Genomic DNA, 56,139 nt, shown 5'->3' on the forward strand with positions numbered 1-56,139 from the left:
CGTGCCATCACGGCAATGCCGGCCAGCGGCCGGCACTACCGGTGAGGCAACCGCTGTGATCAGCGCTGCTCGGCGGCGACCAGCTCGGCCAGCTGCACGGCATTCAGGGCGGCGCCCTTGCGCACGTTGTCCGATACGATCCACAGGTTCAGACCGCGCGGGTGCGACAGGTCCTCACGGATGCGGCCGACGTACACCGCGTCGGTGCCCGAGGCGTGGGTGACCGGGGTCGGGTAGCCACCGGCCTCGTGACGGTCCACCACTTCGATGCCCGGCGACTGCTCCAGCAGCGCACGTGCTTCGGCCACGGTGACCTTGTCGCGGGTTTCGATCGCCACCGACTCGGAGTGGCCGTAGAACACCGGCACGCGCACTGCGGTCGGGTTCACCAGGATGCTGTCGTCGCCGAGGATCTTGCGGGTCTCCCAGATCAGCTTCATTTCTTCCTTGGTGAAGCCGTTGTCCTGGAAGTCGTCGATGTGCGGGATCAGGTTGAAGGCGATCTGCACCGGGAAGCGCTGCGGATCGATCTCCTGGAAGCTCAGCAGCTGGCCGGTCTGCTTGCCCAGCTCCTCGGTGGCCGAACGACCACCGCCGGACACCGACTGGTAGGTGGAGACGTTGATGCGCTCGATGCCGTACTTGCGGTGCAGCGGCGCCAGCGCCACCAGCATCTGCATGGTCGAGCAGTTCGGATTGGCGATGATGCCGCGCGGACGGTTGGCGACCTGTTCCGGGTTGACTTCGGACACCACCAGCGGCACGTCATCGTCGTAACGGAAGGCCGAGGAGTTGTCGATCACCACCGCACCTGCGGCGGCGAACTTCGGTGCGTATTCCTTGGACACGCTGCCACCGGCCGAGAACAGCGCGATCTCGACGCCGGCCGGATCGAAGGTGGCCAGGTCCTGGACCGTGACCTTCTGGCCGTTGAACTCGATCTCGCCACCGGCCGAACGCTCGGAGGCCAGGACGCTCAGGGTACCGACCGGGAAATCACGCTCGGCCAGGATCGACAACATGGTCTCGCCGACGGCGCCGGTGGCACCGACGACGGCGACGTGGAAACTGCGCTGTGCATTGCTCATGGGGGAACTCTCACGAAAACGGGAATGGGGAAAAACACGCACGACAGCTGGGTTCGGGGAACCTCCTCAAGCGGGGCGCGCGGAGGTTCCCTATCGTTTCCCGGTTTTTTTGCCCAGCGTCACGCGCGCGGCCATCGCCGCGTCAGCGTTGATCGCGCTCGGCATCCGCGACGGGCCGCCGTCCAGGCCGAGCCCGGCAAGCAGATTATCCACGGCCAGCTGTACCATCGCCGTGCGCGTGGCCAGCGAGGCGCTGCCGATATGCGGAGTGAGCACGACGTTGCGCAGCGCCAGCAGTTCCGGGCGTACCGTTGGCTCGCCTTCGTACACATCCAGACCCGCCGCAGCCAGGCGACCGTTGGCCAGCGCATCGGCCAGCGCGATCTCATCGACCAGGCCACCGCGGGCGATATTCACCAGCGTCGCCGACGGCTTCATCTTCGCCAGTACGGCGGCATCGATCAGATGATGCGAGGCCGGCGTGTACGGCAGCACCAGCAGCAGGTGGTCGGACTGTGCCAGCAGCGTATCCAGGTCCACATAGGTCGCGCCCACTTCCGCCTCGGTCGCCGCCGGCAGCTGCGAACGGTTGTGGTACAGCACCTTCATGCCGAAACCGTGCGCGCCGCGACGGGCGATGCCCTGGCCGATGCGGCCCATGCCAAGGATGCCCAGCGTGCTGCCGTGGATATCGGCACCGAGCATGGTCTGGAACGACCACTGCTGCCACTGCCCTTCGCGCAGCCAGCGCTCGGACTCGGTGATGCGGCGCGCGGTGGCCATCAGCAGGGCGAAACCGAGATCGGCGGTGGTTTCGGTCAGGACGTCCGGTGTGTTGCTGGCCAGGATGCCGGCCGCGCTGAGCGCGTCGACGTCCAGGTTGTTGTAGCCCACCCCGACATTGGCGATCACCCGCAGCTGCGCGGCGCCGGCCACCTGGGCCGCGCCGATGCGCTCGTTGAGCGTGATGATCGCGCCGTCGGCGCTGGCCAGTTGTCCGGCGATCTGGTCCGGCGCCCAGGCGGTGACGGTGTCGGTGCTGCGCAGCTGCACGCGATCGCGCAGCGGCGCGATGGCCGCGTCGATCAGCGGCTGGCTCACCCACACGGTCGGCCGCGTGTCAGCCATCGATCTGCCCGGGAATGCGCGGGGTGATCGTGCCGACATCGCCGCACTGCGCGCGGTGGCGCAGCGCCTGGTCCATCAGCACCATCGCTACCATCGCCTCGGCGATCGGGGTGGCGCGGATGCCGACGCAGGGGTCGTGGCGGCCGGTGGTGACCACCTCGACCACGTTGCCGGACGTATCCAGCGACGGGCCCGGCAGGCGCAGGCTGGAGGTCGGCTTCAACGCGATCGAGGCGACCACCGGCTGGCCGGTGGAAATGCCACCGAGGATGCCACCCGCATGATTGCTGGCGAAGCCCTGCGGGGTCAGCAGGTCGCGGTGTTCGGTGCCCTTCTGCGCGGCGCTGGCGAAACCGTCGCCGATCTCCACGCCCTTCACCGCGTTGATGCTCATCAGCGCGGCAGCCAGTTCACCGTCGAGTTTGCCGTAGATCGGCTCACCCCAGCCCGGCGGCACATTGTCGGCGACCACGTCCACGCGCGCGCCGACCGAATCTCCGGACTTGCGCAGCGCGTCCATGTACGCCTCCAGTTCGGGCACCTGTGCAGCATGCGGCCAGAAGAACGGGTTGTCTTCCACTGCCGACCAGTCGAAACCGGCCGGGGTGATGTCGCCCAGCTGCGACAGGTAGCCACGCACGGTGACGCCGAAGCGCTCGGCCAGCCACTTCTTGGCGACCACGCCAGCGGCCACGCGCATGGTGGTCTCGCGTGCCGAGGAACGGCCGCCACCGCGCGGGTCGCGGATGCCGTACTTGTGCCAGTAGCTGTAGTCGGCATGGCCCGGCCGGAACTGCTGGCCGATGTTGGCGTAATCCTTGCTGCGCTGGTCGGTGTTGCGGATCAGCAGCGCGATCGGGGTGCCGGTGGTCAGACCCTCGTACACGCCGGACAGGATCTCGACCTCGTCGGCCTCGCGCCGCGCCGAAGTATGCCGGCTCTTGCCGGTGGCGCGGCGCTGCAGGTCGTGGGCGAATTCGGCCGCGTCCAGCGCCAGCCCCGGCGGGCAGCCATCGATCACGCAGCCGATGGCCGGCCCGTGCGACTCGCCGAACGTGGTGACGGTGAACAGCTTGCCGAACGAATTGGAGCTCACGGGCGCTGCGCCGCCAGTTCGGTGATGCGTGCGCTGTGGGCGATCAGCTCGCGGCATTCAACCGCGAAGATACCCATCTGGCCGACCTTGAATTCGATCCAGGCGAAATCGACTTCCGGCAGCAGCTTGACCAGATGCTGCTCGGATTCGCCCACTTCACAGATCAGCAGGCCGTCCTCGCTCAGGTGCAGCGGGGCATCGCGCAGGATCTTCAGCACCAGGTCCAGGCCGTCGTCGCCGGCACGCAGGCCCATCTCCGGCTCGTAGGAGTATTCCTGCGGCAGGGCATCGGTCTCGTCGTTGGTGACGTATGGCGGATTGGTGACGATCAGGTCGTAGTGGCGGCCGGACAGGCCGTTGAACAGGTCCGACTTGATCAGGGTGACGTTGTGCGCCTGCAGGCGCTCCTTGTTTTCTTCGGCCAGCGACAGTGCATCGTCGCTCAGGTCGACGCCGTCCACCTGCCAGTTCGGGTAGTAGTGGCCCATGGCGATGGCGATGCAGCCCGAACCGGTGCACAGATCCAGTGCACGGTACACGTCGCGGCCGGCCAGCCACGGCTCGAAGCCGCATTCGATCAGTTCGGCGATCGGCGAGCGCGGTACCAGGGCGCGCTTGTCGCTCTTGAAGCTCAATCCTGCAAACCAGGCCTCACCGGTCAGGTAGGCGGCCGGGATGCGTTCATCGATGCGGCGCTGGAACAGCTCCAGCACGCGCAGCTTTTCGGCCTGCAGCAGGCGCGCCTGGCCGTAGGCCGGGCCGAGGTCGTGCGGCAGGTGCAGGCTGTGCAGCACCAGCTGGGTGGCCTCGTCCAGCGCGTTGTCGTAGCTGTGCCCGAAGGTCAGCCCGGCTTCGTTGAAACGGCTGGTGCCGTAGCGGATCAGATCGATGATCGTGTGGAGTTCGGCGGCCGTTTCAGCGGTCATGGCGGTACTGCGGGCAAAGTGGCCCCCGATTATAGGGGCTGGCGCCCGTGGCGGCATCCGTTGCGGCGGAAACGATTCGGGCCACAGCCGGTATGATGGGGCCCACTTCGCGCGGGAGCCCCCATGTTCAATCGCAACGCCGGCATCATCCTGCTGATCGCCCTGGCGGCGGGTCTCGGCCTGCTGGCCGCCCAGCAGGTGTTCGCGCCGAAGCCGCCGGCCAATGCCCCGGCCACCGAAGCGATCACGCTGTACCCGCAGCCGCGCGAACTGCCTGACTTCAACCTGGCCCAGTCCGACGGCACCCGCCTGATCCCGGGCGAACTGAAGGGCCACTGGACCCTGGTGTTCCTGGGCTTCACCTTCTGCCCGGACGTCTGCCCGACCACGCTGGCCGCGCTGGCCGGCGCGCAGAACCAGTGGGAAGCCCTGCCCGACAGCCTGCGCCCACGCGTGCTGTTCATCTCGGTCGACCCCGACCGCGACAGCGCCACCCGCCTGGGCGAGTACGTGCACGGCTTCCACAAGGACACCCTGGCCGCCACCGCTGACGTTCCCTCGCTGGAGCGCTTCGCCACCTCGTTGGGCTTCGTGTTCCAGAAGGTGCCGGGCAAGCATTTCGACGAGAACCCCGAGGATTACACCGTCGAGCATTCGGCCAGCCTGGCCGTGCTCGACCCGCAGGGCCGCCTCGCCGGCCTGGTACGCCCCCCGTTCAACGCGCCGGCGATCGCCCGCGACCTGCAGAAGCTGACCGAGAAAACCGCCCCATGAGCCTCACCACCGCCCTGACGTATGCCCTGCCCCACCGCCTGCTGTCCTCGATGGCGCGTTCGCTGGCGTACTCGGACGATCCGCGCGTGTCGCGCTGGCTGATCGACACGGTCACCCGCAAGTTCAACGTCAACCTGGACGAAGCGGCCAACCCGGACCCGCGCAGCTATTCGACCTTCAACCAGTTCTTCACCCGTGCGCTGAAGCCGGGCGCACGCGTGGCCGATGCCGATCCGCGCAGCCTGGTGATGCCGGCCGACGGCCGCATCAGCCAGCTCGGCAGGATCGAGGCCGGCCGCATTTTCCAGGCCAAGGGCCAGTCATTCACCGCTGCCGAACTGCTGGGCAGTGACGAGGACGCCAAGCCATACAACGATGGCCTCTACGCCACGGTGTACCTGTCGCCGCGCGATTACCACCGCGTGCACATGCCGTGGACCGGCACCCTGCGTGAGACCGTGCACGTGCCGGGGCGCCTGTTCAGCGTTGGTCCGGCGGCAGTGAACGGCGTACCGCGCCTGTTCGCCCGCAACGAGCGCCTGGTCTGCCACTTCGACACCAGCTTCGGCCCGATGGTCAGCGTGATGGTCGGTGCACTGCTGGTGTCCGGCGTGGAAACCGTGTGGAGCGGCGAGGAGATTCCGCACTACGGCGACCGCATCACCCGCAAGGACTACCGCGGCCAGGGCATCAGGCTGGAGCGTTTCGCCGAGATGGCACGCTTCAACTACGGCTCGACCGTGATCGTGCTGCTGCCGCCGGGCGTGGCCGAATTCGCCCCGCAGCTGGGCGCCGAAAGCCCGGTACAGCTGGGCCAGGCCCTGGCGAAGCTGCGCTGATAAAAAGGGGACGGAGGGGATTAAGTCGTTTATGCATAAACGACTTAATCCCCTCCGTCCCCTTTTTCCACAACGGGATGCCGGCCAGCGGCCGGCACTACCGGTACGCGCGTTACTGCAGGGCCGGGGCCGGGCCGACGTCCATGCCGTCGTAGTCTTCCACGCCCTTCTCCGCGGCCAGCGCTGCGAATTCCTGGTTGCGACGGTCCAGCGAGGCTTCGTCGTGGATCTCCACGCGCTCCACATGCAGCACGTGGAACGGCGCGTCACCCTCTTCCGGATCTTGTTCGAACAGTTCCACGAAGGTGTAGCCCTGCGCCTGCAGGTGCTCTGCCAGTGCCTGCAACGGCTCAGCAGTGGAGTGCACGAAGAAGTACCCCCACAGCAACGGGCCGTTGATGTCCCAGTCGGTGTTTTCGCGGAGGTTGGCGAACAGGTTGCGGGTGTCTTCGAGATCCATGCGGGTTCCAGGGGTCGGGGGAATTACTTGTCGCAGCCCTGCAGCTTCAGCGTCTGGCCGTGGCGCAGGCTGTAGGCCGGGGCGTTCAGGCCGTTGGCGCGGGCCAGGGTCGGCACGTCGCACTGGAACTTCGCCGCGATGGCGCCCAGGGTCTCGCCCTTGCCCACCTTGTGGCTGCGCACCGGCTTCGGGCGCGCGGCCGGCGCCGGGCGAGGCGTCGCCACCGCCGCCACCGGCGTGGTCGGCACACTGGTGGAGGCCGCAGCGTCGGCCACCGGCACCACGCCGCCCACGGCGACGCTGCCGGTGTAGCTGGCCGCGGTCGGGCGCTTGATCGCCGCGTTCAGATCGGCGGTGATCAGCGTGCGGGCCAGGTCGGCACGCGGGCCACTGACGCAGTTGCGCTGGTACAGCCCGGCGATGCGGGTGGTGGCGTTGATCAGGGTGCCGGCCGGAATCCAGCCATCGGCTTCATAGCGCGGGTTGAGGTTGCGCAGCGCGCGCATGTAGCCATCACGGGTGCCGTGGCTGCCCAGGCAGATGGTCAGTTCATAGATGGTGGTGGACTTGGCCAGGCGCAGCGTGGCCGGCTGCGCGCTGATCTTCGGGAACTCCACGCCATACTGCTGCGGGTGCAGGAAGATCCAGGCCGCGGCAATCACCATCGGCACATAGTCCTTGGTCTCGCCCGGGAACTGGTTGTAGACACTGTCGGTCCAGAAGCTCTGGCCGGCGCTCTGCTTGAACACGCGTGCGGCACGGCCTTCGCCACCGTTGTAGGCGGCCACCGACATTTCCACGTTGTTGTTCAGTTCGCGCAGGCGTTCGTTGAGGTAGCTGGCGCTGGCCTCGGCGGCGCTGCGCGCATCGAAGCGCGTGTCGAAGCCGGTGCCATCCGGGCCGAGGCCGAAGCGACGGCCAGTGGCCGGCATGAACTGCATCAGGCCGGCGGCGCCGGCACGCGAGGAGGCGTGCACGCGGCCGTTGGATTCCTTGGCCATGATGCCGAACAGCAGCGCCTCGGGCAGGCCACGCTTCTCCCACTCCGGCCACATCACCGCGCGCAGGTTCTGGTAGTTCTCGTAGCTGGTCAGCAGCGCAGGACGCATGTCGGTCAGCCAGCGACGGATGCCGGCCTGCACCGCCGGGTTGTACTCGACCATGCTGTCGAAGGCGTGCCGCTTGTCGTTCAGCAGCGCGGCAGCGCGCGCGGCCTCGGGCACGTCCGCGGTCAGCGGGCCGATGTGATCCGGGTCGGCTTCCAGGCGGTCACCCCCCTCGTCGGCCACGTCATCGCTGGCAGCCGCATCGGCGTCGTGCTTGAGCAGGCGCTTGTAGCTGGCCAGCAGGGTGCCCATCTGGCAGCCCTTCTGCTTCACGCAGTCGTTGAGGACATCTTCCATGTCCTCCAGCGCGGCGTCGGCCTCGTTGCTGCCCTTGGGGTCGGCATTGGCGACCAGCAGCAGGGCGTCGCTGTAGCGCTTTTCGGCGACGGTCATGCGCTGCTGCAGCGCATCCACCTTCACCTTGTCCCGGGCCGAAACCCGCTGCGCATGGGCGTCGGGCGCCAGGGAAACCAGGCCGGCCAGGGCCAGCAGCGGCCAACCGCGGGAAATCAGGACAGGAACGGGCATTGATGGCACTGTGTGCGAAACAGGCAGGCAGAGTAGCGGCGCCGCCAAGGTCCGGGCAAGCCGACCTTCGGACCGTCACTGCCGGCGGTTAACATTGGGCTATTCATCACAAGGGCTGGACCATGGATCCGATTCTGCTCGGCAAAGGCATTACCGACGATATTGCCGTCACCCTGCTGCCGAAACTCGGCAACCGCCACGGCCTGGTGGCCGGCGCCACCGGTACCGGCAAGACCGTGACCCTGATGACGCTGGCCGAGGGCTTCTCGCGACTGGGCGTGCCGGTGTTCCTGGCCGATGTGAAGGGCGATGTCTCCGGCCTGGCCGTGCCCGGCAGCGGCGCCGAGAACCTGCTCCAGCGTGCCGCCGAGATCGGCGTGGCCGACTATGCGCCGGCCGCCAGCCCCACCCTCTTCTGGGACCTGTACGGCAAGCTGGGCCACCCGGTGCGCACCACCGTCAGCGAAATGGGCCCGACCCTGCTGGCGCGCATCCTCGAGTTGAACGACACCCAGTCCGGCGTGCTCGACATCGTGTTCAAGCTGGCCGACGACCGCGGCCTGCTGCTGCTGGACATGGACGACCTGCGCGCCCTGCTCGGCCTCGTCGCCGAGGAGCGCAAGGACATCTCCACCGAGTACGGCCTGGTCAGCGCGCAGTCGATCGCCGCGATCCAGCGTTCGGTGCTGCGCCTGGCGCAGGACGGTGGCGAGCACTTCTTCGGCGAACCTGCGCTGGAGCTGGCCGACATCATGCGGGTCAACCACGACGGCCGCGGCATGATCGGCATCCTCGCCGCCGACCAGCTGGTACTCAAGCCCAAGCTGTACTCCACCTTCCTGCTGTGGCTGCTGTCGGAGCTGTTCGAGCAGCTGCCGGAAGTGGGCGACCTGGACAAGCCGAAGCTGGTCTTCATCTTCGACGAGGCGCACCTGCTGTTCGACGATGCGCCGCCATCGCTGGTGCAGCGCATCGAGCAGGTGGTGCGCCTGATCCGCTCCAAGGGCGTGGGCGTGTATTTCTGCTCGCAGTTCCCCGACGACGTGCCAGGCAACATCCTCGGCCAGCTCGGCAACCGCGTGCAGCACGCACTGCGCGCGTTCACCCCGCGCGACCAGAAGGCGGTGAAGACCGCGGCCGAAACCTTCGTGCCGAACCCGAAGCTGGACGTGGCCAAGGTACTGAGCCAGCTCGGCACTGGTGAGGCCCTGGTCTCCACGCTGCAGGACAAGGGCATCCCGATGCCGGTGCAGCAGACCATGATCGCGCCGCCACGCTGCCGGATGGGGCCGATCACCGAAGCCGAGCGCGCCCAGGTGCGTGCCGGCAGCCCGGTCGGCAGTCGCTACGACACCGCGATCAACCGCGAATCGGCCGCCGAACTGCTGGCCCAGCGTGCACAGAAGACTGTCGAACAGGCGCAGGCGCCGGCCGCGCGCAGCCGCGAACAGGACGAAGCGCAGGAAGGCGGTTTCGGCCAGGCGATCAAGGATGCGATCTTCGGCACCAAGCGCCGCCAGGGCATGATCGAGACGATGGCCAAGCAGACCACGCGCACCGTCGGCACCAAGCTGGGCAACCAGATCGTGCGCGGCATCCTGGGTGGCATCTTCGGCGGAAAGCGTTGATCTGCCACGGCCGGGGTCAGAGCCCTTTCCGCTGGAAAGGGATCTGACCCCAGGGTCGGATCCCCCGCCAGGGAGGGCTCCGACCCCACTCCCCGTTCGTCATCCGGAAAAGAAGTCGTATTGCATGTCGCGTTGGCGCCCCCCCGCAGAAAAAAGCACGGCACTGATCACCGCCTCCGGGCATGCCCGGCTGAAGGCCGAACTGGATGAGCTGTGGCGCGTGCGCCGCCCGGAGGTGGTGAAGGCACTGGCCGCGGCCGCCGCGGAAGGTGACCGCTCCGAGAACGCTGAATACACCTATCGCAAGAAGCAGCTGGGCGAGATCGACCGTCGCGTGCGCTACCTGACCAAGCGGCTGGAATCACTGCGCGTGGTCGACACCACGCCGACCGACCCGCTGGCGGTGTTCTTCGGCGCATGGGTGGAACTGGAGAATGTGGACAGTGGCGAGACCAGCCGCTATCGCATTGTCGGGCCGGATGAGACCGATGCCGGGCTGGGCTGGATCAGCATCGATTCGCCGTTGGCGCGGGCGCTGCTGAAGAAGCGACTGGATGATGAATTCTCGGTGGAGCTGCCCGGCGGGCAATTCACCTTTGCGGTGATCGGGGTGGAGTACGCGCCGTTGTAGAGTCGAGTCATGCCCGACCTCGCTGCCGTTGTAGAGCCGAGCCCATGCTCGGCTGATGGGCAAACGCAGCCGAGCATGGGCTCGGCTCTACAACGGCGGCGGGTATGTGCGCCCTGCGCGCAACGGGCGGAAATACTCGGCATTGCGATAGAAGGCGGAATCCTGCACGCCGTGCCAGCCAGGAACACCGGCCAACGGCAGGGGCCGCAGCTGCAGCGGATCGGTCACTGCCCTGCCTTCGGCAATGGCCGCAGTCACCGCGTCAACGCAGGCAGCATCGGCATCACCCTGCACCACCACGCACTTGCCCACCAGCAATCGCCCCGGCAGCAGTGCCTGTTCCATCAACGCGTGCCCGAATACGGTGGCAATGGCGATGTCACCGCTCTGCCAGCGCGTTGGCTCGAACATCGCAGGCCAGTCATGGCCATCCCACGCGCGCAGCAACGTGACATCACCCACACGCACGATCACGCCGGTTTCGTCGAACTGGGTCAAGGCGGCCTGCGCGCGGTTGCGCTGGCCGGGTGGCATGGCTTCGATATGCCGGCACTGCTGCACGTTGAGTGCCCGCTTGAGCTTTGGGTGGGAGGCCCACACCAGCGCGTTGAACAGGTCGTGCCAGTTGTCGGCACGGGTGGCGATGCGCCCCTGCGCGATGCGGGCCTCGTAGTGCAGGCCATCGGCCAGCAACGCGGCATCCTGTTCGACCAGCTGCCAACCCGGCAGGGACAGGCGTGCGTCAAGCGCCGCGATGGACGGCCAGTGGGGGCCATCCAGCAGATCACGGAAATCCTGCAGCCCGGCAAACAGCGGCTGCGCGAACACCTGCGGATCGATCGCCGCACGTGGCGGCGGTACGAAGCGCCGGACGCCGCCCCCGTCACTGGCGGCGGTCGTCGCTGCGGTCACAGCATCTTGAGGTCGAATGCCGGGCGGGTAGCGGCGGGCAGCGCGTCACCGTACAGGTCGTGCTCGTCGCTCTCGGTGATTTCCACGTCGACGAATTCGCCCACGCGCAGCGGCACCTGGTCGGCGTTCTGGATGTGCACCAGTCCGTCGATCTCCGGCGCATCGGCCCTGGAACGGGCCACGGCGATATCGCCTTCGATGGCGTCGACCAGGCACTGCTGCACGGTGCCGATCTTGGCCTCCAGGCGTGCGGCGGAGATCTGCGCCTGCTTCTCCATGAAGCGGGCCAGACGCTCCTGCTTCACTTCCTCCGGGACAGCATCGGGCAGATCGTTGGCGGTGGCCCCCTCGACCGGCGAATAGGCGAACGCGCCCACGCGATCCAGCTGCGCTTCGTCGAGGAACGACAGCAGTTCTTCGAACTCGGACTCGGTCTCGCCCGGGAAGCCGACGATGAAGGTCGAACGCACGGTGATGTCCGGCGCGATACGGCGCCAGTTCTGCACGCGCTCCAGGGTCTTCTCGACCGCACCGGGGCGCTTCATCAGGCGCAGGATGCGCGGACTCGCATGCTGGAACGGGATGTCCAGGTACGGCAGAATGCGGTTCTCGGCCATCAGCGGCACCACTTCGTCCACGTGCGGATACGGGTAGACGTAGTGCATGCGCACCCACGCATCCAGCTCGGACAGGCCTTCGCACAGCGCCTTCAGGCGGGTCTGGTAGGCCTTGTCGCGCCACATCTTTTCGGCGTACTTCACGTCCACGCCGTAGGCAGAGGTGTCCTGCGAAACCACCAGCAGCTCACGCACGCCACCACGCACCAGGCGCTCGGCTTCGCGCAGCACCTCATCCACCGGGCGCGAGACCAGCTTGCCGCGCATCGACGGAATGATGCAGAAGCTGCACTTGTGGTTGCAGCCTTCGGAAATCTTCAGGTAGGCGTAATGGCGCGGGGTCAGCTTGATGCCGTAGTCGGGCACCAGATCCACGAACGGATCGTGCTTGGGCGGCAGTGCTTCATGCACCGCTTCCATCACGCTCTGGTAATCCTGCGGGCCGGACACCGCCAGCACGTTGGGGTACGCCTCGCGGATCTGCTCAGGGCGCTTGCCCAGGCAGCCGGTGACGATGACCTTGCCGTTCTGGTTCATCGCCTCGCCAATGGCATCCAGCGACTCGGTCACCGCCGAATCGATGAAGCCACAGGTGTTGACCACCACCACGTCGGCCGAATCGTAGGACGGGACGATGTCGTAGCCTTCCGAGCGGAGCTGGGTGAGGATGCGCTCGGAATCGACGAGGGCCTTCGGGCAGCCAAGGCTGACGAAGCCGACTTTGGGGTTCAGCTGGGACATGGAATCGCGGGACTCTGGGGGCCTGGGCCCCTGCCGGCATGGCAGGGGTACCTGGGGGCCGGGGCCTGAAAGGGCGCCAGTATACCGGGCTTCGGGCCAGCGCCCTGAATCGCCGCTGCCGCCTGCGGCGCCTGGCCCGTGAAGGGTCAGTACCCGGTCATATCCAGCACCACTGCAACCGCCCGGTCTCAGCCAGCGGCTGCTTCAATGGGCAGCGCTTCTTCCACCTCGATCGCCTCGAACCGGTAAAGTGCCCCGAACTTCAAGGCATACGCATCCAGCGGCGATACCGGGATCACCATCTGCGGAAGAAGGTTCTCGCCCTCCGGCCGGAAATGCAGATTGACCACCCCCGACTGCTCCACTGCGCGGGTCAGCAGGACAAGACGTGCGTTGAACTTCATGTTGGATCTCCAAAAAAAGGGCCGCATCCACCGGCGGCCCGAACGGTTTTCATGCAGGGCACCCACCGCGACGGGCAGGTGCACGGGTCACCACACGCCCATGCGCACGCGCAGGCGTCCGGCTTCGTCATAGACCCGCCAGTTGCCATCGCTGTACTCGGTACGACGCCCGCCACCGGGGGCACTGACACTGAACGCGTCGGCCACCACATCGAAACGCGAGACCTGGCCGCTGGACGCCAGTTGAACGCCCCCTACCCGGCCATCTGCACGGACGTTGACCGACCACTGCGCAGAAGACTCGGTGCCTCCGGCCGACCAGGTGGGCGGGGCGGTTGCTGCCGCGTCCACCTGGCTGAGCATCGGGCGGAACATCCAGAAATAGGGCGTGTTTCCACCGGTGCCGATCACGATCACGCGAAAGCGAGCGAAGGTCGCCGTGGCGGGCGCCTTGGTGATCAGGAACGTGCGCGTCAAGCGGTCGAGCGTGATCGGGGTTCCGGTATCGCTCCTCACGCCCGGGCTGTGCACCAGCCCCAGGTGATTGCCGGCCGCATCGAAGAACGTCATCTCCAGCTTGGCTTCCACGCGATGGGTATTGATCCAGGCCGACGCGCAATAGGTCTTGCCGCCTTCGATGGCGATGTCGTACTCGGTTCCCCACCATGCCATTTCGCCTGCTGCGACGACGCCAGGCGTCACCGCGCCCAGCCCGAAGATCCCCTGCGGATGCCAGCTGTCATCGCCGGTGGGGTTGCCCAGTTCGGTCCACCGCCCGTTCGGATTACTGCCCCAGCCCCACCCCGAGCGCTGCCAGAAGGGGAACGTGGTGTTCATCAGCAGGTTGCCACCGGCGCCCAGATTCTTGACCTGCGCCTGCATGCTGGTGACCACGGCTGCATCCGCCTTGCCACCCAGTGAGGCCTGCACGCCATCGATCCGCCCGGACAGCGCAGTCAGTTGCGTACCCTGCTGGCTGACCTGGCTGTTCAGCTGCGAGAAGCCGCTGGCCGATACATCGCCCACCTGGGTCTTGAGCTGGGTCAGGTCACGCGCGGTGGTGTCCAGCTTGGTGCCCTGCTGGCTTACCGAGGTGCTCAGCCCCGTGATGGCCGAGGCATTGGCATCGTTGGCCACCTGGTCGGTGATGTCATAGACCTGGACGCTGTCCACCCGCACCTGACCGTTGTCGGGATGAACATAGAGGTTCAAGCGCCAGGCATCGATGCCGCTGTTGAAGGCATCGAAGTCGAACGATCGGGTCTCGAACGCCTCCACCGCGAACACGGCACGCAGATCCTGGTAGGACTGCTGGCCTGCCGCATTCTTGCGATATATCCGCACCAGCAGATTGTTGGCGCCGCCAGAACCGCAGGCGCGGACGATCACCCGCAGGCGGCGCGCGCCGTTGATCGGCACCCATTTGCCACCGTTGGCCTGCAGGGTCGGATTCACGTTCGTGTAGCGGTTGAGCAGCACACCTGGGCGTCCGTCGCCGTTGACCGTACTCCACACCGCCCCATTGGCCGCCGCCGATGCCGTCCACCCCCCCAGCCCTTCGGCGAAGTCGGGATTGGGCAGCAGGCCGCTTCCGGTGTTGAGCACGCCCTTCAGCCCGCTGGACAGGTCGGTGAGCTGCTGCGCCTGCGCGTCGACCTTCGTGCCCTGCTGATCGACTTTGGTGGTCAGCGCGGTCACCGCGGTGGCCGTGGCAGCGGCGCTCTGCTGCGCGGCGTAGGCGTCGGTGACATCGATCATGCGGATGTCGTCCACCTGCACGCGCACGCCCACTTCGCGCGCACCACTTCCTCCCGGAATGCTGACCAGCATCCGCCACTTCGCCGCAGACGCGGCGGTGTCCAGGTAACCGCTGACCTTGGTCCAGCCATCCCTGCGCAGCGAGGCCAGTGCGTAAGCCTGCAAGGGCCACGAATTCTCCGCGTTGGCTTCGTTGGTGGTCTGCCAGCCCACCCGGATGGAACCACCGGTCGGCTGGATACTGTCCGGATGCAGGCGGGCGTAGTACTCCACATAGATGCGGCGATTGCCGGTGATGGGGGTCCACTGCCCGAGGTACAGGTCCGCATTGGTGTTCGGACTGGTGTTGGCCGCAACGTTCACATCCAGACCGCGCTCACCGGTCCGGCGAGCATCGGCGCGGGCGGTGTAGATCGTGCCCGCCGCACTGCCCAGCAGCTGGCCATCCTGGAACGTTTCGAACGCACCCAGCGGGAACAGGCTGTCGCTGCCATTGAGGACCGACTGCACGTCCGACTGCAGCTTGAGCACACTGGACGCACTGCTGGTGACACGATCGCCCAGCTGCACCACGTCGCTGCGCAGGTTGGCGATGGCCGTCGCGTTGCCGGCGATGTCCTGCGCATCGGTGATGTCGTAGAACTCGATCCGGTCGAACAACACCTTGCCGCCGGCGTTGGTCAGATGCACCTGCGGCATGATCTCGTTGCGATCCTGCGCGGCAGACCATTCGGCCGTGTAGGTTTTCCAGGACGCATCGGACAGGTTCAGCGTCACGTCGGCATGGCTTTCACTCACCCCGCTGGTCCGCACGCGCAGCCGGCAGACCAGGGTCGCCGTCGCATCGTCGAAGGCGCGGGCGACCATCACCAGGCGGTACCGCCGCGACCTGCCGGCAACAACGGGCAGCCACCGCGCGTCATTGGCCGTGATGGCCGGGTTCTGCCCGGCCTGCGGCCCATGCGTCATCAGCAACGCATCACCACTCTGGCCCGATGCCTTCACCCACTCCACGGTGTTGGCCGACACGGTACGGGTCAGCGTCCACCAGGCGGCACTGCCAGCAAAGTTACTGTTGCGCAGCACGTTGTCGCTACTGGTCACCGAGGTGTCGACCCGCGCGGCCAGGCTGGTCAGGCTGTCGGCGGCGGACACCAGGTCGGTACCGAGCTTGCTGACGTCGGTGCGCAGCCCGGTCAATGCGTCCGCATTGCTCCGCGCCGTACGATCGAGCATCGACGAATCCTGCGATCCGGTCGGCACGCCATTGAGCACGGTGACGGTCATTTCCACCCACATGCCAGTACGGCCGGTCTCCGGCAAGGGCGACAGGATCTGCCTGCCACCGCCGGCACCACTCCTGCGCCGCCCGATCATCACCAGCATCCGCGACCCCGACAGGGCCGCCAGGTTTTCCTGTGACAGGCCCGCGTCCAGCAGGCGGGTGCGCAGGCCACTGGTGTCGCTGTTGCTGGCACTACTGATCGCCCCCACTGCATCGGACGTATAGGCAATGAAGTACTGGTTGTCCTTCAGCGTCTGGTCGTACCAGGTGTTGAAGCGGGCCGACTCGCTCTGCAGATTGCCATGGGTATCGAACACCGCCGTATCGGTGATGCTGTTGTCCGCATTGATGATGCCCACCCGCAGCCCCCGGTTGGCGCCCATGCCCGGCACGATGCTGCCATTGGCACGGTACACACCCGATGCTCGGGGGCCACCGGTGGGCCAGGCGAGGATATGTGCGTTGGCGATGATGTTGTAGGCCACCATGTTGCCGATGCCCGAGGCCAGCCGGGTGACGTCCTCGGCGGCACTGCTCAGCTTGCCATCGATCTGTTCCACCCTGGTCGACAGGCCGCTGACCGCCGCAGCGTTCGCGTCGACATCGGTCACATCCTCCACCCACAGATCGTCCAGCCACAACGTGCCGGCCGTGCCATTGCGATTGATCGTGACCTTGATGCCCTGCACCGTGCCGGTAGGCGGCAACGTCACGAAGGTCTCGGTCTTGACCCAGTCCGCCGATTTCGGGAACGACTGCGTGGCGCCGCCCATCAGGTTGCCGTTGTGGTCGGCGACGCGCAGCTTGGTATTGTCGGCGGTGCCGTCGAAGTCCTCGCTGGTCCGCGTCCAGCACGACACTCGATAGCGACGGCCGGCGGTCAGGGTGATGACACGCCCCTCATTGACCGCGGCGCTGACCACCGTATTGCTTCCGCCCGCATAGGGCTCCGCCTTCCAGCACAGGCTGTTGCCGCGGCCCTCGCGCACCACCGATGCTGCGGTGGTGTTGAAGAACGTCCAGCCGGTGCCAGCGCCCAGGTTGAAGTCGCCATTGAGCGCGAGGTTGCTGCCCGCGCCCATCACCGCTTCCATGCGACTCTTCAGCTGCACCAGGTCCTGGCTGCTGCTGGTAACCCGGCCATCGAGCTGCCCGACTTCGGTCTTCAACGCATTGAAGGCGCTGGATCCGATCTTGTCACCCATCGTGGCATCGAGGCTGTCCACGCGCCGCCCCAGCGCGGTGTCAGCGGTCACCATCGCCTGCTGCAGGCTGCTGACACTGGCACCGGTGGCCAGCGCGCCGGTGCCTGCCGGCATCCGTGCCTGTAGTGCCTGGATCGACTGCGCGTTGACCTGGTCGCCACTCAGCCGTGCGGTCTTCTCGGCCGCGATCAGGCCCTGGCTGACCCCTGCCAGGTCACCGCCCTCGTAGCTGCCGCGCAACTGCACGGCCAGCGACTCGCGCCGGCCCGCTTCGCTGCTGTCTGCTGCGACGCGTGCAGTGGCTTCGTCCTGCAACATGGCCACCGACGCACCCGGCGTCGGGCGACCGATCGCCACCCAGTCCAGCAGGAAGTAGTCGGCATCGGTCTGCGCTTTGGACAGATCCAGGCGGATCTGGTCGACGATGGTCCCGTTCCATGGAATGTTGTCCACGTCCAGCGTCGCGATGCCGTTGCTGTCATAGCTTGGCTCCGCGAACTGCACCATGCGTGCGTTGTCCCACGACTGGCCGGGACCATTCCACAGCAGGCGCCCGTCCCAGGCAGGACTGCCCACCTTGCGGATGCGCAGCTTGACGAAGCGGTGCGCCGCGCCCTGGACATCCTGGCCGCGCGGGCTCGTCACGAAGGCGTCGCTGGCATGGTTGGCCGGGCGCAGCCAGCCCTCCACCAGCGTTGGACTGCCGCCATTCGCGCCCCAACCTTCCACGCTGCTGTCGAAGTACCAGATGCGCTTGCTGTCGAACTGCACGCCACTGCCTGCCGACAGCTGGCTCACCATGCGGGTCAGGTTCTCCACATCCGACCGGCGCTCGCTGGTTTCGCGGGTCACCGCCGTGGTCAGCTCGGTGCGGGTATTCAGATCGCCGGCAGCACGGTCCAGCACTTCGCGCGCCAGGCCATCGGTGTTCGCCTTGAGCGCCTGCGCCTGCTGGTCCAGCCGTTCGGCCTGGCCGGCAAGTCGTTGGGCGCTGGCGGTGATCTGGTCCTGCAGGCGCAGCGATTCGCTACGCAGCGCCTCGGCTGCACGGGTGGCGGCGGCCAGGTCGCTGTCGATGCGGGCGTTGATTTCCTTGCCCAGGTCCTGCTTGACCGATTCGACCACACCGCCGATTCCCTCCAGCGTCTGCCCGGTATTGCGCCCCAGCGAGCGTCGCAGGTAGCGGGCACCGACGGACAGCACGCCAGCGGTGTTGCGACTGCGGCACGCAAACGTCCAGCTGCCCGCCTCTGGCAATACGGCTTCGATTGCGGAGGTGAAGAAGCCACCGGCATCGCCCAGCGGGGTCATGTGCTCCCACAGCGGGTTGTCGATACTGCCGGCGGTATAGCGGATTTCCACGCCGGCGAAATCAGCCGACTGCACGGTGTCGCCGGAGAAGCCCCACACATACCGGCGCACGCCACCGCTGAGCTCTTCGATGTCGAACAGATCGACCAGGACCGGCGGCGCATCGGCACCCAGCGTGGTGTACTGGGTGGACACGGCAACGCCGGCACGGCCATCGGGGCTGTACGGACGAACGACCACCGGATAGGTACCCGCTCCGGGAATCGCCCAGCTCGCTGATCGCGTGGTGGTGCGTGCCACTTCCTCCAGCGCGGCATTGCCGTCTGGATCGGACAGGACCCGCGTTTCGCCGGTGGGTCCACTGATATCGAAGCTGGCCTGCAGTTCGGTATGCACGCTGCCACCCCGGCTGACCTGGCGCTCGACCACCTTCAGATTGCTGGCCACCGGCCGGATCTGCAGCGAGGATTCATTCGACGGCGGCACATACTGCCCGGTCCGCACGTAGTGCCAGAACTCGGGCCCCTCCTGCACCACCTCCACAGCGGCGCCCTTCAGGTCACCTTCCGGGCGGATGCCGGTCACGCGCACGCGGGTACCCGGCGTCTGCTTGAAGTCGTAGATCCAGATCGTGTCGTGTGCAGGATTGCCGTCGTTGTGGCCCGGCAGCGGTGCATCTGCCGGCCACGGATCGGCCAGCACCAGCCTGTCACTTGGCTCAGCGCCCGGAACCACGCGCAGTACGCGGTAGACACGCTCGCCTGGAATACGCAGGCCGATGAACGCACTGCCCAGCGAAGGTGCCGGGACCGTCTCGTCCAGTTGCAGCGTGGCAACGCCTGCAGCGTCGACGGCGGCATCGATCAGGCGGCCACCGAAGCCCCACTGGGTCAGGTCGTGCTGCAACGCCAGTACCGACAACCGCGAGTAGGCCAGGTGCTCGATGTCGGTGCTGTAGCTGATCGACTTGTATTGATAGACGCTCTGCGCCAGATGCCAACGCGCCAGCATCGCGGCATGGGCTTCGGAGCTGACGCCCTCACCGGTGATCTTGGCCGGATTGAGCATCACCTCCACGCCCGGCGCCGGCACGCGCAGCGTCGCCGCCTTCCAGGTGCGGCGGTCCAGGTAGCTGTACTCGATGCCGTCGGCAGCGTTGGCCAGGGTGTAATCGACCTGGAACTGGCCCTTCTTGATCGTGGCCATGTTGACCACGCCGGACAGGGGCTGCTCATCGGCCGCCCAGGCCACGCCCAGCCGGCCCTTGGCCCAGGTCACCTGGCCGAAGCCGGCCAGCGCGATGGCGTCGAGCACTGCCTGGTGGCTGCGCACCTCGGTCAGCCAGTAGTCGTAGCCCAGCGCGTTGTCCGCGCAGTGCAGCATGAAGGCTTTCAGGCTTTCGATATCGATGCGCCGGTCGGCCATGCCCAGGCCGGCGATGCGCTTGCCGTTCTCATCATGGATGCCACGCGCGTAGGCCAGGATCTGTGCGCCCGGGTTGCTGGTTTCCTCGGTCACCCAGCCGGCCGCTTCACCCTTCCACACCGGAATCGGTCGCGCATGAGCCACGCAGCGGATCTCATCCGGGGTGCCATTGAGCTGGCCGGACGCCTTCATCTGCAGGCCGATGGCAGGAATTCCGGCATGGCTGGCGTCGTCGCGCTGCACGCTGACCAGCGTGGTCCAGGTGAAATTCGCCTGCGCGCCACTGCCATCGGTGTTCTGCCCGGCCACGCGTACGCGCACGTCGTACTGGCCCAGCTCCACGTCGCGGCCGTAGCTGACGCGGCGCGCCTTCTGCGTGCGTCCCACGACGCTGTAATTGCCGAACGACTGCCAGGCATCGGAGCCGACCGGCCGGTACTGGATCTGGATCTGCTCGCGGTTGTCCTTGTCCTTGCCCTTGGACGTGGTATCCCACAGCCGGAACTCGATGTTCACCTGCAGGCGCAGAGAGTCAGCGGAGCTGGTGCGCTCCACCCACGGGCTGGCCACGTGCTTGGCATCGCTGCCGGTATCGAGCAGCTGCGCGCCTTCAATCACATCAGCGTTGCTGTACAGCGGAATCGCTTCGTCGGGCATCTGCGGGAAGCCGCGGAACCAGGTGCGCACGCCTTCGTAGCTGGACAGCGCCGAATCACCGTTCTGCAGGGCCTCCACCCGGCCAACGTTGATGCCCGGGCTGAGGGTCAGGCCGACATACTGCTCATCGCCCTCGAACCAGGTATAGGGGCGGCTGATCAGGTCCGGAGCGAGGCGCGTGGAACCGAACAGCAGGCCCAGCGGTTCATAGGCACGCACACGGTTGCGCGGCGCTGCCAGGGAATACGCAGTGTCGGCGACACCGCCACCGCCACCTGCACGGGGAGGCTTCGGGCCCAGCACCTTGTTGATCAGCACGCTGCCGGCAACATAGACCGCCGACGCCAGCGCGGTGCCGTAGGTGGCGCTGAGCCCCGCAACGGCGCCTGCGCCCCAGGCGGAACCGGCCACCAGCGTGCCGATGCCGAAGGTGAAATAGGTCAGCGCGATCATCGCCACCAGCGGAATCACCGCCTTGCCCACCACGCTGCGCACTTCGATCAACTGGCCATGGCGCGGTCGCGTGTGCATCCACTGCTCGCGCGGCACCTCCAGCCCGTCAACGCAGACCTGCCATGCGCGGCCATCGAGCCCGTCTACATGGCGCATGAGGAATGCGTACAGGCTTTCACCCGGGCGCAGTTCGACCGGCACGTTGCGCTGGCCATCCAGCAGCACCGGGTGCGGGGTGATGATGAGGCGGCCGTCGACCGCCGGTTGTGGTGTCAGTTCCATGCGTAGTATCCCTCGATCCTCAGCCCAAATCCGGGCAGGTCACGAACGCGGTGCAGCACGCTGCAGCCGTTCGTTTCGTTGCTGTGCAAGACCCAGCCCTCATGAGCCAGGAAAAAGAAAACCCCGGCGTGGCCGGGGTTGTGTTGTCCGCGTTCGATCATCAGTACCAGGTCGCCGTCCTGTGGAGGGCCCTCGCGAGGTACCGCCTGCGCGCGCGACAATGCGCCCAGCTCGGCCGAGCCGCGCCGCCCGCGCGGCCGGCGTCCGGGCAGTGCCACTTCACGGGCGAACAGCGCCCGCTGCACCTGCATCACCAGGTCGGCGCAGTCGCACGCCGCTTCGTCATAGGGGATGCCCACCCATCGCTCGACGTCGACCAGGCGCATCAGAAGATTCCCGGCAGCGTGAACGGATTGGCATGCAGCAGCACGGCCTGCTGGCGCATCAGGAAGTCGACACCACACTGGGCACTGACCGTGCGCGTGTTGACCGACACCTGGGTCATCGGCAGGTCGTACTCGGCCTCGATGGCATCCGGATCGGCGCGATCGGTCAGCATCAACCGAGCGGTCACCATCTCTCCGGGGGCAAGCCCTTCCAGGTCCTCGGTGAGTGCGCGGCCGATGTTGTCGATCACCAGCTGCGCGCGCGGTGCCTGTCCACTGACATCGTCGGGAAGCTGGAAGCCGAACGGTGCGGCAATGAACTCCTTGCCGTTGCTGGTCCAGTTGACGTTGTCGTTGACGATCCGCAACACCTCCGGCATCGACGGCGCCGACACTTCCAACAGCATCAGCGGTCCCTGGGTGTCGGCCAGGCGCTGGCGGCGCTCATGGAAGGAACTCATCGCATGTACTCCAGTACAAGATCGCGCTTGGAGAAGCGGAACCGGGTGTTCAGTGGCACCAGGCGGCCGATGCCCTGCGGGAAGCGGGCGCTGATCGGCTGCCCGGTCCGCGGGTGCTCCATCGTGAACCAGCCGACGCGACCGACATCGTGCAGGTACCACGCTTCGAATGCCTCGGCGTCAGCCGCGGTGCGGAACTGCACCGAGGCGTACACGTTCTTCATCACCCGGCTGTTGAGCGCGCGCATCTTGCTGGGGCCGCGCTCCATCTCGGTCCGCTCTTCCGAAGCGACGATCTCCTCGCCGTAATCCGCAAAGCGGATTTCTGCATATTCTGGCCAACTGCTCATCCCACTGCCTCCGTCCATCCGTATCGGGCCCGTCCAATGGCGCCCAGCTCACCACCGTTGAGGCTGTCGCCCACGATGTCGATCACCAGTCGCCGTACTTCGCTGCCATCGGGCATGCGCTGCCGCTCTTCCCGGGTGTTGACCCGGCTTTCGCCGTAGTTGTTGATTTCCACATTCATCCCACCCTCGCCGGCACGGGCGATCGGTACCTGCACATAACCCCCGCTATCACCACCGGACAGGCCATTGCCGGTTCGCAGCGAAGTGCGCAGGGCGAAGAATGCCGATGGGCCGCCGAGCGCAGCCATGTCTTCCTGGCTGAGCACGCCCTCGCCCTTGTGGACGATGCCGGCCGGCTCGTACTTGCCCCCTGGGCCCGTGTACCCGCCGATGGAAAAACCGGTGATCTTCGGTCCGAACATCTGCCCGATCGAACTGATCAGCCCACTGACCATCTGTTTGGCTGCCACGCGCGCCAGATCGGCGATGATCGAGTCGGCGAGGTCGGAGAAGGACAGCTTTCCGGTCTGGGCAAACTTGACCAGACTGTCTTCCAACCCGCCCAATGCATTACTGAAGACGCCGTGGCTCAACTCGGCGGCATTGGCCGCGGCATCGGCATAGTCCTCGAACGCCCGCATTGCGCCGTTCTTCCAATCGGACTGGTATGCCTTCTTGTTCTCCTGGAACTCTGCCTCGCGTTGCAGTGACTGTTCATGGAATGCATCGAGCTCGGCCAGCCGGGCTCTGTAGCGCTCCGACTCGATGACCTTGCCGTCCTCACCACGCGACTCGTCGTCCAGCGCGCGCTTTCGATTGTCCCGATCCTCATCCAGAGCGGAACGGCGTTGCATGCGATCCACGCTCGCTGCGCCATGGCCGATGCCGAACAGCGCCTGATCGTTGCCGCGCTGCTGTGCATGCGCCGCCTGCTGGAGCTCCCGCTGCAGCTTCAGCAGATCCTGCTGGGCCTTCTTCGACGCTTCAGCGGCTGCCGCTTCCTTGGCCAGGGCCACCGCGGCGTCCAGCGAGGCCTTCACCCGCAGTTGCTTCTGCTCGCTGAGCTTCTTCTCGGCATGCTCCATCTCGTCAAGGAGGGTGACCTGCAGCTTTTCCGCCTCTGTCATCCCCTCCTTCAGCTTCTGCCGCACCCGGTCCTGGGCGATCTGCTTCTCGATGCGATCCATCAGCCCGGCGTACGCATCAGCCTGCTCGTGCACGCCCCTGACCGACTGCTGGGCGGCCTGCTGCTGTTCGCGGAACTGGGCCTTGCGTTCGATGTCGGCCTTCTTGCGCGCGGCATCCCTGTTGAACTCTGCGCGCTGGGCCGGGTCCATCTTGTCCGGGCCGCCCCTTGCGTTGATCTCCGCGCCGCGTTCAGCCATCCAGGCCGCGTACTCGCCACGGGTCAGCCGGATCCACTCGACCTCGTCCCGCCACGCCTCTCCGCGCATGGCGCCCAGCATGCCGTTGAAGGCATCGGTCGCCTTCAATGCGTTCCATTGCGTCGCACCCAGAGACGCGATGAGCTGGTCAAGCGTCTGGTTGTCCACGTTCTGGATGGCCGCGGCAATCGCATTGAACAGCTTCTCGTCGAGGGCGCCCCTGATCGTTTCTTTCAGGCCCCGGAACTTCTCCTGGACCGGCGCGACCTCCGCCTGGAACGCTTCCAGGTTCGCCCTGGCCTTCTCCAGCTCGGCGTAGTCCGAGGCTGCACTCAGGCCCGCCCCTTCCCGTCCCGATCGCTGGCCATGACTCACTCGGCCTTCCCAATGGACGACCGAGCCCTGCAGCGCCTTCTCGCGTGCCTCCAGCTCGCGCAGCGCCCTGGCCTGCTCATGCAGCGTGGCGACCGCCTGCTCCAGGGGCAGCGTGCCCGCGCCCATGCCCAGGCCGGCCTGGTCCATCGAGAACGACATCTGCTGCAGCGACTGCATCTGCTCCTTGTACTCGCTGCGCGCACGTTCGGACGCCTTGACCATGTCCAGGTACGCTTCGCCCAGCTTCTGCACCGACGCGATGGCGATGCCCCATGGGCCACCGGCGGCCGTCAGCAGGCCGCTACCAAGCTCCTTCAAGCCGCTGCCGAGCACATCGCCGCCGACGTTGGCCTTTGCCTTTGTCGCGGCCTTGCCCGTTGCGCCCTCCGGTGCCGCATGCACGCGCGCCAGCGCGGCGGCCGTCCGCTCGGCCTCCGCGCGCAGTGTCTTGAGATTCTGCGTTGCCAGGCGGCTGGCCTCCGCCATTGCGGTACGGAAGCCCGTCGTGTTGACCCGCAGTACTACGTCTAGATTCTGGTTAGTGGACGCCATACGCGTTCCTCCAAGAATGATGAGGGGCCCCGCAGGGCCCCAGGTTCGATTGCATGCCACGCATCGGAGAAGCAATGCCCTGCCCCGCCCGGAATCACGCCGCAGCGTTGCGCCGCGATGCGCTGCCGAACAGTTCCAGCAGCTGCTGCGAGCGCTCCTTTGCCGCCCTCTCCGGCGACGCACGCGGTCGCACCAGCAGGAAGTCGTCGGCAGTGGTCGTATTGCCGTGCACCTGCGCCAGCACACTGGTCAGCTGGGCGAGCATCCCCTGCAGGGGCTGGTCCAACGGCTCCAGGCGTGCGAACGCATACATCTCCGAGAGCTGGCGGGAGGTCACTCCCGCCAGCAGGTGGTCCGGATGCGGGAGGCCCAGCCTCCACGCGATCCGGAACTGAAGCCGGCGCTCAGGCCGGCGGATCAGTTTTTTTCCAGCTCTCCCACGGCCGCATCGCCGAGCGCATTGAGCGTCTGCGCGACACGGAACACGCGATCCAGCGCCGCGGCCGATTTCGTGCCCAGCTGGGCCACCTCGTGGTCGGAGAACAGGCGCTCGCCCATTTCATCGACCAGGCACAGGCCGACGAATCGCGCGCGGAAGTCATCCACCTTGGGCGTGTCACCGCCATAGGTCTCCTGCTCCCAGCGATCACGGTCACGCGCCGACATCATCGCCACGCGCACGCTGCCGCCCCATTCGGGTACGGCGACGTCCTCGTGCCGGCGATCCTGCGCGTCCAGGATCTGCTGCTTGCCCAGCAGCATCACGGGGTGCCGCCAGCGGCCACGGTTACCAGCGCGAACTCACGCGGCAGCAGGTCCGCAGTGAACGTCAGCACCTGGTTGGTGCCCGGGGCCACGTTGAAGGCGGCGACCTTGGCGACGAAGGTAGCGGCATCGCCGGTGGGCAGCACCATCAGGAAGTGCAGGTCGGCATCCGGATCGGCGTCGCGCAGGATCTCCTGGCCTGCCGAGCTGCCGACCGGCCAGCGGTGGCCGGACACCTGCACGGCCTGGCCGCCGGACAGACCCGCGATGTTCTCCATCTGCTTCGAACGCAGGTTGGTGGCATCAAGGGTGTTGGCCTGGCCGCGGCCGAACGGGAAGGCGGTCAGGCCGTCGATTTCGGTATAGCCGGCCGGATTGTTCGGCGCGGTCGGGGCGGTACCGGCCTTCACGTACAGCGCGGAGTCCTGGGCGGAAATGGCTTGATTGATGGACATGGTGTTGAATCTCCTGGAAATGAAAAAGCCGCCTTGCGGCGGCTGGGGTTCGGGGTGATCAGGCTCGGGGCTGCCTGCAGTGGGTCATCGTGGCTGGCCCGTCACAGCCACCGGTTGCGCGTTGCGACCCGCAACACGCGGACAACAAAAAAGCCCCCGGCTCGCGCCGGAGGCTTGTATGTCATCGTGGCTGAAAGCTTAGGCTGCGGGTGTGCACCGGTCAATGCAGAAACAGCCCTCTGCACCGCCTTGGGAACGCACTGCCGCAAACCCGCAGCCGCCCGATCCGGCACAGCCGCTGACGCCGCGCTAACCGGCGCAGCGCCGACAATGCAGCTCTGTTCCCAGCAACGAGGAAGATGACGATGGCCGAGTGGATCACCCTGGATACGCATCACGGCCCGGTACGGGCCTGGCAGGCCCTGCCGGACGGCACCGCGCGCGGCGGCCTGGTGGTGGTGCAGGAAATCTTCGGCGCCAACCCGCACATCCGCAGCGTGGCCGAGCGCTTCGCAGCCGAAGGCTATGCGGTGCTGGCGCCCTCGTTCTTCGACCTGGTCGACGGCCCCGACGCCGACCCGGATGCGCTGCCCTACGACGCCGAGGGCGTGAAGCAGGGCCTGGAACGGGTCGGCGCGCTGGGCATGGAACGGGCGCTGGAGGTCGTGCGCGCGGCGGCCACCCGGCTGGCGCCCTACGGCAAGGTCGGCACCGTCGGCTACTGCTGGGGCGGCACGGTGGCGATGCTGTCCGCATTGCGCCTGGGGCTGCCGTCGGTCAGCTACTACGGTGCGCGCAACGTGCAGTTCCTCGACGAGGCGCCCAAGGCCCCGGTGATCTTCCACTTCGGCGCCCAGGACCGCAGCATCCCGCCGGAAGCGGTCAAGGCCCACCGCGAGAAGCTGCCGCAGATGGCGACCTACGTCTATCCGGCCGATCACGCCTTCAACCGGGAGGTCGGACATGCGTATGATCCAGACAGCGCCGCCCTGGCGCTGCAACGCACCCTGGACTTCTTCTCGGAGCATCTTGGATGAGCGAATTCGAACTCGATTCACGCCTGGCCACCGATAGCGTGCTGGTGGCGGAAGGACCGTTGTCGCAAGTGCGGCTGATGAACGACGAACGATTCCCCTGGCTGGTGCTGGTACCGCGCCTGGCCGGGGTGACCGAGTGGATCGAGCTGGACGGCGAGCAGCAGGACAAGCTGCGCACCGAGCTCAACCGCGCCTGCAAGGCCCTGAAGGGTGCCGACGGGGTGGAGAAGATCAACATCGGGGCGCTGGGCAACATCGTGCGCCAGCTGCACTTCCATGTCATCGGCCGCCATGACGGTGATCCGGCCTGGCCGGGCCCGGTCTGGGGCAGTGGCCCGGCGCACCGCTACGAGCCGGCGGCGCTGGACCAGCATGTCGCCTACTGGAAGGAACGGCTAGGATATCCGGCCCAGTCCTGAGCCTTCGCCGACCCGATGCGATTCAACCTCGTTGCCGCCGTCCTGCTGATCCTGATCGGCCTGTTCATGCTCGCCAGCAATCTCGGCTGGACGCACCTGAACCTGTCCAAGCTGCTGTTGACCTGGTGGCCGGTGGCCCTGGTTGGTGTCGGCATCGCGATGCTGTTCGGTCGCGGCAAATAAGGAAGGCGGCGCATTGCGCCGCCTTCCCTCATGTAGAGCCGAGCCATGCTCGGCTTCAATGCAGGGCAGCCGAGTATGGCTCGGCTCTACAAATCGCCTGCAATCGTCAGGTCCGCGGCAGGGTCACGCCGGTCTGGCCCTGGTACTTGCCGCCACGGTCGCGGTAGGACGTCTCGCAGACGTCATCGGCGGCCGCCTGGAAGAACAGCATCTGTGCCACGCCTTCGTTGGCGTAGATGCGCGCCGGCAGCGGCGTGGTGTTGCTGAATTCCAGGGTGACGTGGCCTTCCCATTCCGGCTCCAGCGGCGTCACGTTGACGATGATGCCGCAGCGCGCGTAGGTGCTCTTGCCCAGGCACACCACCAGGGTATCGCGCGGGATGCGGAAGTACTCGACGGTACGCGCCAGCGCGAAGCTGTTCGGCGGGATGATGCATTCGTCGGCGGTGATGTCGACGAAGCTGCCCGAGTCGAAGTGCTTGGGATCGACGATCGTCGAGTTGATGTTGGTGAACACCTTGAACTCGCGCGAGCAGCGCACGTCGTAGCCATAGCTGGACGTGCCATAGCTGACGATGCGCTGGCCGTTGGCCTGCTTCACCTGCCCGGCCTCGAACGGCTCGATCATGCCGTGCTGCTCGGACATGCGGCGGATCCAACGGTCACTCTTGATGCTCATGCTTTGTCCTGGGGGTACGAGGGGGCGCGAGGATTCTAGCAGGGGCCCGGCCTCGGCCGGCGGTCCCTGCCCCGGCCCTTACAGCAGCGACGACAGGATCGGGATCGAAGCCCGCGGGCGCCTGCCCACTTCCTCGATCAGGCGCTGTGCGGCATGGCGGTAGGCCTGGGCCGGCGCCGAATCCGGCTGGGCGACGGTGATCGGGGTGCCTGCATCGCCCTGTTCACGGATGCCGATCTGCAGGGGCAGAGAGCCCAGCAGCGGCACGCCGTACTGCGCGGCCATGCGCTCGCCGCCGCCCTCGCCGAACAGGTGCTCGATGTGCCCGCAACTGCTGCAGGTGTGCACCGCCATGTTCTCGACGATGCCCAGCACCGGCACCTCGACCTTCTCGAACATCTTCAGCGCTTTCTTCGCGTCCAGCGTGGCGATGTCCTGCGGCGTGGTGACGATCACCGCACCGGCCAGCGGAATCTTCTGGGTCAGGGTCAGCTGGATGTCACCGGTGCCCGGCGGCAGGTCGATCAGCAGGAAATCCAGGTCGTCCCACAGGGTGTCGTTGAACAGCTGGGTCATCGCGGAGGTGGCCATCGGGCCCCGCCAGATCATCGGCGTGTCCTCTTCGATCAGGTAGCCGATCGACATGGTGTCCACGCCAAAGGCACGCAACGGCTCGATGCTCTTGTTGTCCGGGCTTTCCGGGCGACCGGACAGGCCCAGCATGGCCGGCACGCTCGGCCCGTAGATGTCCGCATCGAGCACGCCCACGCGCGCACCGAGCTGCTGCAGCGCCACGGCCAGGTTCACCGAGGTGGTGGACTTGCCGACGCCGCCCTTGCCCGAACCGACCGCGATCACGTTGCGGATGCGGGCATGCGGCGTAAGTCCCTTCTGGACCTGGCTGACATGGGGACGGCGGGGAGAACTGTTCACAACGGGCACCGGCGGGGTCAGGGGGATAACCCGACATCATACAAGCTGGATGCAAGCTGACTGAAATTCAGGAATGCGACAGATTCGTGCACAGATTGTTAAGTTCATGTTACGTTCGATGAGCACTGTTTTGAGCTGCGGAGCCGGATATTCCAGCCCGCGCGATGGCGCATGCGCAGTGCCGTTTTTGTTTTTGCTCTCCAATGGAATTACATGAAACACGTCAGCAATACCGCACGTCGCAACACGCTCGCCGTCGCCCTGATGTCCGCTCTGATGGCCGCCGCCCCGGCAATGGCCCAGGACAAGGCGACCAACCTGGACAAGATCACCGTCACCGGTTCGCTGATCCCGCAGACCCAGGTCGAAACCCAGACCCCGGTGATGTCCATCACCGCCGAAGACATCCAGACCCGCGGCTTCAGCAGCGTTGCTGAAGTGCTGCAGCAGTCGTCGCTGACCACCGGCGGCCTGCAGGGTGGACAGACCTCGGGTGCGTTCACCCAGGGCGCCGAAGCCGCCGGCATGTTCGGCCTGAACCCGGGCTACACCAAGTACCTGATCAACGGCCGCCCGATGCTCTCGTATCCGGCGCTGTACAACGGCAGCGAGTCGTTCAACAACATCAGCGGCATTCCGATCGACATCGTCGAGCGCATCGAGGTCCTGCCGGGCGGCCAGTCGTCGCTGTACGGCTCGGACGCGATCGCCGGCGTGGTCAACATCATCCTGAAGGAACGCATGGACGGCGGCACGATGTCGATCCGTGGCGGCACCTACACCGAAGGTGGTGGCAGCAACATCCGCTTCAGCGCCGCCAAGGGCTTCAATGCATTCGACGACCGCTTCCACGCGCTGGTCAACGTGCAGATCGAAAACGGCAGCCCGATCTGGGGCTACCAGCGTGACATCACCAAGCAGAACAACCCGGTCGGTTACACCGCACAGCTGCCGTCGAACGACTTTGCCGTCATCGGCAACGCCGACAACAAGCTGTACATGATGGACCCGACCCGCTGCGCCAACGTCGCAGGCCTGTACGACGGCACCACCACCGTCGGCAAGCGTGCATCGGGCGAATCGTGCGGCTCGGTGTACAGCGCCGGCTACAAGACCCTGAAGAACGGCAAGAACAGCGGCCAGTTCTACTCGTCGATGACCTTCGACGTGAACGACAACTTCCAGCTGTTCGCCGATGTGCTGTACAGCAAGGAGAAGACCGAGTTCACCTCCGGCTCCAGCGCCCTGTGGTGGGGCACCAAGTCGGTGATGGGCGGCTTCTACGACCAGGGCCTGGGCAAGGTCGTGAACCTGCAGCGCGCCTTCGCACCGGAAGAAATCGGCCCGGGCCACTACAACAACATCCTGAACTCCGATGAGAGCCGTTCCTACCAGGTCACCCTGGGCGGCAAGGGCATGGTCGGCGACTGGGACTACAGCGCCAGCTTCACCCGCGGCGAATACCGCCTGGACCAGAACCGCTTCGCGCGCTGGAAGGACAAGATCGAAGGCTTCTTCGGCGACACCGTGCTGGGCCCGCGCCTGGGTACCACCGCTGATGGCTTCGGCATCTACAACCCGGACTACGCCGCGTTCTACTCGCCGATCACCCCTGACCAGTTCGCCAGCTTCACCGGCTATGGCACCCACCGCAGCAAGACCTGGCAGAACCTGGGTCGCGTGCAGGTGACCAACGGTTCGCTGTTCTCCCTGCCGGGCGGCGACGCCGGCCTGGCCGTGGTGCTGGAAGGTGGCAGCGAAGGTTGGGATTACTCGCCCGACCAGGCCTTCGTCGATGGCAACGCCTGGGGCGCCACCGCCGTGGCCGGTGCCGGCCACCGCAGCAACTACGCGGTGACCAGCGAACTGCGCATGCCGGTGTTCGAGTCGCTGACCATCAGCGCCTCGGGCCGCTACGACGCCTTCAAGATCGCCGACAAGACCGTTGACAAGGCCACCTACAGCATCGGCCTGGAATACCGCCCGGTTGAGAGCCTGCTGCTGCGCGGCAAGTACGGCACCGCATTCCGTGCGCCGACCCTGTCCGATGCCTTCCAGGGCATGAGCGGCTCGTTCGCCTCCGGCCAGAACGACTACTACCGCTGCAGCCAGATGGGCTACGCGCTGCGTGACGAAGCCTGCTCGTTCTACAAGACCACCTCGGTGTACAGCGAAAAGTCCGGCAACCCGGACCTGAAGCCGATCACCGCCGACGTGTGGAGCGCGGGCGTGGTGTGGGCCCCGGTGAGCAACTTCTCGCTGTCGGTCGACTACTACAACTGGAAGATCAAGAACGAGGTCAAGACCCTGAGCACCGACCAGCTGCTGCTGGCCGAGTACCAGTGCCGCAACGGCCTGCCGAACAACACCTCGGCCAGCTGCCAGAACGTGACCGACTGGGTGTCCCGCGACGCCGGTGGCAACCTGGCCCGCGTGTACACCCCGAAGCTCAACGTGGCCAGCCAGAACCTGGAAGCGGTGACCGTCGGCGCCAAGTACCAGCAGGACCTGGGCCGCTTCGGTTCGCTGATGTTCTCGGGCAACTACACCAACATGCTGAAGCGTGAAGTGGTGCCGCTGCCGGGCGCACAGAAGCTGGATCTGCTGAGCGATCCGTACAACATGTGGTACTACGACAACTTCGCCAAGGTGCGCGGCGATGTGTCGGTGGGCTGGGCCATCTCCAAGTTCACCACCACCCTGTACGCCAACTACGTCGGCAGCACCCCGAACTACCTGGCCTACACCGGCCGCAGCTATGACTACGTCCACTCCTCCGGCGCCAAGGCCGGCAAGTGGGGCTCGTACACCACCTACAACATGAGCCTGAACTACCAGGCGCAGGACGATCTGACCCTGTCGCTGATGGTCAACAACGTGTTCAACAAGCTGCCGGAAGGCCAGCGCTACAACTACCCGGGCAACGAATCGACCCCGTTCAACGACGGCTTCTACAGCGTCTACGGCCGTCAGATCTCGGCCCAGGTCAAGTACGACTTCTGATCCCGTCGTATTCCGGACTGCGTGTCTGGACCAGGCCCCGCTTCGGCGGGGCCTTTTTTTGTCCGTCGCACAGCACGGCCACATCCCGTTCACGGTTCAGACACGTTTGACATGAACCGAAAAAAATCAATACATATCAATGAGATGAAGGAGAAATGGGCGCTCCTGTCACTGCAAAGCGCGCCCATCACCCACAGCTTCATGACTCCCTCGTGAACGTTTGACAGGCTCGGTTAATGTCGTGTTAATCTCGGGTCATCGGCACGTGAAGCCGGTACCAGCGCCGGGTGGCAGCACGCTGCCGACCCCGGGCAAGGGGCACACGGAGACGCCGACAAGGACCTGTCCCGGTGTACGACGCAATCATTCGATTCAAGGGGATTTCAGATGATCAATCGCAAGTCGCTCAGCAAGCACCCGCTGAGCTTCGCCCTCGCCTCCGCCGTGCTGCTCGCTGCGGCTGCCCCGGCGATCGCACAGGACGCCTCGGGCTCGACGCAGACCACCGAAGAGGCATCCAAGTCCAAGGCCACCAATCTGGATACGGTGACCGTCACCGGCTCGCGCATCAGCCGCGACGTGTTCAACTCGGTCTCGCCGGTGCAGGTCGTCACCCGTGAAGAAACCACCCTGGCCGGCTTCAACTCGACCACGGCGGCCCTGCAGAGCACCGCGGTCACCGCCGGTGCGGCGCAGATCAACAACGCCTATGGCGGCTACGTCACCGACGGTGGCCCGGGCGCCAACACCCTGGGCCTGCGCGGCCTCGGCCCGACCCGCACCCTGATCCTGCTCAATGGCCGCCGCGTGTCGCCGGCCGGTACCCGCGGCTCGGTGGGCTCGACCGACCTGAACGTGCTGCCGAACTCGATCGTCGACCGCGTCGAAATCCTGAAGGACGGTGCGTCCTCGATCTACGGCTCCGACGCCGTTGCCGGCGTAATCAACATCATCACCAAGAAGAAGGTCGATGGCGTCAGCTTCGAAGCACAGCACAACGCCACCGATGGCGGCGGCGGTGAAGAGCGCCGTTACTCCATCATGTTCGGTGCCACCGGCGAGCGCTCGCACTTCTCCGGCTCCTATGAGTACTACACCCGCAACGAGCTGACCCTGGCCGACCGCAGCTGGGCCGGTGGCTGCCCGACCGACATGTACCGCGACATCGACGCGGGCGACTATTGGGGCAGCGGCGACTTCATCGACCCGCTGACCGGCAAGCCGAAGTGCTGGTCGCTCGATGCCGGCGGCACCACGCTGAACACCATCGGCACCAACACCCGTACCGGTGTTGCGGCCCCGGGCGGCGCCGGCACCCGCTTCAACCGCTGGCGCCCGAATGCGGCCATCACCACCGGCCTGGTGGGCTACGAAGGCGTGGACCTGAACACCCGCGACACCTTCGATCCGGCCATGCGCAACCAGTCGCTGATCTCGCCGACCAAGACCCACACCCTGTACCTGCAGGGTGGCTTCGACCTCAACGCACTGGGCGATGCCGAGCTGTACTACGAGTTCCTGGGCAACAAGCGCAAGTCGACCCAGACCGGCTATCGCCAGCTGACCCTGGACTATGCCGTAGGCAGCCCGCTGATCCCGGCCAACCTGCGTGACAGCGTTGCCGGTGCTCCGACCGACCAGACCAGCGGCAAGAACCTGGGCGTGCGTGCGTTCATCGGTTTCGGCAACGACACCAACAAGCAGAACGTCGACTTCCTGCGCTTCAATGCCGGCCTGCGTGGCCACCTGAGCTCGGAGTGGAACTATGACTTCAACGTCATGCACTCGCGCAGCGACGCCGACTACACCTTCGAGAGCTTCCTGACCAGCCGCCTGCGCCAGAGCCTGGACGTGGTCTCCAACGGTGCCGGTGGCTATGTCTGCCGGGACGGTTCCAACGGCTGCATCGCCGCGCCGGCGCTGAACACCAACACCATCGGTGGCAAGCTGCCGCAGGACTGGAAGGACTGGGTGTTCGTGCCGGTCACCGGCAACACGCTGTACAAGGAAACGACGGTCAACTTCAACGTCAACGGCCCGCTGTTCGACATGCCGTACGGTTCGGCCGGTGGTGCATTCGGCGTCGAGTACCGCAAGGCACGCATCGACGACACCCCGTCGCCGTACTCGATCAATGCCGACCTGTACAACCTGACCAACGCCACTCCGACCCGCGGTTCGGACTCGGTGTTCGAAGCCTACGGCGAACTGGAACTGCCGCTGCTGTCCGGCGTCACCGCTGCCGAGGAACTGACGGTCAACCTGTCCGGCCGCTACACCGACTACAAGTCCTACGGCTCGGATGAGACCTACAAGATCGGCGCGCTGTGGACCCCGGTGAAGTGGCTGTCGTTCCGTGCGTCGTACGGCACCTCCTACCGCGCACCGGCGCTGTTCGAACAGTTCCTGGGCGGCACCACCGGCTTCCTGAGCAGCAGTGCCGACCCCTGCAACGAGTATGGTGATCGCAACCCGAGCTCGCCGCGTTACCAGAACTGCGCATCGCTGGGCCTGGCACCGGACTACCTGGCCACCCAGGGCGTGACCGTGGTCACCCAGGGTGGTGCCGAGGCCGGCCTGGAAGCCGAAACCTCCAAGGCCAAGACCCTGGGCGTGGTGATCCAGCCGGAATTCGGCAGCGGCTTCGGTGACCTGTCCTTCGCCGCCGACTACTTCGACATCGAAGTGAAGAACGGCGTCGACAGCGCGGGCGGCGCGAACATCCTGTCGCGCTGCTACGACAGCGGCAGTGCCGACTTCTCCTCCGGTTCGGGTCTGTGCCGCCTGGTGGCCCGCAACCCGGTCAACAACCAACTGGTGGTGACCAACGGCTTCATCAACCTGTCCACCGACAAGGTCCGTGGCCTGGACTTCACCACCCGCTATGTCCGCGAAATCGGCCCGGGCACCCTGCGCACCACGCTGCAGTTCACCCACTACCTGGAACAGGCCAGCAAGGTCTTCTCCGACGATCCGCTGGTGGACTACAACGGCATGCTGTCGCGTCCGGAAAACACCGCCTCGCTGGACCTGAGCTACAAGTGGAAGAACTGGCAGGTGCGTTACGGCCTGGACTGGATCGACAAGATGGACAGCTACGCGTACTACGAGGAGCGCAACCCGGGTGACTTCGATCCGGCCACCTCGGCGTACAAGCTGTACACCCCGAACTACTTCCTGCAGGCCATCTCGGTGAAGTATGAAGCGGACAAGTGGTCGGTCACCGGTGGCGTGCGCAACTTCGCCGACCGCAAGCCGCCGACCATCTCCCAGGGTATCTACAACACCGTCGGCAACGCGCTGCTGTACAGCGGCTTCGACTACTTCGGTCGCAGCTACTTCCTGAACATCACGCGTTCGTTCTGATCCTGCTCCCTGCAACCGCCGCCCTTCGGGGCGGCGGTTCCATTTCAGGCACCGGATTCTCCGCAGGCCGGTGCCAACGCATTCCGAGGTTGCAATGAAGCGAGCCCTGCTGCTGGCGGCCCTGGCCAGCCTTTCACCGTTGCTGCACGCCAAGCCTGTGGCGCCCACCATCGAACAGATGGCCGCCTTCCCGGCCATCTCCAGCCTGTCGTTGTCACCAGACGGAAAACACATCGCCGGCCTTCGCGCCGATGGCGAGGAGCGCGTGATCGTGGTTTGGCGGACCGATGCACTGGACAAGCCACCAACGGTGATCGGCGCCAACCGCATGAAGTTCCAGAGCGTGTCGTTCATCAAGAACGGACAGCTGGCCGTCGTGCTGTGGCAACCCTACGACCTGCGCGCCGACCGGGTGACCAAGACCTTCGTCAGCAAGTTCTTCATCACCGACATCGAAGGCAAGCAGTGGAAGGAGCCGATCACGCCGCCGCGCGCCTCCAGTCGCAATGAAGAGCTCGAGCAGGCACTGGCCAACGCCACGGTGCTCGACACCCTGCCCAACGATCCCGACCACATCCTGGTGGTCAACGGTTCGGGCAGCAGTTCCGGTGACGTCTACAAGGTCGACCTGCGCAACTTCACCTCCCAGCGCATCCAGAAGACCGAAGAGCGCGTGGCGGGCTATATCACCGACCTGGACAGTGAACTGCGGGCACGCCTGCGGCAGGACGTCGACGGTACCGGCGCCTACGTCGCCACCGAGTTCCGCTCGCCTGCCAACGGTGCCTGGGAGGAGCATTTCCGCTCCTACGTGAAGAACCGCGACGTCAACCAGGTGATCGGCTTTGCCGATGATCCGAACATCGCGTTCGTACTCAGCAATGTCGGCCGCGACAAATCAATCGTCTACGAGTACGACATCACGGCCCGCAAGCAGAAGGAAGTGCTGTTCGAGCACAAACTGTTCAACGCCGGCTCGATGCTGATCAACCGCCACCGGAGCGGTGCGGTACCCTTCGGCGAGATCATGGGAATCGGCTACGCCGGTCCGCGCGGCGACGACATCCAGTGGACCTCTCCGCGCATGAAGGCCCTGGACCAGGGGCTGCGCCAGGCGCTTGGCATCCGCCAGGAGCCGCTGGCGATGGTCGATACCGCGAACGGCCAGCGCTACACCGCCAACTACGATACAGGCCTGAGCTACCGCATCGTCGACTACACCGCCGATCTTTCCGATGTGCTGGTGGCTACCTCCGGCCCTTCCAACCCGCCCGAGTATCACCTGCTGCACGACGGCAAGCTGACCCTGCTGGCCAAGACCTATCCGCAGATCCAGCCAGCCGCGCTGGGCACCACCCGGCTGGTCTACTACAAGGCACGCGACGGGCTGGACATTCCGGCATTCCTGACCACGCCCAGCACCGAGCTGTGCGGTGCCGGCCCGTGGAAAGCCGTGGTGCATCCGCACGGCGGCCCGTGGGCACGCGATGGCATGGACTTCGACGGCTCGATGTGGGTACCGCTGATGGCATCACGCTGCATGGCGGTCCTGCGCCCGCAGTTCCGCGGCTCGGCCGACTGGGGCCGCAAGCTGTGGATGGCCGGTGATGCCGAATGGGGCCAGAAGATGCAGGACGACAAGGACGATGGCGCGCAGTGGATGATCGACCAGAAGATCGCCCAGCCCGGCCACATCGCCATGTTCGGCTTCTCCTATGGCGGCTACTCGGCGTTCGCGGCTTCGGTGCGTCCCAATGGCCTGTACAAGTGCGCCATCGCCGGTGCCGGCGTTTCGGACATCAAGAAGATCTGGTCGCGCTTCTATACCAACCCGTTCTTCCGCCAGGCCCAGGCGCCGACCGTGGCCGGCCTCAACCCGGTCGACAAGGCCGGTGAAATGAAGATTCCATTGATGGTCTACCACGGTGACCGCGACCGCACGGTGCCGATCGAGCAGTCGGAGTGGTTCGTGAACAAGGCCAGGGGTTCGGGGCAGCCGGTCGAGTTCCACGCCATCGCCGACTACGCGCATGGTCCCGCCTGGACCCGCGCGATCATGGGTGACCAGCTCAGGCTGATCGACGACTACCTGGGCAAGGGCTGCGGCGGCGGCGGCCTGTAAGCCGCACCGCTTCCTGCAAGGGCGCCCACGGGGCGCCCTTGCACGTTCTGGCCCTTGCGCCCGGACATGACCTTCGACACCCTTGCAGGCCAGGCCGGCGGCGTATCGTTCGGCCCACGGCCGTACCTGCGGCTTCTCCCTGACTCACTCGGCCTGGAGGCCAAGAATAGTGATGACGCGCACTCCCAAGATCGTCCTGCTCAGCCTGGCCGTGTCGGCCGTGCTGGCCGGCTGCGGCAAGAACGAAACCCCGGCCAAGGATGCCGCGACCCCCGCCCCGGCCACCGCCGAAGCCACCACCTACAAGCTGGACGACAGCAAGCTGCCGGCCTACAACGCCTTCCAGCCGAGCGACCTGGACACCACCAAGGACGCGTGCACCGCCTTCGGCGACTACGTCAACAGCAAGTGGCTGGCCGCCAATGAAATCCCGGGCGACCGCACCAGCTGGGGCGCGTTCACCATCCTCGACGAGCGTTCGGTGGCCGTGCAGCACCAGCTGGCCGAACAGGTTGCGCAGGTCAAGAACCCGAACCACATCGAGAAGATCGTCGGCGACCTGTGGGCCACCGGCATGGACGAAGCCAAGATCAACGCCCAGGGCATCGAGCCGCTGAAGGCCGACCTGGCTGCGATCGACGGCCTGCAGGACAAGGCGGCCATCGCCAACTACCTGCGCACCAGCGCCGCCAAGGGTGACAACCTCCTGTTCGGCTTCGGCGCTGAAGCCGACTTCAAGAACTCCGGGGTGAACATGGCCTATGCCAGCCAGGGCGGCCTGGGCCTGCCGGATACCACCTACTACACCGATGCCAAGAACGCCGACAAGCTGAAGGCCTATCAGGCGCATGTCGCCAAGGTGCTGGAGCTGTCCGGCGTGGCCGCGGCCGATGCAGCCAAGCAGGCCGAGGACGTGGTCAAGTTCGAAACCCGCCTGGCCAAGGCCTCCAAGTCGCGCGTGGAGCTGTCGCGCAACGTCGAGCTGTACTACAACCCGGTCACCCTGGCCGACGCCGACAAGCTGACCCCGAACTTCAGCTGGACCGAGTTCTTCAAGTCGCAGGGCGTGGCCGCGCCGGAGAAGTTCTCGCTGGCCATGCCGGCCTTCCATGAGGAAGTGAGCAAGTCGCTGGCCGACACCGATCCGTCGGTGTGGCGCGCCTACCTGCGCTTCCACACCGTGGACAGCGCCTCGCCGTACCTGGCCGATGCCTTCGTGCAGGAGAACTACGAGTTCTACGGCAAGACCCTCAACGGCCAGAAGGAGCAGAAGCCGCGCTGGAAGCGTGTGCTGGGCACCATCGAAAACGATGCCGGTGAAGCCTTCGGCCAGCTGTACGTGAAGGTTGCCTTCTCGCCGGAAGCCAAGGCGAAGATGGAAGAACTGGTGAAGAACCTGGCCGCCTCGCTGAAGGACCGCATCCAGGGCCTGAGCTGGATGAGCGAGGAAACCAAGGCCAAGGCCATCGCCAAGTGGGAAACCTTCACCCCGAAGATCGGTTACCCGGACAAGTGGCGCGACTGGTCGGGCCTGCAGACCCAGCGCGACAGCTACCTGGGCAACGTGCGCGCGGCCAACGAGTTCAACTACAAGTTCAACCTGTCCAAGATCGGCAAGCCGGTGGACAAGACCGAGTGGGGCATGACCCCGCAGACCGTCAACGCCTACTACAACCCGCTGCAGAACGAGATCGTGTTCCCGGCCGCCATCCTGCAGCCGCCGTTCTTCGATCCGAAGGCCGACGACGCGCTGAACTACGGCGGCATCGGTGCGGTGATCGGCCATGAGATGACCCACGGTTACGACGACCAGGGCGCACGCTTCGGGCCGACCGGCAACATGGAAGACTGGTGGACCCCGGCCGACAAGAAGAACTTCGAAGGCCTCACCGGCAAGCTGGTCAAGCAGTTCGACCAGTACAAGGTCGACGGCCAGGCAGTGAACGGCCACCTGACCCTGGGCGAGAACATCGCCGACCTGGGCGGCCTGGCCACCGCCTACGACGCCCTGCAGAAGGCGACCGCCGGCAAGGAAGATGCGAAGGTCGACGGCTTCACCCGCGACCAGCGCTTCTTCTTCAACTGGGCCACCGTGTGGCGCACCAAGTACACCCCGGAAAACGCCAAGGTCCGCCTGGCCACCGACCCGCACGCCCCGGCGCAGTTCCGTGCCATGGGTGCGCCGTCGAACCTGCCGACCTTCGCTGCCGCGTTCCAGTGCAAGGCCGGTTCGCCGATGGCCCGCACCGGCGAGCAGCAGGTGGTGATCTGGTAAGCCACGGCTGACGCTGCGGCAGACCTGCAAAGGCCCGGGAATCCCGGGCCTTTGTTTTTCACAGCGCCCGTCATCCACGCATGGCTCAGGCCGTTGGTCGATGCCGACCCTGGTCGGCGCACGGCCCGGCGGCGCCACCGTGACGCGTGCATGCCGCGCCCATGCACGGCTTGCTATAGTGCGCGCGCCCTCAATCCATCACGGATTCGTTCCACATGCCCAATTTCCGTCCGCTTGCCATCGCCCTGGGCATCAGCCTGGCGACGCTGGTCCCGACCCACGATGCGTTCGCCGCCAAGAAGAAGGCCGCGCGCGCCCCGGCCGTCAGCGCCCAGTGCAGCGACTTCTACGACGCCACCAACGCAGGCTGGCTGAAGGCCAACCCGGTGCCGCAGACCGGTGCCACCACCGCGCTCGGCCAGCTGGTCGAGCGCAGCCGCCAGCAGCAGCGTGAACTGCTCGACGCCGCGATGAAGTCGCCGCAGGGCAACGTGCAGAAGCTGCTGGGCGACTTCTGGGCCAGCGGCCTGGACGAAGCCGCCGTGGAAGCGGACGGCTCCAACCCGATCGCGCCGCTGCTGACCCGCATCAACGCCATCAAGAAGGCCAAGGATGTGCCGGCCTCGATCGCCGCGCTGCACCAGGTGGGCATCCCGGTGGCCTTCAACTTCGGCCCGGACGTCGACCTGAAGGCACTGGACCGCCACATCGGTTACTTCATGCAGGGCGGCATGGGCCTGCCGGACCCGGCGTTCTATACCCGCACCGACGCCGATACCGTGGCGCTGATGGGGCGCTACCGCAACTACGTCAAGCAGATCCTGGCGCTGACCGGCACCCCGGCGGCCAGGCTCGATGCCGAATCGCAGGCGGTGATCGCGCTGGAGACCGAGCTGGCGCGCAATGCGCAGTCGCTGGCCGGCATCAACAACCCGTTCAACAACTACGCGCCGATCTCCACCAAGGAGCTCAACAGCCGTTACCGCAACCTGCAGCTGGACGCGTTCCTGAAGGCACAGGGCGTGGACGACGACCTGGTCTCGCTGGCCGACCCGGGCCTGTTCAAGCAGCTCGATGGCATGGTCACCAAGCTCAAGCCGGACCAGTGGAAGGCCTACCTGCGCTGGCGCGTGGGCGACTCGATGGCACCGTACCTGTCCAAGGCCTACCGCGACGCGGAGTTTGAATTCCGTGGCCGCGTGCTGCGTGGCGAAACGCTGCCGCCGCAGCGCTGGGAAGACGTGCTGGAGGCGATCAACGTGGCCGCCGGCCCGATGGTCGGCCGCGAATATGCGGCCCGTTACCTGTCGGCCGAAGACCGTCGCCAGGCGGCGTGGATCGTCGACAAGCTGCGCGAAGTGCAGATCGAGGCGGTCAAGAACAACAGCTGGATGAGCGCCGAAGCCAAGACCGAAGCGCAGGCCAAGCTGGCTGCGCTGAAGATCGAGATCGGCACCCCGTTGCGCGACCTCGACTACAGCGTGCAGCCGATGGGCCGCGGTTCGTTCGGCGGCAACATGCTGATCGCGTCGACCTGGCGCCACCGCGAGGAAATGAAGCGCATCGGCAAGGGCAACGCCGACCGCCGCTGGGACGTGCTGCCGCAGCAGCCGTCGCTGGCCTACGACCTGGCACAGAACCGCCTGATCGTTACCGCGGCGATCCTGCAGGGCCCGGTGTTCAATGCCAAGGCCGACGCCGCCGACAAGTTCGGCAGCTTCGGTGGCCTGGTCGGCCATGAGCTGACCCGTGCGATCGACGCCAAGGGTGCACTGGTCGACGCCAAGGGCGAACTGCGCAGCTGGTGGACCCCGGCCGACAAGACCGCCTGGACCCTGCTTGGCAACCGCGTGGCCGCGCAGTACAGCGCCTACGATTTCCCGGGCGTGAAGGGTGCCAAGGTCAACGGCACGCTCACCCAGGAAGAGAACCTGGCCGACATCGCCGGTCTGGAACTGGCCTGGGCGGCCTATACCGCGCAGGAGCCGAAGGCCAAGCCGGCACAGCAGCAGGGCTTCTTCCGCGCCTGGTCGGCGTTGTGGGCACAGCAGCTGTCGCCGAACGAGGCCGTGCGCCGCCTGACCGCCGACATCCGCGCGCCGGGCCTGTGGCGCAGCAACGGCACGCTGGCCAACCTGCCGGCATTCGGTGCCACCTTCAGCTGCAAGGCCGGCCAGCCGATGCAGCGCAGCGAAGCCGACCAGATCAAGGTCTGGCGCTGAGCCACGCGCACTACCCGTAGTACAGGGGGCGCCTTCGGGCGCCCTTTTTTGCGGGTGCAGCACGATCCCGGGTTAACACCGCGCGTGCTATCGCTGCGGCTTCGTCCATCGCGGAGCCCCGACATGGCACACAAGAACACGATCTGCCTCTGGTACGACAACGGCGCGCTCGAGGCCGCCACCTTCTACGCCAGCATCCTGCCCGACAGCGCGGTGATCGCCGTGCATCACGCCCCCGGCGACTTTCCGGATGGCAAGGAAGGCAACGTGCTGACGGTCGAGTTCACGGTCTGCGGCATTCCCTGCGTCGGCCTCAACGGCGGCACCGCGTTCAAGCACAGCGAAGCGTTTTCCTTCCAGATCCAGACCGAGGACCAGGCCGAGACCGACCGCCTGTGGGATGCGATCGTCGGCAACGGTGGACAGGAGAGCCAATGCGGCTGGTGCAAGGATCGCTGGGGCATCTCCTGGCAGATCAGCCCGCGCATGTTGATCGAAGCCGTGACCAGCAAGGACAAGGCATTGGCCAAGCGCGCCTTCAACGCGATGATGCCGATGAAGAAGATCGACATCGCCACCATCGAAGCGGCAATCAAAAAAGGGGACGGAGGGGATTAAGTCGTTTCTCCCCATGCCCCGTGTGCAGATGCAGATTGCGACTTAATCCCCTCCGTCCCCTTTTTGCGAGGTGTTGATGTCCTGGGATGCGATCGTCGTTGGTGGCGGCCACAACGGCCTGGTCTGCGCGGCCTATCTGGCGCGCGCTGGAAAGAAGGTGCTGGTGCTGGAACGTCGTGGCGTTCTCGGCGGTGCCGCAGTCACCGAGGAATTCCATCCCGGCTTCCGCAACTCGGTGGCGTCGTACACGGTGTCCCTGCTGCAGCCGAAGGTGATCGACGACCTGCAACTGCATGCGCATGGGCTGCGCATCATCAATCGCCCGGTCAACAACTTCCTGCCGATGGAGGATGGTCGTTACCTGCTGTCGGCACCGGGCCGCACCCAGGCAGAGGTCGCGAAGTTCTCCGAGCGGGATGCGCAGCGGCTTCCCGAATACGAAGCGCGCCTGGAGATCTTCGCCGATGTGCTGCGCGCGTGGGCCCTGCGCGCGCCACCGGATGCCGGCGTTGCGGGTGGTTGGCGGGCGTTGCCTGCGCTGTGGCAGATGGGTCGTCTTGGTCGTGAACTGGCCACGCTGGATGCCTCGCTGCGGCAGGAGCTGCTGGACCTGTTCACGCTGTCGGCAGCCGAGTATCTGGAACGCTGGTTCGAAAGCGAACCGATCAAGGCGCTGTTCGGCTTCGATGGCATCGTCGGCAACTACGCAAGCCCCTATACACCGGGCAGTGCCTACGTACTGCTGCACCACGTATTCGGCCAGTGCAATGGCGTGAAGGGTGCGTGGGGCCATGCGATCGGCGGCATGGGCGCGATCAGCCAGGCGATTGCAGCCTCGGCACGCGAGGCCGGGGCGGAACTGCGCGTGGAGGCCGGCGTGCAGCGCGTGCGAATCGAACAGGGCCGCGCGGTGGGCGTCGAACTGGCCAACGGCGAGATCCTGCGCGCACGCACGGTGGTCGCCAACGTCAATCCGAAACTGCTGTACGAACAATTGCTGGAACCGGCACAGGTACCCAACGCGACACGCGAACGCATGGCGAACTGGCGCTGCGGTTCCGGCACGTTCCGGATGAACGTGGCGCTGTCGCGGCTGCCGGAGTTCCGCGCCCTGCCCGGGCCCGGCGATCACCTCAGCGCCGGCATCATCGTGGCACCCAGCCTGGATTACATGGACCGCGCCTGGCTGGATGCGCGCCGCGACGGTTGGGCGCGCGAACCGATCGTGGAAATGCTGATTCCGAGCACGCTGGACGATTCGCTGGCGCCGCCCGGGCAGCACGTGGCCAGCCTGTTCTGCCAGCATGTGGCGCCGGTGTTGCCTGAAGGCCGCCATTGGGACGATCACCGGGAGACCGTGGCCGACCTGATGATCGCCACCGTCGAACGGCATGCGCCCGGCTTCACCGCCAGCGTGCTCGGTCGGCAGGTGCTGTCGCCGCTGGATCTGGAACGCACCTTCGGCCTGGTCGGCGGCGACATCTTCCACGGCGCACTGAGCGCCAACCAGCTGTTCTCGGCACGGCCGATGGTCGGCCAGGCCGGCTATCGTGGCGCCCTGCCCGGGCTGTACCTGTGCGGTTCGGGCACACACCCCGGCGGTGGCGTCACCGGTGCACCGGGGCACAACGCGGCGCAGGTGGTGTTGCAGGATCTGTAGAGGCGTGCCCACCAACGGTCGGCACCTGCAGCGTCAAATGATCCCATTCAAAGCGTGCCAACCAGGGTTGGCACCTGCCCGCGTGGGAGAAGGCGTGCCGACCAACGGTCGGCACCTGCAGCGTCAAATGATCCTTCGGATCATTTGACGCTGCGCAGATGGTTCGGGCGCTTCGGTGGGCCGGGCGGGCGGCGCTTGAACGGCGGCTGCCCGCGCCAGTAGCGGATCAGCAACCAGCCGAACAGCATGCCGCCGAGGTGCGCGAAGTGGGCCACGCCCGGCTGCCAGCCGGTCATGCCCAGCACCAGCTCGCCCACACCGAACAGGATCACGAAAGTGCGCGCCTTCATCGGGATCGGCGGGAACAGCAGCATCACCCGCTGGTTCGGGAACAGCATGCCGTAGGCCAGCAGCAGGCCGAACACGCCGCCGGAGGCGCCCAGCACCGTGGCAGGGTTTTCCAGCAGCGTACCCACCAGCAGCTGGCAGACACCGGCACCGGCCACGCACACCAGGTAGTACAGCAGGAAGCGCTTCTCGCCCCAGGTCTGCTCCAGCGGCGCGCCGAACATGAAGACCGCGAGCATGTTGAAGAACAGATGGCCGAAGCTGCCATGCAGGAAACCGTAAGTCAGCAGCTGCCAAGGCTGGAAGTTGCCCCCCGGCGAGAACGCGTCGAAGCCCTGCTGCAACGGTTGCAGCATGAACGGCTCGAAGGTCTGCATGCCGAGCAGGAACGGCTGCTGCAGCAGGAACAGGATCGCGTTGGCGATCAGCAGGGCCTTGGTGACGGTTGGCAGTCGCGGGAACATGGGAGCACCGGCATGGAACGGCCTCCATCATAGCCGCAGCATCGTGTCTTGTTGGCGACCCGCAGGTCCGGCCTGTTCAGTCGCCAGCGGTGCTCAGCCCGGGCCCCACACCGCTGCGTCCAGCGCCGCCGCCGGATCGGTCGCCGGCATCCGCACCCGGCCGTTCTCCACCCGCACACCCTCGGCGCGCAACCGTTGTGACTGCTCGCGCCAGCCGGCCGACCCTTCTTCCATGGCAATGCGCCCGTCCGAGCGCAGCACGCGGTGCCAGGGCAGGTCCGGGTCGTCGTTCTGGCCCAGGATGCGTGCGGTCAGGCGTGCACGCCCGGGCAGGCCCGCGCGCATCGCCACCTGGCCGTAGCCCATCACCTGCCCCGCCGGGATTGCGCGGATCACCGCCAGGATGCGCGCACGCGCCTGCTCCGGCGTCAGCGCCGCAGGCGGGTCACCAGCAGAACGCCGATCAGCACCAGCACGGTGCCGGCGATCTGCGCCGGCCCCATCGGTTCGTCGAGCAGCCATAGGCTCATCACGATGGTGGAAACAGGGCCCAGCATACCGACCTGCGCGGCCAGCGACGAACCCACGCGCTGCACCGCCAGCATGATCGCCAGCACCGGCAGCACCGTGCACACGGTGGCATTGACCAACGACAGCCACTGCACCGGCGCCGGTGCCTGCCACAGCAGCGGCAGCGGATGGGTCACCGCGAAATGCAGCAGCACCAGCACGCTGGCCACGCAGCTGGCATAGGCGGTCAGCCGCACCGCACCGATGCGCGCGACCACCTGCCCACTGCCGAACAGGTACAGCGCATAGCTGAGGGCACTGCCCAGCACCAGCAGGCTGCCGACGATGATCTGCCCACCCTCGCGCTGCAGATCGTGGCCGAAGGCCAGCAGCACGCCGAGGTAGCTCAGCACCAGCGCACCGATCTGCCAGCGGCCCGGCCGCTGGCGCGCCAGCAGCACGTTGATCAGCAGTACCAGGGTCGGGTTCAAGTACAGGATCAGCCGCTCCAGGGTCACGCTGATGTACTGCAGTCCCTGGAAGTCGAGCAGGCTGGACAGGTAGTAGCCGGTGAAACCCAGCCACAGCACGCGGGCACGGTCGGCCCAGGACAACGGCTCGGCCCGGCGCGCGGCCCACAGTGCCATCAGTACGAACAGGGGCAGCGCCATCAGCATGCGCAGGGCGAGCAGCGTGGTGGCATCGACGCCGTGGCGCAGGCCGAGCTTGACGATGATCGCCTTGCCCGACGCGGCGATGGCGCCGATCGCGGCCAGGCCGATGCCGCCCAGCGCAATGCGTGGGGAAGCAGTGGCGATGCGGGAAGCGGGAGTGGACATCAGGACGACGGCGGGCCGCGCAGAGCGGCCCGGTAAGGCGTGGGGGACGCTCATTGTCGCATGGGGGCGCCCGCTGCCCTGTAGAGCCGAGCCTGCGCTCGGCGTCGCCAGGCCGGGGCGAAAGGCTGCCGAGCAGGGCTCGGCCCCACAACATCCCGGCTCAGCGCATCAGCACCACTTCTTCGGCCGAGGTCGGGTGGATCGCCACGGTGTCGTCGAACTGGGCCTTGGTCGCGCCCATCTTCACCGCCACCGCAAAGCCCTGCAGGATCTCGTCGGCCGCTTCGCCCAGCAGGTGGATGCCTACCACGCGTTCTTCCGGACCGGCACAGACCATCTTGAACAGGCTGCGCTGGGTACCATTGGCCAGCGCCTGCAGCATCGGGCGGAAGCGGCTGTGGTAGACGCTCACCTGGTCGAAACGCCGGCGCGCTTCTTCCTCGCTCATGCCCACCGCGCCCAGCGGCGGATGCGAGAACACCACGCTGGCCACGTTCTCGTAATCCATTTTGGACTGCGGGCGCCCCCCGAACAGGCGGTCCATCAGCCGCCGCGAAGCGGCCACCGCCACCGGGGTCAGGCCGACCTTGCCGGCGATGTCACCGACCGCGTGCACGCTCGGCACGCGGGTGGTCTGCCACTCGTCCACCTGCACCTGCTCGTGCTCGCCGATGTCGATGCCGAGCGCTTCCAGACCCAGGCCACGGCTGTTGCCCCGGCGGCCGGCAGCGAAGAACACCGCATCGAACACACTGTCGATCGGGCCGTCATGGCCGAACGCCCGCACGCGCTCGCCATCGCGCTGCAGTTCGCGCAGGCGATAGTCGAAATGGATCCGCACGCCCTGCTGTTTCAGGTTCTCGGCCAGCTGATCGGTCAGCTCGTAATCGAAGCGCTCCAGCAGGCGCTTGCCGCGCACCAGCAGGCTCACGCGGCTGCCGAGCGCCTGCAGCAGGCCAGCCAGCTCCACCGCGATGTAACCACCACCGATGATCGCCACCTCGGCCGGCGCCGCACGCAGGTCGAAGAAATCGTCGGAGACCAGGCCCAGCTCCGCGCCGGGAATATCCGGACGCAGTGGATGCGCGCCAGTGGCGATCAGGATGTGTTCGGCGCTGTAGCGCACGCCATCACTGCAGGCCACGGTGTGCGCATCAAGCAGATGGCCACGTGCCGGAATGCGCACCACGCCGGTTTCGTCCAGGCGCTTGTGGTAGCTGGTGTGGATGTTGCTGATGTAGGCCTGGCGATGGATCACCAGTTCCTTCCACGACAGCGCCGGGCGTGCCTCGACATCGAAGCCCATCGCATTGGCCAGGCCGATGCGCTCGTGCAGGTCGGCCGCCAGCCACATCGCCTTCTTCGGCACGCAGCCGACATTGACACAGGTTCCGCCCAGTTCGCCGGGTTCCAGCATTGCCACGCGCTTGCCGTGCTGCGCGGCGCGGATCGCGCCGGCCAGGCCGGCGGAGCCGCCGCCAAGGACGATCAGATCGTAATCATAGGATGCAGTGCTCATCGGAATCGCTCGGGTCGGTAAGGGGCAGGATCGATCGCTGGCGTGTGGCCGCAGACGAGATCGGCGATCCGCTGGCCGATGCCGGCGCTCATGCTGACGCCGAGCATGCCATGCCCCGCTGCAGGCCAGACGTGAGGATGCGCGGGCGCGCGGCCGATCGGCACAGCGCGTGCGCGCTCATCGCTCACCCCTGCTTCGTCCTGCGCCGCATCGGTGGCCACTGCCGGTAGGTCATTGCACGCCACAGCCATTCCATCGGACCAAAGCGGAAGCGCGCCAGCCACGCGTGCGAAACAGCCACCTGCACGGCAAACAACAGCAGCGCGAACAGCAGCTGCACGCTGCGCGGCATCATCTCGAACCTGCCCAGGCCGTAGTGGTAGAAGGTCCAGGTACACAGCAGCGACTGGCCAAGATAGTGGGTCAACGCCATGCGCCCCACCGGCGCCAGCCACGCCAGCCGCGTGCGCCAGTGCACGATCCACGCCAGGTAGCCCAGGCACATCGGCAGCCCGCCAACCGTGACCAGGGCCATCGCCGCGGTCACCGGCAGGTTGTAGGCGCCGGGTGCAAGGTAGGGTTTCCAGGCAACCCCCAGCAGCGTGACCAGCAGCCCCAGCGGCAGTGCGATCCAGCGCAGCGACGCGTACAGCCGCGGGAAGCGCTCCGGCGTCGCCAGCGCGCCACTGCCGGCGAACCAGCTGCCGAGCAGGAACATGCCCAGCACTTCCGGGCCGCTGATCAGCAACGCGCCCATCGAGGTGCCGAACTCGCTCAGGCGCTGCACAGTGGCCTGCGCCCAGCTGCCCTGCCCGTACACCTGCCGCTGCAGGTCGATGCTCTGCTGCGCCTCGGCAAGCATGCCCTGCACCTCTTCGGCCGACGCCATCGACACCATCGCACCCACCAGCAGCATCATCGCTACACCGCCGAGGTAGACGATCACGCCCATCCACGGCAGCCAGCTGCGCGGCGCCTCGCGGCAGGCCAGCAAGGGCAACGAGACCAGCGCATACATCACCAGGATGTCGCCGGACCAGACCAGCAGTGCATGGCACAGGCCGATCAGCAGCAGGCCGGCGCTGCGGCGCAGGTAGAACGGGGTGAAGTCGCGCCCGGCCACCTCGGCGCGTTGTGCCATCACCGCAAAGCCGGCACCGAACAGCAGCGAGAACAGGGTGAAGAACTTGCCCTGCACGAACACATAGACGAAGGCGTCGGCCCAGTAATCGATGCCCCGCCAGTGCACGTCAATGCCGGTGAAGGCCAGGTCCAGCGGGCCGCTGAAAGCCTCGATGTTCATCAGCAGGATGCCCAGCAGCGCAGCACCACGCAGCACGTCCAGCACGGCGATGCGTTCGCCGGAAGCCACCGGCTGCAGGGAAGGAGAAGCGGCGTTCACGGGGCGTCCGTCAGGCAGGTCCGCCATTATGCCGCCGGCCCGTGCACCATGGATGGCCGCGGCGTGTTCCAGAAACGCAACGGCCCGCCGAAGCGGGCCATTGCTGCCATCACGATCGCGCTGCGATCAGTGCTGGTGACCGCCGTCGCCGTGGACGTGGCCGTGGTCCAGCTCTTCCTTGCCGGCTTCGCGCACGTCGACGATTTCGACGTCGAAGTGCAGGTCCTTGCCAGCCATCGGGTGGTTCAGGTCAACGTCGACGACGCTCATGCCGACCTTCTGCACGGTCACCGCACGCGGGCCGAAGTTGGTCTGCAGCACGACCTGCTGGCCCGGCGCCAGCTTGGTATTGCCGAAGTGCTTCTTCGGCACGCGCTGGGACAGGCCCTCACGACGCTCGCCGTAGGCATCGGCCGCCTTGACGTCGACGTTGAAGGTCGCGCCGGCTTCCTTGTCCATCATGGCGTTTTCCAGGCCCGGGATGATGTTGCCGTGACCGATCAGGATCGCCAGCGGCTCGCCGCGGTCCTTGGACGATTCGATCGGCTCCTGGCCGACTTCGGAAACGGTGTAGTGGAAGCGGACAACGCGGTCTTTTTCGATCTTCATGCGCAACTCTGTCTGGATCTGCCGGAGGCAGGCGGGTTGGGGCGGGTTGTCGCCCGGCGGGGACGCCGCCATCATGACGGCCAATCCAAGGTGGCGCATTATCCGGAGATCATGCACATCACGCCAGTTTCGTCCGGCCAGCGCCGGTTTCTCGCCCCGGCCCTGCTGCTGGCCCTGCCCCTGTTGATGACCGCCTGTGGCGGTGGCAAGGCCACCCGCCCGGCCCCGCCCCCGCCCACGGCGAACTGGCCAAAGACCGTGCCGGACAACCCCGAGGCTGCCAACTCGGTGCTGATGCGCGCCATCAGCCTGGTCGGCACGCCCTACCGCTATGGCGGCAACACCCCGGATTCGGGCTTCGACTGCAGCGGCCTGGTCGCTTATGTCTATCGCGAGATGCTGGACCTGCGGCTGCCGCGCACCTCCCGCGACCTGGCGGCGGTGCAGGGCCCGAAGATCGACCCGCAGCGCCTGGCCACCGGCGACCTGGTGTTCTTCGGCAGCCGCGGCAGCGTCACCCACGTCGGTATTTATGTAGGTGAAGGGCGCTTCGTGCATGCGCCGAGCACCGGCGGCACCGTGCGCCTGGACTCGCTCAGCGGTCCCTACTGGAAGGACCACTACACAGGGGCGAAACGCGTCCTTCGCTAAAATGAACAGGCGATATATTCAAAACTGTGACGAACATCACTGTGTAACTAACGAATTACTAACGGAATTTTTAACTTATCCGCGCTTTTACAGGGCATGATGCCCCATCGTTTTTTTCCTGTGACCGACGCGTGACGACTGACGACCTGAAAAGCGAAGGCCAGACTTCCGTATCTTCACGTAGTGCCCGCCCGCTGTTGCTTGGCCTGGCACTGTGTCTGACCAGCCTTCCGGCCTGGTCGCAGACTGCTCCGAACCGTTCCGATGTGACCCCGGCCCCGGTGGCCGAGAGCACCGCCCGACCGGCCGCCAAGGCCGAGGCTGCCGCTCCGCAGCGCAGCCGCGTCGATGCCGCCGCCAGTGCCACGCTGGCCGCCCTGCTGCCGCACCTGGCCGCCAACGACACCATTCCGCTGATGGACCGCTCGGCCGTGGTGGCCGGCGACCTCAGCCGCCTGCTCGCCAACTACGACACCAGCAGCGCCGCCAATGGCAGCGTCGTCGGCACCGCCGCCGACAACGGCAAGGTGCAGTCGCTGCTGCGCCGCGCGATGACCCTGCTGGGCACCCCGTACCGTTGGGGTGGCAGCAACCCGGACAGCGGTTTCGACTGCAGCGGCCTGGTCGGTTATGTGTTCCGTTCGGCCCTGGGCATCGAACTTCCGCGCGTCTCGCGCGAGATGGCCCACGATGACAATGCCGAACTGATCAACGACCGCACCGCGCTGGCCGCGGGTGATCTGGTGTTCTTCGGCCGCAAGGGCCGCGTCGACCACGTCGGCATCTATGTCGGCGATGGCCGTTTCCTGCATGCGCCGAGCTCGGGCAAGGACGTCCGCGTGGACACCCTGCTCAGTGGCTACTGGGGCAACAAGTTCATGCAGGCCCGCCGGGTCGACCTCTGACCGGCTGGCGTCACAGCGCCGCCTGATACGCAAAGCAAAGCCGCTGCCCTGCAGCGGCTTTTTTGTTGGGCCCGCGTAATGGTGGGTAGCTGCCGACCTTGGTCGGCACCGCCTCCATTCACGCATGGCGTGGATCTACCACGGCCGGCAGCGCGTCAGCCATCTCCCAAACGAAAGGCCCGCCGGTCAGGGCGGGCCTTTCATCTCCACGCAACCTCAGCTGCGTGGCGGTGTCGGGTCAGGATCGTCCACGCCCACATTGCTGGACGGATTGTCATACACCGCCTGGTCCAGCAGCCCGGTTTCCTTGGCCACGATCACCGGCACCAGCATCTGGCCGGTCACATTCGTCATCGTGCGCATCATGTCGAGGATGCGGTCGATGGCATACAGATAGCCGATGGTCTCCAGCGGCAGGTTGGCTGCGCTCAGCACCACCGTGGCCATGATCACCGCGGTACCCGGCACGCCGGCCGTACCGAAGCTGCCCAGCACCGAGGCGATCAGCACCACCACGTACTGCCCCGGGGTCAGCGGCACACCGCTGTACTGCGCGATGAACACCGCGCACAGCGCCGGATAGATCGCGCCGCAGCCATCCATCTTGATGCTGGCGCCCAGCGGCACCGCGAATGAACCGTAGTCCTTGTTCACGCCCAGGTTGTGGGTGATCGAACGCAGCGCCACCGGCATCGCGGCGAAGCTGGACGAGCTGACGAAGGCCACCTGCATGCCCGGCGCCGCGCCGCGGAAGAACTTCAGCGGGTTCAGGCCGTGCGCCAGCAGCAGCGCGCTGTAGACCACCACGATGTGCAGGGCGCAGGCCACGTACAGGGCCAGCACGAAATGGCCCAGCGGCAGCAGCTTCTCGAAGCCATAGCTGCCGACCAGGCCGGCGATCAGGCCGAAGGTACCGATCGGGGTGACTTCCAGCACGAAGCGGGTCACCTGGATCATGATGTCGCTCATCTGGCCGACCAGCTTGCGCGCCTCGGTCACCTTCTCGCCCAGCTTGACGATGGCAAAGCCCACCAGGCCTGCGAAGAAGATCACCGGCAGGATCGAGCCGCGACCGGCCGCCAGCACGGTCTCACCGGCCGCATTGACCTTGGTACCGATGCCGGACAGCGCGTAGAAGACATTGGCCGGCACCACGTCCAGCAGCACCTGCACCACACTGGGCACTTCGCGCGGCACGTAGTTGCTGGCCATGGTCAGCTGCAGCCCGCCGGCACCCGGCTGCAGCACGGTCCCCACGCCCAGCCCAACGCATACCGCCAGCGCCGCGGTGATCACGAACCACAGGAAGGTGCGGCCACTGAGCGCGGCGACCGACTTCTGCCCGTGCAGCGACGAGATCGCGTTGATGACCGCGAAGAACACCAGCGGCACGGCGATCATCTTGATCAGGGTGACGTACAGCTCACCGAGCGGGCCGAACCACGTTTCCGCGGCCGGGCCAAGCGCCCAGCCGGCCAGCGCGCCGAGCACGAAGCCACCGACCACGCGCTGCCAGAATGGAATCCGCAGCCAGGCAGAGACCAGCTTCATAGGCAATCCAGAGGGGAAGGAAGGGATGCTGGCACGATAGCCCAAGGCGGCCCGCAGAACGACCGCCCGGCCGGCAAATCAGTGTGTCATCGGCGTGCCTTGCAGGGGCGGGCATAATGAACGTCCCGTTACAGTTTGTGAGATCCCAGCGTCCATGCGCCGTTCCGTCTCCCTGTTGGCCGCCTGCGCCACCACCCTGCTGCTGGGCGCCTGCGCCAGCACCACCCCCGCCTCTGCCCCGGCCGGCCTGAAGGTCGCCGTCGACCCGGTCGCCCATCCGGCCGGCGAGACCCCGCAATGGTGGTACCGCAGTGGCGCCGCCCAGGCCGCCGCCAACGGCGCGATGTCCGGCAAGGCGAAGAACGTCATCCTGTTCCTCGGCGACGGCATGAGCCTGACCACCGTGGCCGCCTCGCGCATCTACGAAGGCCAGCAGAAGGGTGGCTCGGGCGAGGAGAACCTGCTGTCCTGGGAGCGCTTCCCGGCCACGGCGTTCAGCAAGACCTACAACACCGATTCGCAGACGCCGGATTCGGCCGGCACCATGACCGCCATCACCACCGGCGTGAAGACCCACATGGGCGCGATCGGTGTCAGCGCCGGCAGCCGCACCGACTGCGCCGACAGCCTGTCCAAAGGCCTGCTGACCTGGCTGCAGCTGGCCGACAGCGCCGGCCTGGCCACTGGCGTGGTGTCCACCGCGCGCCTGACCCATGCCACCCCTGCTGCCACCTATGCGCACTCGCCCGAGCGCAACTGGGAAAACGACACCGACCTGACTGAAGCGGCCAAGGCTGCAGGCTGCAAGGACATCGCACAGCAGCTGCTGTCGACCTCGCGTTATGGGCGCGGCCCGCTGGTCGCTCTCGGCGGCGGTCGCGGTGAATTCACCACCGTGGAAGAGCGCGATCCGGAATACGACGACAAGGTCGGCCAGCGCCTGGATGGCCGCAGCCTGGTGCAGGAATGGCAGCAGGCGCACCCGCAGGGTGCCTACGTGTGGAACAGCAAGCAGCTGGCGGCGGCCGCCAATGCGCCGGCCATCCTCGGCCTGTTCGAACCGGACCACATGCGCTACGAATACGAGCGCCCGCAGGATCCGGGCGGTGAGCCGAGCCTGGCCGAACTGACGGCTGCAGCGATCAGGAATCTGGCCAGGCACCAGGAAGGCTACGTGCTGATGATCGAAGGCGCGCGCATCGACCACGCCAACCACAGCGGCAACGCCTACCGTGCACTGACCGAGACCGTGGCGCTGTCCGACGCGGTGCGCGTGGCCAACGAACTGACCTCGGCCGACGACACCCTGATCATCGTCACCGCCGACCACTCGCATACGCTGAACTTCGTCGGCTACCCGGCACGTGGCAATCCGATCCTGGGCAAGGTGAAGGACAAGGGCGGCGAAGATGGTGCCGGCAAGCTGGACTACGCGCTGGACGGCACCGGCCAGCCGTACACCACGCTGAGCTATGCCAACGGCCCGGGCCATACCGGCAGCAGCAACCAGCAGCCGGCCGGCCCGAAGCGTTACCCGCACAACCCGAGCAGCTTCGAACCGGCCAACGGCCGCCCGAACCTGCGCGAGGTCGACACCGAGCATCCGGACTACATGCAGGAAGCACTGGTGCCGATGAAGTCCGAATCGCACGGTGGTGAGGATGTCGGCATCTGGGCGCGTGGCCCGGGCAGCAAGGCGATCCGCGGCACGCTGGAACAGAACGCGATCTATCACATGATCGTGCAGGCCACCCCGGCCCTGCGCGAGCGCCTGTGCCAGGCCGGCACCTGCGATGACAAGGGCGTGCCGGTGCAGCTGCCGGCACCGACGGCCTTCGAGCGCAAGGCCGAGGCCAAGTGATCGTGCGGCAGGCCCGCCTCGACCGCGGCCGCTTCGCGCGGTCGCTGGTCCTGCTCGGCGTACTGGCCGGTTCCAGCGCGCTGGCGCAGGCGCCGGCCTGCAAGCTGCTGACCGACGAACACGGGTTGTGGCCGCTGCCCAACTGCGAGGTGGTCGATCACCGGCCGAAGATCAGCGCCGATGCGCTGAAGGACCTGAGCTACGACGACCACGGCCTGGCCGTGGTGTATGCCGACCAGGGCTTCCACTACGTCGACCGCAAGGGCCGCAGCCTGCCTGTGCTGACCTGGGACAACGGCCCGGAAACACCGCAGGAAGGCCTGCTGCGCGGCCGCGTCGGCAACCGCGTCGGCTACTTCGACCTGACGTTCCGCCAGGTGGTGCCCGGCACCTACGATTTCGGGTGGCCGTTCCAGGATGGCGTGGCCGAGGTCTGCAACGGCTGTCGGCGCGGCACGCCGGATGCCGATGGCCACACGCCGATGGAAGGCGGGGAGTGGTTCCGCATCGACCGCGCGGGCCGTCGGGTGAAGTAGGTTTTTCGGCAGGGCTGCGCCCTGCACCTGCCGATGCAACGGCAACGGCCGAAGCAACAGCAACAGCAACAGCGTGCATTCCGTGGGATGGCGGGGCGGCCGGCAACCACGGCGGTTGCTGTTGCTCCTGGTAGGTGTCGAGCTTGGTCGACACGATTTTTCTCTCAGATATCGAATTGAATACGGGGTCAGATCCGTTTTCCGCAGGAAAACGGATCTGACCCCAAGAGCCATTCCGACAGTTCGCAGGACACTGTCAAAGGCGGGATGGGTCCGGTTGCGGGAGTGTCCGCGGCATGGATGCCGCGGCCAAGCCCCCATGGGTGAGGGCGCTTTGCTTGCGAAGCACTGCTTCGCAAGCGCCCGAACGCACAGCCGCCAGCGGCTGGGCCGGCCTGGGGGTTTACGGCGTCTCCCGCAACCGGACCCACCCCCCCCCCCCCC

General features: G+C 66.4%; 44 protein-coding genes and 1 pseudogene. 18 read left to right on the plus strand and 27 right to left on the minus strand.

From position 1 onward, the window contains the following. Positions 1–59 precede the first annotated feature (59 nt). The 4 genes from VG566_RS18695 to prmB all read right to left on the minus strand — a co-directional run bounded on the left by VG566_RS18695 (position 60) and on the right by prmB (position 4,238). Entirely contained in the window at positions 60–1,088 is a 1,029-nt protein-coding gene (locus VG566_RS18695) for an aspartate-semialdehyde dehydrogenase (protein ID WP_014647891.1), read from the minus strand. A 90-nt stretch (positions 1,089–1,178) separates the two neighbouring features. After that, positions 1,179–2,216: a 2-hydroxyacid dehydrogenase gene (locus VG566_RS18700; protein ID WP_241884333.1), complete on the minus strand. Its 1,038-nt coding sequence runs from the start codon at positions 2,214–2,216 to the stop codon at positions 1,179–1,181. Continuing rightward, complete coding sequence (aroC, locus tag VG566_RS18705; RefSeq protein WP_014647893.1) at positions 2,209–3,312, minus strand: chorismate synthase; 1,104 nt, start codon at positions 3,310–3,312, stop codon at positions 2,209–2,211. Before aroC ends, VG566_RS18700 begins: the two co-directional genes overlap by 8 nt. Then, positions 3,309–4,238: a 50S ribosomal protein L3 N(5)-glutamine methyltransferase gene (gene prmB, locus VG566_RS18710; RefSeq protein ID WP_014647894.1), complete on the minus strand. Its 930-nt coding sequence runs from the start codon at positions 4,236–4,238 to the stop codon at positions 3,309–3,311. The genes aroC and prmB overlap by 4 nt, the downstream gene beginning before the upstream one ends. A 123-nt stretch (positions 4,239–4,361) precedes the next feature. On the opposite strand from prmB, the gene VG566_RS18715 reads away from it, so the two are divergent. Then, entirely contained in the window at positions 4,362–5,012 is a 651-nt protein-coding gene (locus VG566_RS18715) for an SCO family protein (protein WP_014647895.1), read from the plus strand. Further along, the gene (gene asd, locus VG566_RS18720; protein WP_075076287.1) at positions 5,009–5,851 is read left to right on the plus strand and encodes an archaetidylserine decarboxylase; all 843 of its coding nucleotides are present in this window, start codon (positions 5,009–5,011) and stop codon (positions 5,849–5,851) included. Before VG566_RS18715 ends, asd begins: the two co-directional genes overlap by 4 nt. 112 nt (positions 5,852–5,963) lie before the next feature. On the opposite strand, the gene VG566_RS18725 is transcribed toward asd, so the two are convergent. Together VG566_RS18725 and VG566_RS18730 are read right to left on the minus strand one after the other, a co-directional pair. After that, positions 5,964–6,311 carry a ribonuclease E inhibitor RraB gene (locus VG566_RS18725; RefSeq protein WP_046431838.1) on the minus strand — a complete coding sequence of 116 codons (348 nt, stop codon included), beginning with the start codon at positions 6,309–6,311 and terminating at the stop codon, positions 5,964–5,966. 23 nt (positions 6,312–6,334) lie between these two features. Then, the gene (locus VG566_RS18730; RefSeq protein ID WP_241884332.1) at positions 6,335–7,945 is read right to left on the minus strand and encodes a transglycosylase SLT domain-containing protein; all 1,611 of its coding nucleotides are present in this window, start codon (positions 7,943–7,945) and stop codon (positions 6,335–6,337) included. Positions 7,946–8,067: 122 nt separating this feature from the next. Here VG566_RS18730 and VG566_RS18735 point away from each other — a divergent pair, with 122 nt between their 5' ends. Together VG566_RS18735 and greB are read left to right on the plus strand one after the other, a co-directional pair. Next, on the plus strand, positions 8,068–9,573 hold the full coding sequence (locus VG566_RS18735; protein WP_046431840.1) for a helicase HerA-like domain-containing protein: 1,506 nt from the start codon (positions 8,068–8,070) through the stop codon (positions 9,571–9,573). 124 nt (positions 9,574–9,697) lie between these two features. Continuing rightward, positions 9,698–10,204 carry a transcription elongation factor GreB gene (gene greB, locus VG566_RS18740; protein ID WP_014647900.1) on the plus strand — a complete coding sequence of 169 codons (507 nt, stop codon included), beginning with the start codon at positions 9,698–9,700 and terminating at the stop codon, positions 10,202–10,204. Between the two features lie 87 nt (positions 10,205–10,291). Here greB and VG566_RS18745 read toward each other — a convergent pair whose 3' ends face one another. The 11 genes from VG566_RS18745 to VG566_RS18795 all read right to left on the minus strand — a co-directional run bounded on the left by VG566_RS18745 (position 10,292) and on the right by VG566_RS18795 (position 25,983). Further along, positions 10,292–11,116: a DUF3025 domain-containing protein gene (locus VG566_RS18745; RefSeq protein ID WP_032957474.1), complete on the minus strand. Its 825-nt coding sequence runs from the start codon at positions 11,114–11,116 to the stop codon at positions 10,292–10,294. Beyond that, positions 11,113–12,474 (minus strand): 30S ribosomal protein S12 methylthiotransferase RimO, encoded by a 1,362-nt coding sequence (rimO, locus tag VG566_RS18750; protein ID WP_049407526.1) that lies wholly within the window; start codon positions 12,472–12,474, stop codon positions 11,113–11,115. Before rimO ends, VG566_RS18745 begins: the two co-directional genes overlap by 4 nt. 188 nt (positions 12,475–12,662) lie before the next feature. Continuing rightward, entirely contained in the window at positions 12,663–12,878 is a 216-nt protein-coding gene (locus VG566_RS18755; protein WP_041863666.1) for a hypothetical protein, read from the minus strand. A gap of 87 nt (positions 12,879–12,965) precedes the next feature. Beyond that, positions 12,966–21,254: a host specificity factor TipJ family phage tail protein gene (locus VG566_RS18760; protein ID WP_241884331.1), complete on the minus strand. Its 8,289-nt coding sequence runs from the start codon at positions 21,252–21,254 to the stop codon at positions 12,966–12,968. Further along, entirely contained in the window at positions 21,245–21,640 is a 396-nt protein-coding gene (locus tag VG566_RS18765) for a hypothetical protein (protein WP_014647904.1), read from the minus strand. Before VG566_RS18765 ends, VG566_RS18760 begins: the two co-directional genes overlap by 10 nt. Continuing rightward, positions 21,640–22,101 (minus strand): DUF1833 family protein, encoded by a 462-nt coding sequence (locus VG566_RS18770; RefSeq protein ID WP_014647905.1) that lies wholly within the window; start codon positions 22,099–22,101, stop codon positions 21,640–21,642. Before VG566_RS18770 ends, VG566_RS18765 begins: the two co-directional genes overlap by 1 nt. Beyond that, complete coding sequence (locus VG566_RS18775) at positions 22,098–22,451, minus strand: hypothetical protein (RefSeq protein WP_014647906.1); 354 nt, start codon at positions 22,449–22,451, stop codon at positions 22,098–22,100. The genes VG566_RS18770 and VG566_RS18775 overlap by 4 nt, the downstream gene beginning before the upstream one ends. Beyond that, positions 22,448–24,763: a phage tail tape measure protein gene (locus VG566_RS18780; protein WP_069116152.1), complete on the minus strand. Its 2,316-nt coding sequence runs from the start codon at positions 24,761–24,763 to the stop codon at positions 22,448–22,450. The genes VG566_RS18775 and VG566_RS18780 overlap by 4 nt, the downstream gene beginning before the upstream one ends. A 94-nt stretch (positions 24,764–24,857) precedes the next feature. Next, positions 24,858–25,100 carry a phage tail assembly protein T gene (locus tag VG566_RS18785; protein ID WP_227864145.1) on the minus strand — a complete coding sequence of 81 codons (243 nt, stop codon included), beginning with the start codon at positions 25,098–25,100 and terminating at the stop codon, positions 24,858–24,860. An 80-nt stretch (positions 25,101–25,180) separates the two neighbouring features. Beyond that, the gene (locus VG566_RS18790) at positions 25,181–25,525 is read right to left on the minus strand and encodes a hypothetical protein (RefSeq protein WP_014647908.1); all 345 of its coding nucleotides are present in this window, start codon (positions 25,523–25,525) and stop codon (positions 25,181–25,183) included. Continuing rightward, the gene (locus tag VG566_RS18795; RefSeq protein WP_014037992.1) at positions 25,525–25,983 is read right to left on the minus strand and encodes a hypothetical protein; all 459 of its coding nucleotides are present in this window, start codon (positions 25,981–25,983) and stop codon (positions 25,525–25,527) included. The genes VG566_RS18790 and VG566_RS18795 overlap by 1 nt, the downstream gene beginning before the upstream one ends. Before the next feature lie 365 nt (positions 25,984–26,348). Between VG566_RS18795 and VG566_RS18800 the strand changes: the two genes are divergently transcribed. From VG566_RS18800 to VG566_RS18810, 3 genes are read left to right on the plus strand one after another with little or no spacing between them, the layout of a single operon-like run. Next, positions 26,349–27,020: a dienelactone hydrolase family protein gene (locus tag VG566_RS18800; protein WP_241884330.1), complete on the plus strand. Its 672-nt coding sequence runs from the start codon at positions 26,349–26,351 to the stop codon at positions 27,018–27,020. Further along, positions 27,017–27,439, plus strand: a complete 423-nt coding sequence (locus VG566_RS18805; RefSeq protein WP_014647910.1) for an HIT domain-containing protein — start codon at positions 27,017–27,019, stop codon at positions 27,437–27,439. Before VG566_RS18800 ends, VG566_RS18805 begins: the two co-directional genes overlap by 4 nt. Positions 27,440–27,454: 15 nt before the next feature. After that, complete coding sequence (locus VG566_RS18810; protein ID WP_005418011.1) at positions 27,455–27,622, plus strand: LiaI-LiaF-like domain-containing protein; 168 nt, start codon at positions 27,455–27,457, stop codon at positions 27,620–27,622. 106 nt (positions 27,623–27,728) lie between these two features. On the opposite strand, the gene dcd is transcribed toward VG566_RS18810, so the two are convergent. Beyond that, positions 27,729–28,301 carry a dCTP deaminase gene (gene dcd, locus VG566_RS18815; protein WP_014037995.1) on the minus strand — a complete coding sequence of 191 codons (573 nt, stop codon included), beginning with the start codon at positions 28,299–28,301 and terminating at the stop codon, positions 27,729–27,731. 78 nt (positions 28,302–28,379) lie between these two features. After that, positions 28,380–29,234: an iron-sulfur cluster carrier protein ApbC gene (gene apbC, locus VG566_RS18820; RefSeq protein ID WP_014647911.1), complete on the minus strand. Its 855-nt coding sequence runs from the start codon at positions 29,232–29,234 to the stop codon at positions 28,380–28,382. Positions 29,235–29,447: 213 nt separating this feature from the next. Between apbC and VG566_RS18825 the strand changes: the two genes are divergently transcribed. From VG566_RS18825 to VG566_RS18855, 7 genes are all read left to right on the plus strand, one after another. Then, positions 29,448–32,237: a TonB-dependent receptor plug domain-containing protein gene (locus VG566_RS18825; protein WP_014647912.1), complete on the plus strand. Its 2,790-nt coding sequence runs from the start codon at positions 29,448–29,450 to the stop codon at positions 32,235–32,237. Positions 32,238–32,624: 387 nt separating this feature from the next. After that, a complete protein-coding gene (locus VG566_RS18830; protein WP_032957471.1) occupies positions 32,625–35,603 on the plus strand; it encodes a TonB-dependent receptor plug domain-containing protein in 2,979 nt (992 codons plus the stop codon). A gap of 94 nt (positions 35,604–35,697) precedes the next feature. Next, positions 35,698–37,725: a prolyl oligopeptidase family serine peptidase gene (locus tag VG566_RS18835; RefSeq protein ID WP_241884329.1), complete on the plus strand. Its 2,028-nt coding sequence runs from the start codon at positions 35,698–35,700 to the stop codon at positions 37,723–37,725. Positions 37,726–37,897: 172 nt separating this feature from the next. Beyond that, a complete protein-coding gene (locus VG566_RS18840; protein ID WP_032957470.1) occupies positions 37,898–40,000 on the plus strand; it encodes a M13 family metallopeptidase in 2,103 nt (700 codons plus the stop codon). A 215-nt stretch (positions 40,001–40,215) separates the two neighbouring features. Then, positions 40,216–42,222, plus strand: coding sequence for a M13 family metallopeptidase (locus tag VG566_RS18845; protein ID WP_032957468.1), 2,007 nt, complete (start codon positions 40,216–40,218; stop codon positions 42,220–42,222). A gap of 123 nt (positions 42,223–42,345) precedes the next feature. Next, entirely contained in the window at positions 42,346–42,840 is a 495-nt protein-coding gene (locus VG566_RS18850; protein ID WP_014647917.1) for a VOC family protein, read from the plus strand. Positions 42,841–42,916: 76 nt separating this feature from the next. Next, positions 42,917–44,500 carry a phytoene desaturase family protein gene (locus VG566_RS18855; protein ID WP_164110192.1) on the plus strand — a complete coding sequence of 528 codons (1,584 nt, stop codon included), beginning with the start codon at positions 42,917–42,919 and terminating at the stop codon, positions 44,498–44,500. A gap of 140 nt (positions 44,501–44,640) precedes the next feature. Here VG566_RS18855 and VG566_RS18860 read toward each other — a convergent pair whose 3' ends face one another. The 7 genes and pseudogenes from VG566_RS18860 to VG566_RS18890 all read right to left on the minus strand — a co-directional run bounded on the left by VG566_RS18860 (position 44,641) and on the right by VG566_RS18890 (position 50,191). Continuing rightward, positions 44,641–45,312 (minus strand): rhomboid family intramembrane serine protease, encoded by a 672-nt coding sequence (locus VG566_RS18860; RefSeq protein WP_014647919.1) that lies wholly within the window; start codon positions 45,310–45,312, stop codon positions 44,641–44,643. Between the two features lie 93 nt (positions 45,313–45,405). Then, positions 45,406–45,834 carry an MGMT family protein gene (locus VG566_RS18865; protein WP_401730001.1) on the minus strand — a complete coding sequence of 143 codons (429 nt, stop codon included), beginning with the start codon at positions 45,832–45,834 and terminating at the stop codon, positions 45,406–45,408. Further along, the gene (locus tag VG566_RS18870; RefSeq protein ID WP_019660628.1) at positions 45,741–46,661 is read right to left on the minus strand and encodes a DMT family transporter; all 921 of its coding nucleotides are present in this window, start codon (positions 46,659–46,661) and stop codon (positions 45,741–45,743) included. The genes VG566_RS18865 and VG566_RS18870 overlap by 94 nt, the downstream gene beginning before the upstream one ends. Positions 46,662–46,821: 160 nt before the next feature. Next, the gene (gorA, locus tag VG566_RS18875) at positions 46,822–48,180 is read right to left on the minus strand and encodes a glutathione-disulfide reductase (protein ID WP_032957466.1); all 1,359 of its coding nucleotides are present in this window, start codon (positions 48,178–48,180) and stop codon (positions 46,822–46,824) included. Further along, positions 48,177–48,338: pseudogene (locus VG566_RS18880) on the minus strand (amino acid dehydrogenase); the annotation flags it as partial. The gene gorA and the pseudogene VG566_RS18880, both read right to left, overlap by 4 nt. A 26-nt stretch (positions 48,339–48,364) precedes the next feature. Then, a complete protein-coding gene (locus tag VG566_RS18885) occupies positions 48,365–49,609 on the minus strand; it encodes a DUF418 domain-containing protein (RefSeq protein WP_041863671.1) in 1,245 nt (414 codons plus the stop codon). 99 nt (positions 49,610–49,708) lie between these two features. Continuing rightward, the gene (locus VG566_RS18890; RefSeq protein ID WP_014647924.1) at positions 49,709–50,191 is read right to left on the minus strand and encodes an FKBP-type peptidyl-prolyl cis-trans isomerase; all 483 of its coding nucleotides are present in this window, start codon (positions 50,189–50,191) and stop codon (positions 49,709–49,711) included. Positions 50,192–50,302: 111 nt separating this feature from the next. Here VG566_RS18890 and VG566_RS18895 point away from each other — a divergent pair, with 111 nt between their 5' ends. Next, positions 50,303–50,842 carry a C40 family peptidase gene (locus VG566_RS18895; RefSeq protein WP_026347086.1) on the plus strand — a complete coding sequence of 180 codons (540 nt, stop codon included), beginning with the start codon at positions 50,303–50,305 and terminating at the stop codon, positions 50,840–50,842. Between the two features lie 131 nt (positions 50,843–50,973). Further along, positions 50,974–51,747: a C40 family peptidase gene (locus VG566_RS18900; protein ID WP_005414115.1), complete on the plus strand. Its 774-nt coding sequence runs from the start codon at positions 50,974–50,976 to the stop codon at positions 51,745–51,747. Between the two features lie 216 nt (positions 51,748–51,963). Here VG566_RS18900 and VG566_RS18905 read toward each other — a convergent pair whose 3' ends face one another. Beyond that, entirely contained in the window at positions 51,964–53,298 is a 1,335-nt protein-coding gene (locus VG566_RS18905; RefSeq protein WP_423172633.1) for a dicarboxylate/amino acid:cation symporter, read from the minus strand. A 154-nt stretch (positions 53,299–53,452) separates the two neighbouring features. Here VG566_RS18905 and VG566_RS18910 point away from each other — a divergent pair, with 154 nt between their 5' ends. Together VG566_RS18910 and VG566_RS18915 are read left to right on the plus strand one after the other, a co-directional pair. After that, on the plus strand, positions 53,453–55,159 hold the full coding sequence (locus VG566_RS18910) for an alkaline phosphatase (protein ID WP_014647928.1): 1,707 nt from the start codon (positions 53,453–53,455) through the stop codon (positions 55,157–55,159). Further along, the gene (locus tag VG566_RS18915) at positions 55,156–55,695 is read left to right on the plus strand and encodes a WG repeat-containing protein (protein WP_197561790.1); all 540 of its coding nucleotides are present in this window, start codon (positions 55,156–55,158) and stop codon (positions 55,693–55,695) included. Before VG566_RS18910 ends, VG566_RS18915 begins: the two co-directional genes overlap by 4 nt. The last annotated feature ends 444 nt before the right edge of the window (positions 55,696–56,139 follow it).

Origin of the sequence: Stenotrophomonas sp. CASM114 (assembly GCF_049384325.1) — a bacterium.
GTDB classification, from domain to species: Bacteria; Pseudomonadota; Gammaproteobacteria; order Xanthomonadales; family Xanthomonadaceae; genus Stenotrophomonas; species Stenotrophomonas muris.

Coding starts and splice junctions, on each gene's coding strand:
- VG566_RS18770 (WP_014647905.1), bottom strand. CDS start 22,101: ATGAGTTCCTTCCATGAGCGCCGCCAGCGCCTGGCCGACACCCAGGGA.
- VG566_RS18760 (WP_241884331.1), bottom strand. CDS start 21,254: ATGGAACTGACACCACAACCGGCGGTCGACGGCCGCCTCATCATCACC.
- asd (WP_075076287.1), top strand. CDS start 5,009: ATGAGCCTCACCACCGCCCTGACGTATGCCCTGCCCCACCGCCTGCTG.
- VG566_RS18715 (WP_014647895.1), top strand. CDS start 4,362: ATGTTCAATCGCAACGCCGGCATCATCCTGCTGATCGCCCTGGCGGCG.
- VG566_RS18850 (WP_014647917.1), top strand. CDS start 42,346: ATGGCACACAAGAACACGATCTGCCTCTGGTACGACAACGGCGCGCTC.
- VG566_RS18905 (WP_423172633.1), bottom strand. CDS start 53,298: ATGAAGCTGGTCTCTGCCTGGCTGCGGATTCCATTCTGGCAGCGCGTG.
- dcd (WP_014037995.1), bottom strand. CDS start 28,301: ATGAGCATCAAGAGTGACCGTTGGATCCGCCGCATGTCCGAGCAGCAC.
- VG566_RS18725 (WP_046431838.1), bottom strand. CDS start 6,311: ATGGATCTCGAAGACACCCGCAACCTGTTCGCCAACCTCCGCGAAAAC.
- VG566_RS18780 (WP_069116152.1), bottom strand. CDS start 24,763: ATGGCGTCCACTAACCAGAATCTAGACGTAGTACTGCGGGTCAACACG.
- VG566_RS18890 (WP_014647924.1), bottom strand. CDS start 50,191: ATGAAGATCGAAAAAGACCGCGTTGTCCGCTTCCACTACACCGTTTCC.
- VG566_RS18870 (WP_019660628.1), bottom strand. CDS start 46,661: ATGTCCACTCCCGCTTCCCGCATCGCCACTGCTTCCCCACGCATTGCG.
- VG566_RS18735 (WP_046431840.1), top strand. CDS start 8,068: ATGGATCCGATTCTGCTCGGCAAAGGCATTACCGACGATATTGCCGTC.
- VG566_RS18695 (WP_014647891.1), bottom strand. CDS start 1,088: ATGAGCAATGCACAGCGCAGTTTCCACGTCGCCGTCGTCGGTGCCACC.
- VG566_RS18800 (WP_241884330.1), top strand. CDS start 26,349: ATGGCCGAGTGGATCACCCTGGATACGCATCACGGCCCGGTACGGGCC.
- gorA (WP_032957466.1), bottom strand. CDS start 48,180: ATGAGCACTGCATCCTATGATTACGATCTGATCGTCCTTGGCGGCGGC.
- VG566_RS18755 (WP_041863666.1), bottom strand. CDS start 12,878: ATGAAGTTCAACGCACGTCTTGTCCTGCTGACCCGCGCAGTGGAGCAG.
- VG566_RS18830 (WP_032957471.1), top strand. CDS start 32,625: ATGATCAATCGCAAGTCGCTCAGCAAGCACCCGCTGAGCTTCGCCCTC.
- VG566_RS18810 (WP_005418011.1), top strand. CDS start 27,455: ATGCGATTCAACCTCGTTGCCGCCGTCCTGCTGATCCTGATCGGCCTG.
- VG566_RS18805 (WP_014647910.1), top strand. CDS start 27,017: ATGAGCGAATTCGAACTCGATTCACGCCTGGCCACCGATAGCGTGCTG.
- greB (WP_014647900.1), top strand. CDS start 9,698: ATGTCGCGTTGGCGCCCCCCCGCAGAAAAAAGCACGGCACTGATCACC.
- VG566_RS18700 (WP_241884333.1), bottom strand. CDS start 2,216: ATGGCTGACACGCGGCCGACCGTGTGGGTGAGCCAGCCGCTGATCGAC.
- VG566_RS18825 (WP_014647912.1), top strand. CDS start 29,448: ATGAAACACGTCAGCAATACCGCACGTCGCAACACGCTCGCCGTCGCC.
- VG566_RS18865 (WP_401730001.1), bottom strand. CDS start 45,834: ATGGCTGCTCGACGAACCGATGGGGCCGGCGCAGATCGCCGGCACCGT.
- VG566_RS18835 (WP_241884329.1), top strand. CDS start 35,698: ATGAAGCGAGCCCTGCTGCTGGCGGCCCTGGCCAGCCTTTCACCGTTG.
- VG566_RS18790 (WP_014647908.1), bottom strand. CDS start 25,525: ATGCTGCTGGGCAAGCAGCAGATCCTGGACGCGCAGGATCGCCGGCAC.
- VG566_RS18855 (WP_164110192.1), top strand. CDS start 42,917: ATGTCCTGGGATGCGATCGTCGTTGGTGGCGGCCACAACGGCCTGGTC.
- VG566_RS18795 (WP_014037992.1), bottom strand. CDS start 25,983: ATGTCCATCAATCAAGCCATTTCCGCCCAGGACTCCGCGCTGTACGTG.
- VG566_RS18840 (WP_032957470.1), top strand. CDS start 37,898: ATGACGCGCACTCCCAAGATCGTCCTGCTCAGCCTGGCCGTGTCGGCC.
- rimO (WP_049407526.1), bottom strand. CDS start 12,474: ATGTCCCAGCTGAACCCCAAAGTCGGCTTCGTCAGCCTTGGCTGCCCG.
- VG566_RS18885 (WP_041863671.1), bottom strand. CDS start 49,609: ATGGCGGACCTGCCTGACGGACGCCCCGTGAACGCCGCTTCTCCTTCC.
- VG566_RS18775 (WP_014647906.1), bottom strand. CDS start 22,451: ATGAGCAGTTGGCCAGAATATGCAGAAATCCGCTTTGCGGATTACGGC.
- VG566_RS18895 (WP_026347086.1), top strand. CDS start 50,303: ATGCACATCACGCCAGTTTCGTCCGGCCAGCGCCGGTTTCTCGCCCCG.
- VG566_RS18860 (WP_014647919.1), bottom strand. CDS start 45,312: ATGTTCCCGCGACTGCCAACCGTCACCAAGGCCCTGCTGATCGCCAAC.
- VG566_RS18845 (WP_032957468.1), top strand. CDS start 40,216: ATGCCCAATTTCCGTCCGCTTGCCATCGCCCTGGGCATCAGCCTGGCG.
- VG566_RS18910 (WP_014647928.1), top strand. CDS start 53,453: ATGCGCCGTTCCGTCTCCCTGTTGGCCGCCTGCGCCACCACCCTGCTG.
- VG566_RS18730 (WP_241884332.1), bottom strand. CDS start 7,945: ATGCCCGTTCCTGTCCTGATTTCCCGCGGTTGGCCGCTGCTGGCCCTG.
- VG566_RS18765 (WP_014647904.1), bottom strand. CDS start 21,640: ATGCGCCTGGTCGACGTCGAGCGATGGGTGGGCATCCCCTATGACGAA.
- prmB (WP_014647894.1), bottom strand. CDS start 4,238: ATGACCGCTGAAACGGCCGCCGAACTCCACACGATCATCGATCTGATC.